Annotated in this window: 55 protein-coding genes and 1 pseudogene (1 of these 56 only partly in view); 18 read left to right on the top strand and 38 right to left on the bottom strand. The window is 59.2% G+C overall.

The features are described from left to right. Positions 1–293: the final stretch of a UbiX family flavin prenyltransferase gene (locus ACLD9W_RS04090; protein ID WP_410840816.1), read on the top strand. 295 nt of this gene lie to the left of the window's left edge; 293 of the gene's 588 nt are visible here — the last part of the coding sequence; its start codon lies off the left edge, out of view; it ends in the stop codon at positions 291–293. Positions 294–399: 106 nt separating this feature from the next. Next, on the top strand, positions 400–963 hold the full coding sequence (locus ACLD9W_RS04085) for an L-threonylcarbamoyladenylate synthase (RefSeq protein ID WP_410840815.1): 564 nt from the start codon (positions 400–402) through the stop codon (positions 961–963). A gap of 72 nt (positions 964–1035) precedes the next feature. Here ACLD9W_RS04085 and mscL read toward each other — a convergent pair whose 3' ends face one another. The 3 genes from mscL to ACLD9W_RS04070 form a co-directional block, all read right to left on the bottom strand. Beyond that, positions 1036–1476: a large conductance mechanosensitive channel protein MscL gene (gene mscL / locus ACLD9W_RS04080; RefSeq protein WP_009425129.1), complete on the bottom strand. Its 441-nt coding sequence runs from the start codon at positions 1474–1476 to the stop codon at positions 1036–1038. Positions 1477–1616: 140 nt separating this feature from the next. Beyond that, positions 1617–2219, bottom strand: a complete 603-nt coding sequence (locus ACLD9W_RS04075; RefSeq protein WP_410840814.1) for a vancomycin high temperature exclusion protein — start codon at positions 2217–2219, stop codon at positions 1617–1619. Between the two features lie 17 nt (positions 2220–2236). Then, positions 2237–2455 carry a hypothetical protein gene (locus ACLD9W_RS04070; RefSeq protein WP_410840813.1) on the bottom strand — a complete coding sequence of 73 codons (219 nt, stop codon included), beginning with the start codon at positions 2453–2455 and terminating at the stop codon, positions 2237–2239. 67 nt (positions 2456–2522) lie between these two features. Between ACLD9W_RS04070 and ACLD9W_RS04065 the strand changes: the two genes are divergently transcribed. From ACLD9W_RS04065 to ACLD9W_RS04045, 5 genes are all read left to right on the top strand, one after another. Beyond that, a complete protein-coding gene (locus ACLD9W_RS04065) occupies positions 2523–3098 on the top strand; it encodes a TMEM165/GDT1 family protein (protein WP_410840812.1) in 576 nt (191 codons plus the stop codon). A gap of 180 nt (positions 3099–3278) precedes the next feature. Then, the gene (locus tag ACLD9W_RS04060) at positions 3279–3839 is read left to right on the top strand and encodes a hypothetical protein (RefSeq protein WP_410840811.1); all 561 of its coding nucleotides are present in this window, start codon (positions 3279–3281) and stop codon (positions 3837–3839) included. A 264-nt stretch (positions 3840–4103) separates the two neighbouring features. After that, complete coding sequence (gene gyrB, locus ACLD9W_RS04055) at positions 4104–6494, top strand: DNA topoisomerase (ATP-hydrolyzing) subunit B (RefSeq protein ID WP_410840810.1); 2391 nt, start codon at positions 4104–4106, stop codon at positions 6492–6494. 17 nt (positions 6495–6511) lie between these two features. Next, a complete protein-coding gene (locus tag ACLD9W_RS04050; protein ID WP_410840809.1) occupies positions 6512–6925 on the top strand; it encodes a DUF2750 domain-containing protein in 414 nt (137 codons plus the stop codon). A gap of 73 nt (positions 6926–6998) precedes the next feature. Then, a complete protein-coding gene (locus tag ACLD9W_RS04045) occupies positions 6999–7487 on the top strand; it encodes a hypothetical protein (RefSeq protein WP_410840808.1) in 489 nt (162 codons plus the stop codon). A gap of 369 nt (positions 7488–7856) precedes the next feature. On the opposite strand, the gene ACLD9W_RS04040 is transcribed toward ACLD9W_RS04045, so the two are convergent. From ACLD9W_RS04040 to tsaB, 4 genes are read right to left on the bottom strand one after another with little or no spacing between them, the layout of a single operon-like run. Further along, positions 7857–8075: a hypothetical protein gene (locus ACLD9W_RS04040; RefSeq protein WP_410840807.1), complete on the bottom strand. Its 219-nt coding sequence runs from the start codon at positions 8073–8075 to the stop codon at positions 7857–7859. A gap of 57 nt (positions 8076–8132) precedes the next feature. Further along, positions 8133–8975, bottom strand: a complete 843-nt coding sequence (locus ACLD9W_RS04035) for a uracil-DNA glycosylase family protein (RefSeq protein ID WP_410840806.1) — start codon at positions 8973–8975, stop codon at positions 8133–8135. Beyond that, positions 8969–9412 (bottom strand): ribosomal protein S18-alanine N-acetyltransferase, encoded by a 444-nt coding sequence (gene rimI / locus ACLD9W_RS04030; protein ID WP_410840805.1) that lies wholly within the window; start codon positions 9410–9412, stop codon positions 8969–8971. Before rimI ends, ACLD9W_RS04035 begins: the two co-directional genes overlap by 7 nt. Beyond that, on the bottom strand, positions 9409–10089 hold the full coding sequence (gene tsaB, locus ACLD9W_RS04025; protein WP_410840834.1) for a tRNA (adenosine(37)-N6)-threonylcarbamoyltransferase complex dimerization subunit type 1 TsaB: 681 nt from the start codon (positions 10087–10089) through the stop codon (positions 9409–9411). The genes rimI and tsaB overlap by 4 nt, the downstream gene beginning before the upstream one ends. 301 nt (positions 10090–10390) lie before the next feature. On the opposite strand from tsaB, the gene rpiA reads away from it, so the two are divergent. The 4 genes from rpiA to ACLD9W_RS04005 all read left to right on the top strand — a co-directional run bounded on the left by rpiA (position 10391) and on the right by ACLD9W_RS04005 (position 14076). After that, complete coding sequence (rpiA, locus tag ACLD9W_RS04020) at positions 10391–11059, top strand: ribose-5-phosphate isomerase RpiA (RefSeq protein WP_410840804.1); 669 nt, start codon at positions 10391–10393, stop codon at positions 11057–11059. Positions 11060–11142: 83 nt separating this feature from the next. Then, positions 11143–12273 carry a bifunctional diaminohydroxyphosphoribosylaminopyrimidine deaminase/5-amino-6-(5-phosphoribosylamino)uracil reductase RibD gene (ribD, locus tag ACLD9W_RS04015; RefSeq protein ID WP_410840803.1) on the top strand — a complete coding sequence of 377 codons (1131 nt, stop codon included), beginning with the start codon at positions 11143–11145 and terminating at the stop codon, positions 12271–12273. Positions 12274–12324: 51 nt separating this feature from the next. Then, entirely contained in the window at positions 12325–12555 is a 231-nt protein-coding gene (locus ACLD9W_RS04010; RefSeq protein WP_410840802.1) for a hypothetical protein, read from the top strand. 342 nt (positions 12556–12897) lie between these two features. Beyond that, the gene (locus tag ACLD9W_RS04005) at positions 12898–14076 is read left to right on the top strand and encodes a phosphoglycerate kinase (protein WP_410840801.1); all 1179 of its coding nucleotides are present in this window, start codon (positions 12898–12900) and stop codon (positions 14074–14076) included. Between the two features lie 207 nt (positions 14077–14283). On the opposite strand, the gene ACLD9W_RS04000 is transcribed toward ACLD9W_RS04005, so the two are convergent. Then, positions 14284–14904, bottom strand: coding sequence for a Maf family protein (locus ACLD9W_RS04000; protein ID WP_410840800.1), 621 nt, complete (start codon positions 14902–14904; stop codon positions 14284–14286). A gap of 165 nt (positions 14905–15069) precedes the next feature. Here ACLD9W_RS04000 and ACLD9W_RS03995 point away from each other — a divergent pair, with 165 nt between their 5' ends. Both ACLD9W_RS03995 and ACLD9W_RS03990 read left to right on the top strand, forming a co-directional pair. Continuing rightward, complete coding sequence (locus tag ACLD9W_RS03995; protein WP_410840799.1) at positions 15070–17010, top strand: autotransporter assembly complex protein TamA; 1941 nt, start codon at positions 15070–15072, stop codon at positions 17008–17010. After that, a complete protein-coding gene (locus ACLD9W_RS03990) occupies positions 17011–20943 on the top strand; it encodes a translocation/assembly module TamB domain-containing protein (RefSeq protein ID WP_410840798.1) in 3933 nt (1310 codons plus the stop codon). It abuts the gene before it with no gap. 228 nt (positions 20944–21171) lie between these two features. Here ACLD9W_RS03990 and ACLD9W_RS03985 read toward each other — a convergent pair whose 3' ends face one another. The 8 genes from ACLD9W_RS03985 to ACLD9W_RS03950 all read right to left on the bottom strand — a co-directional run bounded on the left by ACLD9W_RS03985 (position 21172) and on the right by ACLD9W_RS03950 (position 28536). Next, positions 21172–22176 carry a quinone-dependent dihydroorotate dehydrogenase gene (locus tag ACLD9W_RS03985; protein WP_410840797.1) on the bottom strand — a complete coding sequence of 335 codons (1005 nt, stop codon included), beginning with the start codon at positions 22174–22176 and terminating at the stop codon, positions 21172–21174. A gap of 78 nt (positions 22177–22254) precedes the next feature. Next, positions 22255–22797 (bottom strand): DUF924 family protein, encoded by a 543-nt coding sequence (locus ACLD9W_RS03980; protein WP_009427581.1) that lies wholly within the window; start codon positions 22795–22797, stop codon positions 22255–22257. A 54-nt stretch (positions 22798–22851) separates the two neighbouring features. After that, complete coding sequence (locus ACLD9W_RS03975; RefSeq protein ID WP_410840796.1) at positions 22852–23175, bottom strand: FKBP-type peptidyl-prolyl cis-trans isomerase; 324 nt, start codon at positions 23173–23175, stop codon at positions 22852–22854. Positions 23176–23337: 162 nt separating this feature from the next. Continuing rightward, positions 23338–25533, bottom strand: coding sequence for a UvrD-helicase domain-containing protein (locus ACLD9W_RS03970; RefSeq protein ID WP_410840795.1), 2196 nt, complete (start codon positions 25531–25533; stop codon positions 23338–23340). A 42-nt stretch (positions 25534–25575) separates the two neighbouring features. Next, positions 25576–25734, bottom strand: coding sequence for a hypothetical protein (locus tag ACLD9W_RS03965; protein WP_410840794.1), 159 nt, complete (start codon positions 25732–25734; stop codon positions 25576–25578). Beyond that, the gene (gene aroG, locus ACLD9W_RS03960; RefSeq protein ID WP_410840793.1) at positions 25731–26774 is read right to left on the bottom strand and encodes a 3-deoxy-7-phosphoheptulonate synthase AroG; all 1044 of its coding nucleotides are present in this window, start codon (positions 26772–26774) and stop codon (positions 25731–25733) included. The genes ACLD9W_RS03965 and aroG overlap by 4 nt, the downstream gene beginning before the upstream one ends. A 223-nt stretch (positions 26775–26997) precedes the next feature. Beyond that, positions 26998–27876 carry a DegV family protein gene (locus ACLD9W_RS03955; RefSeq protein WP_410840792.1) on the bottom strand — a complete coding sequence of 293 codons (879 nt, stop codon included), beginning with the start codon at positions 27874–27876 and terminating at the stop codon, positions 26998–27000. A gap of 183 nt (positions 27877–28059) precedes the next feature. Further along, positions 28060–28536, bottom strand: a complete 477-nt coding sequence (locus tag ACLD9W_RS03950; protein ID WP_410840791.1) for a CinA family protein — start codon at positions 28534–28536, stop codon at positions 28060–28062. Positions 28537–28730: 194 nt separating this feature from the next. Here ACLD9W_RS03950 and efeB point away from each other — a divergent pair, with 194 nt between their 5' ends. After that, on the top strand, positions 28731–30017 hold the full coding sequence (gene efeB / locus ACLD9W_RS03945) for an iron uptake transporter deferrochelatase/peroxidase subunit (protein WP_410840790.1): 1287 nt from the start codon (positions 28731–28733) through the stop codon (positions 30015–30017). 49 nt (positions 30018–30066) lie between these two features. Here efeB and ACLD9W_RS03940 read toward each other — a convergent pair whose 3' ends face one another. The 7 genes from ACLD9W_RS03940 to ACLD9W_RS03910 form a co-directional block, all read right to left on the bottom strand. Next, positions 30067–30618: a DNA-3-methyladenine glycosylase I gene (locus tag ACLD9W_RS03940; protein ID WP_410840789.1), complete on the bottom strand. Its 552-nt coding sequence runs from the start codon at positions 30616–30618 to the stop codon at positions 30067–30069. A gap of 76 nt (positions 30619–30694) precedes the next feature. After that, positions 30695–31369, bottom strand: coding sequence for a dethiobiotin synthase (gene bioD / locus ACLD9W_RS03935; RefSeq protein ID WP_410840788.1), 675 nt, complete (start codon positions 31367–31369; stop codon positions 30695–30697). Then, positions 31359–32648 carry an adenosylmethionine--8-amino-7-oxononanoate transaminase gene (gene bioA / locus ACLD9W_RS03930; RefSeq protein WP_410840833.1) on the bottom strand — a complete coding sequence of 430 codons (1290 nt, stop codon included), beginning with the start codon at positions 32646–32648 and terminating at the stop codon, positions 31359–31361. Before bioA ends, bioD begins: the two co-directional genes overlap by 11 nt. A 350-nt stretch (positions 32649–32998) precedes the next feature. After that, positions 32999–33445, bottom strand: a complete 447-nt coding sequence (locus ACLD9W_RS03925) for a hypothetical protein (protein WP_410840787.1) — start codon at positions 33443–33445, stop codon at positions 32999–33001. Positions 33446–33639: 194 nt separating this feature from the next. Then, positions 33640–34152 carry a pantetheine-phosphate adenylyltransferase gene (gene coaD / locus ACLD9W_RS03920; protein WP_410840786.1) on the bottom strand — a complete coding sequence of 171 codons (513 nt, stop codon included), beginning with the start codon at positions 34150–34152 and terminating at the stop codon, positions 33640–33642. Positions 34153–34272: 120 nt separating this feature from the next. Beyond that, complete coding sequence (locus ACLD9W_RS03915; RefSeq protein WP_410840785.1) at positions 34273–34962, bottom strand: Bax inhibitor-1 family protein; 690 nt, start codon at positions 34960–34962, stop codon at positions 34273–34275. Between the two features lie 160 nt (positions 34963–35122). Beyond that, positions 35123–35872 (bottom strand): hypothetical protein, encoded by a 750-nt coding sequence (locus ACLD9W_RS03910; RefSeq protein ID WP_410840784.1) that lies wholly within the window; start codon positions 35870–35872, stop codon positions 35123–35125. Positions 35873–36004: 132 nt separating this feature from the next. On the opposite strand from ACLD9W_RS03910, the gene ACLD9W_RS03905 reads away from it, so the two are divergent. From ACLD9W_RS03905 to nfsA, 3 genes are all read left to right on the top strand, one after another. Further along, positions 36005–36511, top strand: a complete 507-nt coding sequence (locus ACLD9W_RS03905; protein WP_410840832.1) for a C40 family peptidase — start codon at positions 36005–36007, stop codon at positions 36509–36511. Between the two features lie 17 nt (positions 36512–36528). Next, on the top strand, positions 36529–36747 hold the full coding sequence (locus tag ACLD9W_RS03900; RefSeq protein ID WP_410840783.1) for a hypothetical protein: 219 nt from the start codon (positions 36529–36531) through the stop codon (positions 36745–36747). Positions 36748–36960: 213 nt separating this feature from the next. Continuing rightward, positions 36961–37704 carry an oxygen-insensitive NADPH nitroreductase gene (gene nfsA / locus ACLD9W_RS03895; RefSeq protein WP_410840782.1) on the top strand — a complete coding sequence of 248 codons (744 nt, stop codon included), beginning with the start codon at positions 36961–36963 and terminating at the stop codon, positions 37702–37704. 279 nt (positions 37705–37983) lie between these two features. Here nfsA and efeO read toward each other — a convergent pair whose 3' ends face one another. The 3 genes from efeO to ACLD9W_RS03880 form a co-directional block, all read right to left on the bottom strand. After that, entirely contained in the window at positions 37984–39168 is a 1185-nt protein-coding gene (gene efeO, locus ACLD9W_RS03890; protein ID WP_410840781.1) for an iron uptake system protein EfeO, read from the bottom strand. Between the two features lie 10 nt (positions 39169–39178). Continuing rightward, complete coding sequence (gene efeU / locus ACLD9W_RS03885) at positions 39179–39997, bottom strand: iron uptake transporter permease EfeU (protein WP_410840831.1); 819 nt, start codon at positions 39995–39997, stop codon at positions 39179–39181. A gap of 288 nt (positions 39998–40285) precedes the next feature. Further along, a complete protein-coding gene (locus tag ACLD9W_RS03880; protein ID WP_410840780.1) occupies positions 40286–40591 on the bottom strand; it encodes an MGMT family protein in 306 nt (101 codons plus the stop codon). A gap of 91 nt (positions 40592–40682) precedes the next feature. Here ACLD9W_RS03880 and ACLD9W_RS03875 point away from each other — a divergent pair. Next, positions 40683–41334 (top strand): annotated as a pseudogene (locus ACLD9W_RS03875) (IS1595 family transposase). A 2-nt stretch (positions 41335–41336) separates the two neighbouring features. Here the strand turns inward: ACLD9W_RS03875 and ACLD9W_RS03870 are convergent. From ACLD9W_RS03870 to hrpA, 12 genes are all read right to left on the bottom strand, one after another. Then, positions 41337–41729 carry an SWIM zinc finger domain-containing protein gene (locus ACLD9W_RS03870; protein WP_410840779.1) on the bottom strand — a complete coding sequence of 131 codons (393 nt, stop codon included), beginning with the start codon at positions 41727–41729 and terminating at the stop codon, positions 41337–41339. A gap of 151 nt (positions 41730–41880) precedes the next feature. Then, on the bottom strand, positions 41881–42900 hold the full coding sequence (locus tag ACLD9W_RS03865; RefSeq protein WP_081253371.1) for an HNH endonuclease: 1020 nt from the start codon (positions 42898–42900) through the stop codon (positions 41881–41883). Positions 42901–42918: 18 nt separating this feature from the next. Continuing rightward, a complete protein-coding gene (locus tag ACLD9W_RS03860; RefSeq protein ID WP_081253372.1) occupies positions 42919–43920 on the bottom strand; it encodes a DNA-methyltransferase in 1002 nt (333 codons plus the stop codon). A gap of 81 nt (positions 43921–44001) precedes the next feature. Further along, positions 44002–47274, bottom strand: coding sequence for a GNAT family N-acetyltransferase (locus ACLD9W_RS03855; protein ID WP_410840830.1), 3273 nt, complete (start codon positions 47272–47274; stop codon positions 44002–44004). A gap of 393 nt (positions 47275–47667) precedes the next feature. After that, positions 47668–48288, bottom strand: coding sequence for an alpha-ketoglutarate-dependent dioxygenase AlkB family protein (locus tag ACLD9W_RS03850; RefSeq protein ID WP_410840778.1), 621 nt, complete (start codon positions 48286–48288; stop codon positions 47668–47670). Between the two features lie 5 nt (positions 48289–48293). Next, a complete protein-coding gene (locus ACLD9W_RS03845) occupies positions 48294–48554 on the bottom strand; it encodes a hypothetical protein (protein WP_009427616.1) in 261 nt (86 codons plus the stop codon). Positions 48555–48627: 73 nt separating this feature from the next. Beyond that, positions 48628–49455, bottom strand: coding sequence for a bifunctional transcriptional activator/DNA repair enzyme AdaA (locus ACLD9W_RS03840; RefSeq protein WP_410840777.1), 828 nt, complete (start codon positions 49453–49455; stop codon positions 48628–48630). 285 nt (positions 49456–49740) lie between these two features. Next, a complete protein-coding gene (locus ACLD9W_RS03835) occupies positions 49741–50127 on the bottom strand; it encodes a nuclear transport factor 2 family protein (protein ID WP_410840776.1) in 387 nt (128 codons plus the stop codon). Between the two features lie 107 nt (positions 50128–50234). Beyond that, the gene (locus ACLD9W_RS03830; protein WP_049256566.1) at positions 50235–50891 is read right to left on the bottom strand and encodes a class I SAM-dependent methyltransferase; all 657 of its coding nucleotides are present in this window, start codon (positions 50889–50891) and stop codon (positions 50235–50237) included. A gap of 354 nt (positions 50892–51245) precedes the next feature. Next, positions 51246–52007 carry an SDR family oxidoreductase gene (locus tag ACLD9W_RS03825; RefSeq protein WP_410840775.1) on the bottom strand — a complete coding sequence of 254 codons (762 nt, stop codon included), beginning with the start codon at positions 52005–52007 and terminating at the stop codon, positions 51246–51248. Positions 52008–52341: 334 nt separating this feature from the next. Beyond that, a complete protein-coding gene (locus ACLD9W_RS03820) occupies positions 52342–53169 on the bottom strand; it encodes a CPBP family intramembrane glutamic endopeptidase (protein ID WP_410840829.1) in 828 nt (275 codons plus the stop codon). A 144-nt stretch (positions 53170–53313) separates the two neighbouring features. Then, on the bottom strand, positions 53314–54711 hold the full coding sequence (gene hrpA / locus ACLD9W_RS03815) for an ATP-dependent RNA helicase HrpA (RefSeq protein WP_410840774.1): 1398 nt from the start codon (positions 54709–54711) through the stop codon (positions 53314–53316). Positions 54712–55023 lie beyond the last annotated feature (312 nt).

The raw sequence follows: 55023 nt of genomic DNA, 5'->3' as shown, positions 1-55023 counted from the left end.
ACGGTTTTGCCGACAACCTGCTCACCCGTGCCGCCGATGTCACCCTCAAAGAGCGCCGCCGCCTCGTGCTGATGGTGCGCGAAACCCCGCTCAACCTCGCCCACCTCGACAACATGCGCCGTGTCACCGAAATGGGCGGCATCGTCTTCCCGCCCGTGCCCGCCCTCTACCACCGCCCGCAAACCGCCGCAGAAATCGTCGCCCACAGCACCGCCCGCGCCCTCGGCCTGCTCGGCCTCGACATTCCCAACAGCCCGCAATGGACGGGCGGCGCGGCGGATAAGGCCGTCTGAAACCCGCTTTCAGAAACGTCATTCCCGCGCGGGCGGGAACGGCCTCCCAGCCCTCAAACCCCATACAAAACATACAAACGCCCCTTCCCTCCGACAAAGCCCAACCATGAAACGCACCCTCTCCGCCGCCGAAAAAGGCCGTCTGAAAAACCATTTGCGGCGTGGCGGCCTCATCGCCTATCCCACCGAATCCTGCTACGGCCTCGGCTGCCTGCCGCGTCATGCCAAAGCACTCAGAACGCTCGTCCGCCTCAAACGCCGCCCGCAGCACAAAGGCATGATTGTTATCGGCGACAGCCTTGCCCGCCTGCGCCCGCTGCTGCGTCCGCTGCCCGAGTCCGACGCGGCCGCGCTGCACGACATCTGGCCGGCGCGCGAAACCTTTCTGCTGCCCGCCGCCCCCGACCTGCCGCCGCTGCTGCGCGGCAAAGGACGCGGCAAACTCGCCGTGCGCGTGCCCGCTCACGCCGCCGCCCGCGACCTGTGCCGCCTGCTCGGCACGCCGCTGGTGTCCACTTCGTGCAACCGTGCGGGCAAGCGCCCCTGCCGCAGCGAGCGCGAAACCCGCCGCCAATTCGGCCGCAGCGCACGCATCGTCGGCGGCTGCTGTGGCCAAAGCAAAACGCCCAGCCGCATCACCGACTGGGCGACGGGAAAACGCTTGCGCTAAACCTTGAATCCCACGCAAAAAGGCCGTCTGAAAACCGTAAAACAGGTTTTCAGACGGCCTTTTGTCTACCGCTTATTTTTTCAGCGAATCACGGATTTCGCGCAGCAGCAGCACTTCTTCGCTCGGCTCGGCGGGGGCGGCGTCGGCAGGGGCTTCCACTTTGTTTTTCAGAGTGTTGAGGGCTTTCACCACCATAAAGATGGCGGAGGCGATGATGAGGAAGCTGATGATGCTGTTGATAAACAGGCCGAGGTTGAGTGTGACCGCGCCGGCGGCTTTGGCAGCGGCCAGCGAGGCGTAGCCGCTTTCGGGGGCGGGCACGCCGTCTTTGAGGGTGATGAAGAGGTTGGAGAAATCCACGCCGCCGATCAAAAGGCCGATAGGGGGCATGATAACGTCGTCCACCAGCGATTTGACGATGCCGGAGAAGGCGGTGCCCACCACCATACCGACGGCCAGATCCACCACGTTGCCGCGCATGATAAAGTCTTTAAATTCTTGTTTAATCGACATTTGTCTTTCCTTTTTTGTATGTTTGCGAAACGAAAGGCGGCAGTTTAAAGAAATCGCGCCGCCCGTGCGGCGGCGGCGCGATTTTCGGTTGGTTTTCGGCAATGTGCGGCGGACGGGCGCGGCGGCGGTGCAAACGGTTTTCAGCGGTGCAGGGCGGCGGTTTTGACCCATGCCAGAAGTTCGCGCGTGCGTTTGCGCAGGCGGTTGGGGGCGGAGTCGCCGCAGTCGGGGGCGGCGTAAAGCTGCGCTTTTTTGCCTGGCCAGTGGCGGCGTGCCAGCCATTGAGCGCGCGGCAGGTGGAAATCGTCGCTGACGATGGCAATGTGTTTTTCCGTTCCCAAGAGTACGCGGCTGAACGCGATGTTTTCGTAGGTGCTTTCCGAGCGGTTTTCAACGGCGATGTCGCGGCGCGGCACGCCTGCGGCTGCTGCCATGTCGCGCATGGCTTCGGCTTCGTTGCTGCCGTCGCCGTCGGTGCCGCCCGACATGATGAGCCGCCGCGCTTTGCCCGCATGATAAAGCGCCACGCCCGCTTCGACGCGGCTGCGCAGACAGGGATTGGGGCGGCCGTGACGGTTGACGGCGTTGCCGAGCACCACTGCCGTGCCCGCCGTCGGAGCGCCGTGTACGGGCTGCGCCGCCCGTTGTGCCAGCGCATCGAGCGCCAATATGCCCGCCGCCCACAAAAGCAGGCCGCAGCCCGCCGCCACGCAAACCGCGCGCCGCATTCTGCGTTTCGCCATGTCCGTGTCCTTTATCTTTATTGTCTGCAAAATGCCGACGATAACACGCTTGAGGCCGTCTGAAACACGGCGGCGCTTTCTTTCAGACGGCCTGTACCGCTATAATCGCGCCCGCTCTCGAGGGAGTAGCCGTCCGTGCGCTGTTTCAGGCAGCGCGCGGAGCCTGCGTCAACACAATTGCCGGTCGGCATGGTGCAGGTATCTTCCCGCCGGAAGACTGGCAAGACTTGGGGCATACCGACGCATTCCGTGCGGGGCGTTTGGTGTGTCTTTTGTCTGCCCGCACGGTTTTTGGGATATCGAATGGAAGCCTTCCTCTCCTCCACGCTGGCCGTGCTGATTGCCGAAATCGGCGACAAAACCCAGCTGCTCACCCTGTTTCTCGCCGCCCGCTTTGCCGACAAAAAGGCTGTTGTCGCGGGCATTTTCGCCGCCACTCTGCTCAACCATCTCGCCTCCGCCCTGTTCGGCGCGTGGCTGTTTGCCCGTGTGCCGCCCGAAACGGCCAAATGGGCGGTCGGACTGAGCTTTGTCGCCGTGGCGCTGTGGCTGCTCGTGCCCGACAAAGACGATGAAGGCGACAACGGCCGCTGGCTGAAATACGGCGCGTTCGCCGCCACGGCGGTGCTGTTTTTCCTGGCGGAAATCGGCGACAAAACGCAGATTGCCACCGTACTGCTGGCCGCGCGCTACCACGATCTGACGGCCGTGGTGGCGGGCAGCGTTATCGGGCTGATGGCGGCCAACGTGCCCGCCGCCTATCTCGGCGAAAAAATCACTACCGCCGTTCCCGCCCGCACCGTGCGCTTTGCCGCCTGCGCCCTGTTCGCCGCGATGGGCGTGCTGACGCTGTGCGGCGGCGGCATCGCCTTGGGCTGAACGCGGCAGGCAAAAGGCTGCCCCGCCTGCGCGGCAATGGCGTTTCTAAAAAGGCGGTTTCGACTTGCTTGCAGCCGTGTTTTCAGACGGCCTGATGCCGACAAGCGTTTAAACACTCCAAACCCAAATTTACGCTTGCGCCGCTATAATCCGAGCCTTCGTTCCACCAAGCCAACCGCTATGAAACTGTTTTACCTGCCTCTTTTTCTCGCTGCCCTCGGCGCAGCCCCGCTCTCGCACGGCGCAACCTATGTCTGCGGCAGCGGCACGTCCGTCACTTATTCCAGCGAAAAAACTGACGCCTCCTGTCGCGAATCGCAGCCGCGCGACTCTGCAGCGGAACAAGCGCCGGCCGACAAAACCGACGTTTGGGGCGACGCGTCTGCCGGCGACATTTTCGTGATGCCGCCCTCGGCGCAGCAGCTGGCCGACAATACGCCGCCGCCGAAAATGACGGTGAAGCTGCGCAACCGCCCGCAAACCGCCGCCGTGAAAACCGCCGCGCCCGCCAAAGCCCCCGTCCGCGCCGCCGCGCCGATCTACGCCGCCGTGAAACCCAAGCTCAGCCGCGACCAAATCCTGCAACGCGAAATCAGCAGCGAACGCGCCGCCCTCGTCCGCACCAAAGTCCGCCTCGAACAGGAAATGAAAAAAGGCGGCAACACCGCCACGCTGCAACGCGCCGTTGCCGACCGCGAAGCCAATATCCGCGCCATCGAACGCGAGTTGAAAAAGTTCTGAGTCCGCGCGACGCCAACCCAAAAGGCCGTCTGAAACCCGTTTTTCAGACGGCCTTAGCCCATCCGCGCTGCACAAAGGCGGCGTTTGCCCGAACAGGCCGCCGCCCCGTCCCGCAAGGCTTTTCAGGTGGCCTCCCTGTGACTGCCGCCGCTGAATAATCCAGCAAAATCAGGTATAATCCGCCCCTTTCGCGCCGTCTGCGCCAGCCGTTTCCCACGCGGTTTTTCAGACGGCCTCTTGACAGTGAGAACAACGGTAAAAACTATGGCAGAGCAAAAACACGAAGAATACGGCGCCGACAGCATCCAGGTGCTCGAAGGCTTGGAAGCGGTACGCAAACGCCCCGGTATGTATATCGGCGACACACAAGACGGCAGCGGCCTGCACCACATGGTGTTCGAAGTATTGGACAACGCCATCGACGAAGCACTGGCGGGACATTGCGACAAAATCACCGTAACCATCCATGCCGACAATTCCGTCAGCGTGGCAGACAACGGGCGCGGTATGCCCACCGGCATCCACCCGAAAGAAGGACGCTCCGCCGCCGAAGTCATCATGACCGTATTGCACGCGGGCGGCAAGTTCGACAACAACAGCTATAAAATTTCCGGCGGCCTGCACGGCGTGGGCGTGTCCGTCGTCAACGCGCTGTCCGACTGGGTAACGCTGACCATCTACCGCGACGGCAAAGAACACTTCGTCCGCTTCGTACGCGGCGAAACCGAAGAGCCGTTGAAAGTTGTCGGCGACTCTGACAAAAAAGGCACGACCGTGCGTTTCCTCGCCAGCGCGGAAACCTTCGGCAATGTCGAATACAGCTTCGACATCCTTGCCAAACGCATCCGCGAACTTTCCTTCCTGAACAACGGCGTGGACATCGAATTAACCGACGAACGCGATGGCAAACATGAAAGCTTCGCCCTTTCCGGCGGCGTGGCAGGGTTCGTGCAATACATGAACCGCAAAAAAACGCCGTTACACGAAAAAATCTTCTACGCATTCGGCGAAAAAGACGGCATGAGCGTCGAATGCGCCATGCAGTGGAACGACAGCTACCAGGAAAACGTGCAGTGTTTCACCAACAACATTCCGCAACGCGACGGCGGTACGCACCTGACCGCATTGCGCCAAGTGATGACGCGCACCATCAACAGCTACATCGAAGCCAACGAAGTCGCCAAAAAAGCCAAAGTTGAAACCGCAGGCGACGATATGCGCGAAGGTTTGACCTGCGTGTTGTCCGTCAAACTGCCCGACCCCAAATTCTCGTCGCAAACCAAAGACAAACTGGTTTCCAGCGAAATCGGTCCCGTCGTCAACGAAGTCATCAACCAAGCACTAACCGACTTCCTCGAAGAAAATCCGAACGAAGCCAAAATCATCACCAGCAAAATCGTCGATGCCGCGCGCGCGCGCGAAGCCGCCCGCAAAGCCCGCGAAATCACCCGCCGCAAAGGCGTGATGGACGGCTTGGGGCTGCCCGGCAAACTTGCCGACTGCCAAGAAAAAGACCCTGCCTTGTCAGAGCTTTATCTGGTCGAGGGCGATTCCGCAGGCGGCTCAGCCAAACAAGGCCGCGACCGTAAATTCCAAGCCATTTTGCCGCTCAAAGGCAAAATCTTGAATGTCGAAAAAGCCCGTTTTGAAAAAATGCTTGCCAGCCAAGAGGTCGCCACCCTGATTACCGCGCTGGGCGCAGGCATCGGCAAAGAAGAGTTCAACCCCGAAAAACTGCGTTACCACCGCATCATCATCATGACCGATGCCGACGTGGACGGCGCGCACATCCGCACCCTGCTCCTGACCTTCTTCTACCGCCAAATGCCCGAACTGGTCGAACGCGGCTACATCTACATCGCCCAGCCGCCGCTCTACAAAGCCAAATACGGCAAGCAGGAGCGTTACCTCAAAGACGAGCTGGAAAAAGACCAATGGCTGCTCGGCCTCGCTTTGGAAAAAGCCAAAATCGTTTCAGACGGCCGCACCATCGAAGGCGCAGAACTTGCCGATACCGCCAAACAATTCCTGTTGGCGAAAACTGTCATCGAACAGGAAAGCCGCTTCGTGGACGAACTCGTCCTGCGCGCCATGCTGCACGCGTCGCCCGTCGATTTGACGTCGTCTGAAAACGCCGATAAAGCCGTTGCCGAACTTTCCGGTTTGCTCGACGAAAAAGAAGTCGCCCTCGAACGCATCGAAGGACACGAAGGCAACCGCTTCATCAAAATCACCCGCAAGCTGCACGGCAACGTCATGGTCAGCTACATCGAACCCAAGTTCCTCAACAGCAAAGCCTACCAAACCCTCACCCAAACCGCCGCCGCGCTCAAAGGCTTGGTTGGCGAGGGCGCCAAGCTCTACAAAGGCGAGAGCGAGTACGACGTGGACAGCTTTGAAACCGCGCTGAACATCCTGCTCCAAAACGCGCAAAAAGGCATGTCCATCCAGCGATACAAAGGTTTGGGCGAGATGAACCCCGAGCAGCTTTGGGAAACCACGATGGATCCCGCCGTTCGCCGTCTGTTGAAAGTGCGCATCGAAGACGCCATCGCCGCCGACGAAGTATTCGTCACCCTCATGGGCGACGAAGTCGAACCGCGCCGCGCCTTCATCGAAAACAACGCCCTGATTGCGCAAAACATCGACGCATAAAACGTTTAAGGAAAACCATGGGCTACCCGCAACAAGCCATAGACAACATCCTCAAGCTGTCGGCCGACAAACGCTGCCTGCACGCACTGAAAAACATCGCCGAGGCGGAAACGCTGTATGTGTTGGCCGACGACGAAGGCGAATGCCGTTTCTGGGCGGACGAGGGCGGGGCAACTTTTCTGCCCGTGTGGCCGGAGCAGGAATTTGCCGAAATGATGAAATCCGAAGGCGAATCGGTGTGGGAATTCGAACTGGAAGAATTTTTGCAGGACAGCGTTCCGTGGCTGGCCGAAGAGGGATACGGCATCAGCGTTTTCCCCGTGGCCGCCCGTCCTGACAGCGTCGTGATGCCCGCCGTCGAATTTGCCGCCCGCATCAACACCATTCTGGCCGAAAGCTACGGCGAAGCGTTTGATTTGCCGTATCTGTAAGGCAAACGGCAAAAGGCCGTCTGAAAACCATATCCCAAGGTTTTCAGACGGCTTCAAACAGCAGAGACAGCCCGTGAACAAACGCAAAACGAAAAACCGCCAAGTCCACACTGCGCGGCCTGCCGTGTCGGCGCGGCGGGCGAAGCCTTTGGAGAAACTGTCGGAAAAACTCTTTGCAATCGGCATGGTCACGGCGTTTGCCGCGCTGGTGCCACTGTTTTCCCTGATAGCGGAAATTGTGCGCGCCGTCATGGAAAACGGCTTTTCAGACGGCCTCTCCGCCACGCTGTTTGCCGCCGCGACATGGCGCTTTTTCTTTGCGCAAATGGCGGCTTTGGCGACGCTGTTCGTCCTTTATTTTATCGAAGAAGACGCCGAAGACGCAGGCAGCGAACCGCTCTTTGGCTCCAGCGGGCGGCTGCTCGGCATGGCGGGCGGCGGTGCATTGGCGGGTCTGGCAGCGGCGGACGTGCGCGGCGCGGCTTGCGGCGCGGCGGCGGGGCTGGTGGCGGCGCTGCTGATGCCGTGGCTAAAATACCTGCTGCGCCATGCTTCGTTTTAACGGAAAAAGCGAAAAGGCCGTCCCTGCCCGAACAGGCAGGGACGGCCTTTTTCATGACAAAACGCAGAGCCCGCGGGCGTGTCACGCTTTCGGACGGCCTTTTTCAGACGGCCTTTATGTTCCGCTCCGCCGCCGCACAGAGAAAATCGGCGAACTTGGCGCACAGGCCGCTGTCGATGTCGTGCATTTCCTGCAACAGCAGCATCAGGTCTTCGCCGATGTCGCCCGGCAGGCGGACAGGTTCGCTTGTCGTATCGGGGCTCAGGAAAAAACGGCTGATGCGCCGTATGCTGTGTTCGCGCCCCTCGCCGCCGCTCTCGCTGCCGCGCCATGAGATATTGGAGCGAACGCGCAGCCGGTGCGAGGTAATCAGGCCGTCTGAAAAGGCGGCGGGCAGGCCAAGTCTTCCGCCGCGCCGTCCGATTCGGCCAGCGGCAGGATTTCGGCGGCGACAAAATCACGCCACAGCCGCATCAGCTCGCAGTTGGGCACGGTGTTGACGATGTCCGAATCCCAAACGGCATCAAACGCCCGCCTGATTTCGTTGGCGGCGGTTTTTTTCTCGCGGCGGCGGTTGTTTTTGTTCATTGTGTTCTCCAAACGGAAGCGGCAAAACGCCGTTCTCTGCACGGGTTGGAAAACAGCCTACGCGGCGCCATGCAAAAACTGCCGCAGGCGTTTGAGCTCCTGCCAGGCGGCGGCTTTCAGTTCGGGCTGGCGCAGCAGGCGGGCGGGGTGGGGGACGGAGAACACGGGTATGCCCGCGAACACCTGCGGCAGGGCGGCGGCGTGGGCGGGGTGGTCGAAGCGGCCTAGCAGCAGCACGGCGGATGCGCCGCACAACTCGCGTTCGGCCTGCACGCGGGTGGCGGCGGCTTCGATTTGCGCGGCGCTGGGGGAAAATTCGCTGTTTTGCAGCCAGCTGGTGCGGCGCACGTCGGCGTCGGCCAGGCCGATGGCGGCGAACATATTGCCCAGCAGCACGCCTGCCGCGCCGCCGAGCAGACGTCCGGCGGCGATGTCTTCCGGCGCGGGGCAGACGGACACGGCCATCACGCGGGCGGGGGCGATGCTGTCTGCGAGGGCGGCTTTGTGTTCGGCCACGCTGCGGAAGACGGGCGCGGCGGCTTCGGCGGCGCGGCGTTCGGGCGGCGCGGCCAGTTGCGCGGCGCGCTCCTGCGATTTGTAGTAGCCGCCTATGCTGCTGCCGACGGCAGCCATGGCGGCAGCGCGGGCGTTTTCAGACGGCCTTTGTGTTGCGGCCGTCCGAACGGCGGCGTTGCGGGTTGGGTCGGGCGCGGCAACGGGCGCGGCTGACGTCGGCGCGGGCGGCGCGGTGTTTTCAGACGGCCTGTGCGTTGCGGCCGTCTGAACGTCGGTTTGCCGTTCGTTTTCCGCGTCGGCGGCCACGAGTTTCGCGCCCCGTTTCAGCCACATCGGGCCCAGATCGAGCGCTTCGTGCAGGTGGAGGTAGCGGCTGCTTAACATATTTTCTCCATAATCAGCGCGTCTTCGCGCGTGCCGTCGGGCAGGGAATAATAGCCGCGCCGCCGCGCCGCGTCGGAAAAGCCGTGTTTGCGGTAGAGCGACTGTGCGGCAGCGTTCGATTCGCGCACTTCCAGCAGCAGGCGGCTCACGCCGTTGGCGGCGCAGTCGGCCGACCAGCGGCGCAGCAGCGCGTCGGCATAACCTTGGCGGCGGGCGGCGGGCACGGTGGCAATCAGGTGCAGCTCCGATTCGCCTGCCACGGTCTGCCAGACGATAAAGGCGGCGGGCGCGCCGTCGGCTTCCGCAAGCAGCACGGTGTCGCAGGCTTGGTTTAAGGCCGTCTGAAACTGGCTTTCCGACCACGGCGACGGATTGCAGGCGCGGTCGACGGCGGCCAGCGCGGCGCAGTCGGAGGGCAGGGCGGCACGGATATTCATGCGCCGCCCGCCGCTTTGCGTGCCGCCTGTTCGGCGGCGGTGAGGGCGATTTTGTCGCGCACATAGAGCAGCGAGGCGTCGGCGGCGTCGGTTGCCGCGTAAGCCCCCGTCTGCGCCAGACGCAGATAGTCCGCCGCCATCGGCATGGCGGGCGACCCGGCAAAAGGCGGCGGATCGGCCAGCGCGAAGGCGTTGCCGATGCCGTGCGTGAACGATACGCCCTCGGGCGGCACGATGTCGGCCGCGCGTCCGACCTGATAGGGGCTGAGGCGGCGGCGGTTTTCCGTGTCAAACCACGCGTAAAACACTTCGCCCATCCGTGCGTCCGCCGCCGCCAGCACGCCGCGCCCGCGCACCAGACAAGCCGCCGCGTCCAAACACGGCACGCCCACCAGCGGCAGGCCGAAGGGCGCGGCCAAGCCCTGCGCCACGCCCAGGCCGATACGCAGGCCAGTAAACGCCCCCGGTCCCTGTGCGTAGACAATACACGACAAATCGGCGGCGGTTACGCCCGCTTCGCCAAACAGCCGCCCGATCTGCGGCAGAACCAGCGCCGACTGGCGGCTGCCCGCTTCTTCGTGGCAGGCAAACAGGCGGCCGTGCGCGAAGAGGGCGAGGGAGAGGACGGAAGTGGAGGTGTCGATGGCGAGGACGGGGCGGGAAAAATCGGGCTGCATGGCGGCGGGGCGGGGTTGGAAAAGGGGTGGATTATAGCAGGAGAGGCCGTCTGAAATGCCCGGTGGGGCGCGCGGTTTGGGGTTGGACGGAAAACCATGCGGACAAGCAAAGGCCGTCTGAAAGCAAAGCCGCAACGAAGCCAAAAGCCGGTTCGGGGTTTTCAGACGGCCTTTTGTCCCTTTGCGATGGGTCAAACAGCCGCCGTTTTCCCGCCGCCGCGGCCGCCCCGCGCTTCCGCCGCCCCCTGCCTTTCGGTATCATGCCGCCCGACAAACCAACCACGACAAAAAGGAGCAGAACATGGCAGCACAAGACGATCTGAAACGCATGGCGGGCGAAAAAGCCGTCGGCTTCGTGCCCGAAAACGAATACATCGGCATCGGCACGGGTTCTACCGTCAACCACTTCATCAAAGCCTTGGCCGAAAGCGGCAAGGCCGTCAAAGGCGCGGTCAGCAGCTCCAAAGCCACTTCCGATCTGCTGGCGCAGTATGAAATTCCCGAAGTGACTTTAAGCGACGTGGTGCGGCTGGCCGTTTACATCGACGGCGCCGACGAAGTGAACCACAGCCTGCAAATGATCAAAGGCGGCGGCGGCGCGCTCTTGCGCGAGAAAATCGTCGCCAGCGCCTCGGAGCGCTTTGTCTGCATCGCCGACGAAAGCAAATACGTCGCTCGCCTCGGCCGCTTCCCGTTGCCCGTCGAAGTGATTCCCTCCGCCCGCTCGCTGGTGGCACGCAAGCTGCTTGCGCTGGGCGGCGAACCCGAATTGCGCGTCGGCTTCATCACCGACAGCGGCAACGAAATCCTCGATGTCTCCGGCCTCGATTTGTCGCGCCCGCTGACGATGGAAGAAGAAATCAACAAAATCACCGGCGTGGTGGAAAACGGCCTCTTCGCCCGAGACACCGCCGACGTGCTGCTGCTGGCGCGCGCAGGCGGCGTGGAAACCATCACCATCGGCGGCTGAGTCGGCGCGCGCCGCATCAAGGCCGTCTGAAACCCTGCTTTCAGACGGCCTCAACCGTTTTCCGTTCCGAAAGGCCGTCTGAAATGCCCTCCTCCCCAGAACCAATCTTCTCCGACACCGACCGCCGCCATATGCAGGCCGCCCTCACCCTTGCCCGCGAAGGCCGTTTTTCCACCAGCCCCAACCCCCGCGTCGGCTGCGTTGTCGCACGCGGCGGACAAGTCGTCGGACAAGGCTTCCACATTCGCGCGGGCGAGGCGCACGCCGAAGTGCACGCCCTGCGCCAGGCGGGGGAACTCGCACGCGGCGCAACGGCCTACGTTACCCTTGAACCGTGCAGCCACCACGGCCGCACCCCGCCCTGCGCCGAAGCCCTCGTTGCGGCGGGCGTGTCGCGCGTCGTCGCCGCCATGTCCGACCCCAACCCGCATGTGGCCGGGCGCGGCCTTGCCCTCTTGGCGGCGGCGGGCATCCGCACCGAATGCGGCCTGCTGGAAGCCGAAGCCCGCGAGCTCAACCGCGGCTTTCTCTCGCGCATCGAACGCGGCCGCCCCTTCGTCCGCCTCAAATGCGCCGCCTCGCTCGACGGCAAAACCGCCCTTTCAGACGGCCGCAGCCAGTGGATCACCAACGCCGCCGCCCGCGCCGACGTGCAGATACTGCGCGCCGAAAGCTGCGCCGTGCTCACCGGCATCGGCACGGTGCTTGCTGACGACCCGCTGCTCACCGTCCGCGCCTTTCCCGCCGTACGCCCGCCCGAGCGCGTCGTCCTCGACAGCCGCCTGCGTCTGCCGCAGACCGCCAAACTGCTCGCCGACGCCTCCGCGCCCGTCCTTATCCTGACCGGTGAAACCGACCCCGCCAAACACGCCACCTTCGCCCGTTTCCCACACGTTTCCCTCCGCGCCATACCGCTGCTTTCAGACGGCCTCCTCGACCTGAACGCCGCCCTCTCCGCGCTGGCGGAACAGGGCATAGGCGAAGTGTTGGCCGAAGCGGGCGCAACGCTGGCGGGCGCACTGCTGCGGGCGGATTTGGTGGACGAAATCGTGCTCTACCAAGCGCCGAAAATCCTCGGTACGGCGGCGCGCGGCCTGTTTGAGCTGCCCGAAAACCCCGCCGCCCTCGCCGCCCAAGCACATTGGCAGACCGTGTCTGCCGACATTCTCGACGGCGATGTGAAATGGGTGCTGCGGCGGACAGAGGCCGTCTGAACGCACTTTCAGACGGCCTGATGGAAAACATAACGTGAAGCGGAAAGAAAAATGGATTTTTGGCACGGCTTTTGGCTGATTACGGGCATACATCTTCTGGCGGCCGTGTCGCCCGGCCCGGATTTCGTGCTGGTGTCGCAGCAGACGCTGGCACACGGGCGCGGCACGGGGCTGCTGTCCGTGCCGCGCGTCAACAGCGGTTTCCGCAGGGCGGGGCATTGGATAGACCGCGTTCTCGGCACGGCGATGGCGGTGCTCGGCGTGAAAGTGATGACGGGCTGAGGCCGTCTGAAATGTGCGGGGAACATTTCAACGGATAAGCCTGCCGTGCGGCAGAATGTCCAAAGGCCGTCTGAAAAACCATATTCCAAGGTTTTCAGACGGCCTCAATCAGCGGAGACAGCCTGTGAACAAACGCAAAACGGAAAAACGCCAAGCCCGCGCCGCGCGGCGGCGCTGCTGCTGATGCCGTGGCTGAAATGCCTGCTGCGCCATGCTTCGTTTTGAACGGCGAAAATAAAAAGGCCGTCTGAAACCCGTTCAGACAGCCTTTTCTTTACCGAACCTTTACATTGTCGGATAATGCGCATTTTGCTCCATCCGACTACACACAAGGAATCCCTCATGGCATTTTTGAAACTCACCGACCAAAACGTCTCCGGCAAAACCGTACTCATCCGCGCCGACATGAACGTACCGTTTAAAGACGGCAAAATCAGCGACGACACGCGCATCCGCGCCTCGCTCGCGTCCATCCGATACTGCCTCGACAACGGCGCGGCGGTTATCGTGATGACCCACCTCGGCCGCCCCACCGAAGGCGAGTTCCACCCCGAAGACGACGTCGCCCCCGTGGCCGCGCACTTGGGCGCGCTGTTGGGCAAAGAAATCAAAGTGTTCAACGACTGGCGCGAAAACAAACCCGTTTTACAGGCGGGCGAAGTGGCGATGCTGCAAAACGTGCGCGTCAACAAAGGCGAAAAGAAAAACGATGCCGAACTCGGCCAAGCCTACGCCGCCTTGTGCGACGTGTTTGTCAACGACGCATTCGGCACGGCACACCGCGCCCAAGCCTCCACCGAAGCCGTCGCCGCCGCCGCGCCGCTCGCCTGCGCGGGCGTGCTGATGGCGGGCGAACTCGACGCGCTGGGCAAAGCGCTGAAAAACCCCGCCCGCCCGATGGCCGCCGTGGTTGCCGGCAGCAAAGTGTCCACTAAGCTCACCATCCTCGAATCGCTGGCCGACAAGGTGGATCTGCTGATTGTCGGCGGCGGCATCGCCAACACCTTCCTGCTCGCCTCGGGCAAACCCATCGGCAAATCGCTGGCCGAACACGATTTGGTGGAAGAATCGAAAAAAATCATGGCCAAAATGGTGGCCAAAGGCGGCAGCGTGCCCCTGCCGGTTGACGTGGTAGTCGCCAAAGAATTTGCCGCCGACGCCGAAGCGACCGTCAAAAATATCGACGATGTGGCGGCCGAGGACATGATTCTCGACATCGGCCCCCAATCCGCCGCCGCGCTCGCCGCGCAGCTCAAACAGGCGGGCACCATCGTGTGGAACGGCCCGGTAGGCGTGTTTGAATTCGACCAGTTTGCAGGCGGCACCAAAGCGCTGGCCGATGCCGTTGCCCAAAGCAGCGGCTTCTCCATCGCAGGCGGCGGCGACACCCTCGCGGCCGTGGCCAAATTCGGCGTAACCGAGCAAATCGGCTACATTTCCACCGGCGGCGGCGCGTTTCTCGAATTTTTGGAAGGCAAAGAGCTGCCCGCCGTGGCCGCGCTGGGAAAACGCGGCGCGTAAGGCCTGCAACGTTTTCAGACGGCCTTTGCACAAACAGGCCGTCTGAAAACGGGAGAAACGCCGTTTTGCCGTTGGCGCGGCAGACATGAAAAGGCCGTCTGAAAATCCGATTTCGGGTTTTCAGACGGCCTTTTTTTGACACGGAGGCGCAGGAGCGGGACGGGCGGCAGCCTGCACGGCATCAGACGTCGGCGTCCGAACCGTGTTTCAGACGGCCTCTGTCCGCGCAAACGGCGGCACGGGGCAGCCGACCTGGCGCAGCAGGGCGCAGGTTTCGTAAACGGGCAGACCCATCACGCCGCTGTGGCTGCCGTTGAGGCTGCGCACGAAAACGCCGCCTATGCCCTGTATGCCGTAAGCACCCGCTTTGTCGAGCGGCTCGCCGCTTGCGACATAGGCGTCGATTTGCGCGTCGTCGAGTTCGGCGAAGACAACGGTGCTGGTGTGGAGGATGCTGCGGCTGAGGCCGTCTGAAAACAGGCAGACGGCGGTGAGGACTTGGTGTTCGTTGCCGGAGAGGGCGGCGAGCATGGTGCGGGCGTGGTCGGGCGATTCGGGTTTGCCGAGGATTTCGCCATTGAGGACGACGGCGGTGTCGGCGCTGAGCACGGGGGCGGCGGGCGGTGTCTTGCCCGCGTTTTGCCGTGCGGCAAGGGCGGCGGCGTTTTTTTCGCAGGCCATGCGGACGACGTAGGCGGCGGGGTCTTCGTGCGGACGGGGCGTTTCGTCGATGGCGGCGGCAATGCATTCGACGCGAAAGCCGAGGTTTTCGAGAATCTCGCGGCGGCGCGGGCTGCCGGAGGCGAGATAAATGAGGGGTGCGGTCATGTCGGGTTTTTCCTGTTTGCGCGGGGAAGGGCGGCATTATATCGGCAGAGGCCGTCTGAAAGCGCCGCGCCCTGTTCAAATGCTCTCGGAACGGTGTTTCAGACGGCCTCTGCGCCGTTGCGGCGGCACGCTCTTCCGCCCGTCGGCGGCCGCGTGTCTGGCAAAATGAAACGGTGTTACAATCCGCGCTCTTTTGCCAACCCGTACCGTCTGCCGTTTCCCGCCATGAACCGCCCATCCGCCGCCTTTGTTTTTTTGTTCGCGCTCGGCCTGCCCGCCGCCGCGTTTTCAGACGGCCTCTCCGATGCCGCAAAGCAGGAGAGGCCGTCTGAAAACGCAGCGGAGCAGAAGCCTTCGTTTGCCCAACGGATGAAAAACCGCCTCGGCCTGAACAAGAAAACGGAAGACGGGGCGGCGGCGCTGACGCCGAAGTTTCCCGTGACGGTGGAGGCCGCGCCCGCCGATGTGAAGGAAATGATTGAAACGCACCTGCCGCTGATTACGCAGCAGCAGGAAGAAGTGCTCGACGAAGAGCAGATGGAGTTTCTCGCCGAGGAAGCGCCCGAGCAGGTGCTGACGATGCTGAAAACCAAGGGTTATTTCAACGCGCGGGTGACGGTGTCGCGGCAGGGCGCGGGCTATCTGGTGAAGGTGGAGAGCGGGGCGCAGACGACGACGGGCAATGTCAGCGTTGCCATTCTCGGCGATGTGCTGCAAGACGAAAACCTCGGCGCATATTACCGTTCGGCTTTGGAAAACTGGGCGCTGCCGGTGGGCAGCGTCTTCAACCAAGACGATTGGAGCAGCAGCAAAACCTCGGTGTTATCGGCCGTGCGGCGCAAGAAATACCCGCTGGCGGAATTTTCCTCCACCCGCGCCTTGGTCGACCCGGTTAAGCGCAGCGCCGATTTGTCGGTGGCGGTGGAAAGCGGCAAACCGGTTTACTTCGGCGAATTGGAAATCAGCGGCACCAAGCGCTATCCCGAAAGCGTGGTGCGCGGGCTGGCGCAGTTTGCCCCCGGTTCGCCCTATGATTTGGACAAGCTGCTCGACTACCAGCAGGCTTTGGAGCAGGACAGCCACTATTCGGGCGCGTCGGTGCAGGCCGACTTCGCCAATCTGGCGGCCGACCGCGTGCCGGTGAAAGTGACCGTGTCGGAAATGAAGCGGCAGAAGCTGGAACTGGGCGTGCGTTTCGATTCGGAATACGGCTTGGGCGGCTCGTTCGGCTACGACCACTACAACCTCTTCGGCCGCGGCTACACCGGCTCGGCGGTGGTCAACGCCGACCGCTACGAGCAAACCGTCGCCGCCGGTATCAGCCAGCCGCGCAACAGCCGGGGACGCTACTGGACCAGCTCCGTGTCCTACAACCGCAAAACCACGCAGAAACTCGAAACCGAAACCATCACCGCCGGCCTGTGGCGCGTGCGCGACCGCAACGGCATCGAATCGCGGCTGGGCATCGAATATGTCGAAGACAAATCGAAAATTCCCGACGCTAAAATCAACCTCGGCCGCTCCTTCGCCACCATGCTCACCGCCTCGTGGAAAAAACAGAGCATCGAAACCCAGCTGCGCCCCGAAAACGGCTACTACCTCGACATCAAAGGCGGCACCACCCTCGGCAGCCTGATGTCTTCCTCGTCCATGCAGCGCATCGCCGGCGGCGCGGGCTACTACTTCACCCCCGAGAACAAAAAAATCGGCACCTTCGTCGCCCGCGGCCAAATCGGCTTCGTCAACGCCAGCGACAGCAGCGATACCCCCGCCGTACTGCGTTTCCGCACCGGCGGCGCCACCTCCGTGCGCGGTTACGAACTTGACAGCATCGGCCTGGCCGGCCCCTCCGGCTCTGTCCTGCCCGTCCGCGCCCTCGCCGTTGCCAGCGCCGAATACCAATACCCCATCAACAAAAGCTTCGCCGCCGCCCTGTTTCACGACATGGGCGACGCGGCACACAGCTTCCAAGACATGAAACTCAAACACGGCACGGGCATCGGCGTGCGCTGGTTCAGCCCCGTCGCCCCCTTCTCCTTCGACATCGCCTACGGCCACCAGGACAAAAAAATCCGCTGGCACATCAGCTTGGGAACCCGTTTCTAAATGACCGCGACACACGACAAGGCCGCCGAAAGGCCGTCTGAAAATGAAAACCCCACCCCCGTGCCGTTTGAAAACGAAGGCGGCGGCGCCAACGGCGAAAGGCCGTCTGAAAACCCGAAAAAGCCGAAAAAAAGCCTGCCGCGCCGCCTTATCAAAGCCCTGCTGTGGCTCCTCCTCATCCTCATTCTGACGCTGGCGGGTGCGCTCTACTGGCTCGCCGCCACTGAATCCGGCCTGCGCGCCGCCCTCTACCGCCTGCCCGAACTGGGCGGCGTGCATATCGGCAGCAAAACCCTCAAAGGCACGCTGTGGCACGGCTTCGAAGGCGACGGCTGGACAGTGCGGACACCCTCCGCCGACATCGAAATCAGCCGCCTCGCCTTCCGATGGCAACCCGAACAAATCTTTTCAGACGGCCTTTTGCACATCAAAGAAATAGACGCGGGCGACATCCATATCCAAAGCAAACCCACGCCGCCCAAAGACAGCCCGCCCGCCAAACTGCCCGACAGCATAGACCTGCCGCTGGCCGTACAGATCGACAAACTCTCCGTCGGCAAAATCAGCAGCGGCAAAGCCCGCACTGTCTTCGTCACCCGCATCGACGTCGCTTACGCCTACAACCGCCGCAGCCACAAACTCACCGTCTCCCGCCTCGTCACCCCGTGGAGCGGCAACGACGGCACGCTGGAAATTCAGACGGCCTCCCCCTTCGCCCTCAAAGGCAGCTTTGGCGGCATAGCCGTGCTCGACGACATCGTCAGCGAAACACAGCTCAAACTGGCGGGCGACCTCAAACAAACCGCCCTCACCGCCCGCCTCGCCAGCGGCGACGTCAAACTGAACGCCGACGCCCTCGTCAGCCTGTTTGAAAACCGCCTCGACAAACAAATCGACCACGTCCTGATTAAAGGCAGCGGCATCGACCCCGCCGTCTTCGCCGAAGGCGCGCCCGAAGCCGACTTCGACTTCGACGCCACCATTGTCCCCTCCGCACAGCGCGGACTGGCGCTCGAAGGCTCGATCGACCTCGCCAACCGCGTCGCCGCCCCCGCCGAAAACAACGCCCTGCCGGTACGCACCGTCTTCGGCGACTTCACCGTCGGCAAAGACGGCGTTTTGTCCGTGCACGACGTCGAAGTCGGCCTGCTGGGCAAAGGCCGCGTCCTGATCGGCGGCCAAACCGACACCGACAAGGACACCTTCGGCATGAAGGCCGTCTTAAAAGACGTCGCCACCGCCGACCTCTCCGCCGCCGCCTACCGCGACACCCTCAACGGCACGCTCTCCCTTAACGGTAGCTACCGCGAACCCGAAGCGGCCTGGGACATCCGCACCGAACGCGCCCGAAGCGAAGGCCGTCTGAAAATCGCCGCCGACACCCAACTCGGCCAGCGCACCCTCGAAATCGCCGCCGCCTCCGTGAAGCCCGACGACGGCGGCTCGCTCGACGCACACGGCAGGCTCGAACTTTTCAACCGCCGCCTGCTGTCTGTCGAAATTGCCGCCGACCGCTTCAACCCCGCCAAACTCCATCCCGACCTGCCCGCAGGCAGCGTCAACGGCCGCGCCGTCCTCAACGGCGAATTGGCCGACCTTGTCCTGAACGGCAAACTGACGCTCGGCAACAGCACCCTCTCCGGCGCCGTCCTCTCCGGCAGCGCCGACGTACAGTATGAAAAACAGCACCTCAGCCGCGCCAAAGCCGACATCGTCCTCGGCCGCAACCGCCTCAAAGCCGACGGCAGCTTCGGCAAAGCGGGCGACCGTCTCAACCTCGACCTTGCCGCGCCCGAACTCGACAAATTCGGCTTCGGCCTCGGCGGCGCGCTCAACGCCAAAGGCTACATCGCGGGCGACCCGAAAAAACTGTCTGCTGACCTCACGGGCAGCGTGCGCGGCCTGCGCGTGCAAAACGCCGTGTCCGTGCGCGAACTCGACTTCAAAGCCGCCGCCTCGCCCGATTACAGCCTGCCGCTCAACCTGCAAGTGCGCGGCCGCGACATCGTGGCGGGCGGCAAAGACGGCACGCGCATCGACACCGTCAACGCCGCCGTCACCGGCACCGGCCTGCGCCACAACGTGCGCGCCGACGGCAGCATGGCGATGGGCGGCAAACACTACAAACTCGACCTCGAAGCCGACGGCGGCCTGAACAAAGACAATGTTTGGAAAGGCACGCTGGGCAGGCTCGATCTGTCGGGCGGCTTCAACCTCAAACTGCAAAACCGCCTCGCTCTCGAAGCGGGCGCGCAGCGCGTGGTGCTGGGCGCGGCGCAGTGGGCGGCGATGGGCGGCCGTCTGAACATGGAGCGCTTCGTTTGGGACAAACAAAACGGCCTCACCAGCAAAGGCAGCGCCGCCAACCTCAACGTCGCCGAGCTGCACAGCTTCTTCAAGCCGCCCGTCGAACACAACCTTGTTCTCGCCGCCGACTGGGATCTGGCTTACAGCCGCGACGCGCGCGGCTTCCTCAACGTGCGCCAGCAGTCGGGCGACATCGTCATCCCCTACCGCAAACAGGCGCTCGGCCTGACCGGCCTCGTTTTGCAAACCCGCCTGCAAAACGGCCGCATCGACAACCAAATCTCCGGCAAAACCCGCTACGGCGAACTCTCCGGCAGCGTCGGCATCAGCCAGCAGTTCGGCAGCTCCATCCTGCTCGCGCCCGTGTCCGGCAGCGTCAAACTCGACATCCCCGACCTGGCCGCGCTGAAAAACCTGATGCCCGTCGGCCAAAGCGTGAAAGGCAGACTGGCGGCCGCGGCCACCGTCGGCGGCCGCGTCGGCGAGCCGCAGCTGGGCGGCACGCTCGAGGGCAGCGGCCTTTACTACATCAACCGCGATCTGGGCGTCATTCTCGACAACGGCAGCCTGCGTTCGCGCTTCGTCGGCCGCGAATGGCAGATACAGGCGCTCAAATTCCAACGCGGCAGCGGCAGCGTCGCCCTTGCGGGCAGCGTCGGCTGGGGCGGCGGCATTCCCGTCGTCGATGCCTCGGCCGTGTTCGACAAATATGAAATCCTCGACAAACCGCGCCGCCGCCTCGCCGTCAGCGGCGACACCCGGCTGCGCTACACCGAGAAAAACGGCATCACCCTTACAGGCCGTCTGAAAGTGGACGAAGGCCGCTTCGGCATGCAGAAATCGGGCATGCCGACGCTGGACGACGACGTGGAAGTGATCGGCGAAGCGAAAAAAGAACCCTCCGCCGCCGTGCCCATCAGCATGGACATTGCCCTTGATCTCAACGACAAAGTCTATTTCAAAGGCGAAGGCGTCGACGTCACCCTCGGCGGCCAACTCAAACTCACCGCCAAGCCCAAGCAGGACGTGCAGGGTGTCGGCACGATTAAAGTCGTCAAAGGCAAATACAAAGCCTACGGCCAGGATTTGAACATCACCAAAGGCACGGTGTCCTTCGTCGGCCCCTTGTCCGACCCCAACCTCAACATCCGCGCCGTACGCAACCTCTCGCCCGTCGACGCGGGTGTGGAAGTGGTCGGCAGCCTGAGCAGCCCGCGCGTCACCCTCGTTGCCAACGAGCCGATGAGCGAAAAAGACAAGCTCTCCTGGCTCATCCTCAACCGCGCCAGCAGCGGCAGCGACGGCGACAACGCCGCCCTCTCCACCGCCGCCAGCGCCTTCCTTGCGGGCAAGCTCAACGACAAAATCGGCCTGGTCGACGATTTCGGCATGACCAGCCGCCGCAGCCGCAACGCGCAGACAGGCGAACTCAACCCCGCCGAGCAGGTGATCACCGTCGGCAAGCAGCTGACAAGCGAGCTGTATCTGGGCTACGAGTTCGGCCTCAACAGCGCCAGCCAGACGGTCAAACTCGTCTACCAGCTCACGCGCAGCATCCAGGCCATCGCCCGCGTCGGCTCGCAGTCCTCCGGCGGCGAAATCAAATACGTCGTCCGCTTCGACTGACGAAAGGCCGTCTGCAACATACAAGGCCGTCTGAAAGCCCGTAGCGCTTTCAGACGGCCTTGGTGTTTTCTGCGTTTGCACCTGCCGCCTACCGCCGTTGCAAGCGGCGAAAAGGCCGTCTGAAAAACCGACGGCGGATTTCAGACGGCCTCAAAAAACGCGCCACCGTTGCAAACCGCAAAAAGGCCGTCTGAAAAGGTTTCAGACGGCCTCTGCGTTTTCTTCCGCTCAGCGGCAGGCTTCGATGCACTCGCGCACCAGCTCCGTGCCCCGGTAGACCATGCCGCTGTACAGCTGCACCGCCGTGGCGCCGAGGCGGAGTTTTTCAGCGGCGTCGGCTCCGCTCATGATGCCGCCCACGCCGATGACGGGGAGTTTGCCGTCGATATGCTGCGCCAGAAGCTGCAAGACGCGGTTGCTTTTTTCGCGCACGGGTTCGCCCGAGAGGCCGCCTGCTTCGGCGGCAAGCGGGTGGCTGCCGAGGGCGGTTTTGTCGATGGTGGTGTTGGTGGCGATGATACCGTCCATTTCCACTGCTTTGACGACGCGGGCGATGTCGGCAATTTGCGTTTCGTCCAAATCGGGCGCGATTTTGACGGCGAGGGGGACGTATTTTCCGTGCGCGGCAGAGAGGTGTGCCTGTTTGTCTTTCAGGGCGGCGAGCAGGGCGGTGAGTTCGTCTCCGCCTTGCAGCTCGCGCAGGTTTTTGGTGTTGGGCGAGGAGATATTGACGGTGATGTAGTCGGCGTGGGCGTAGGCTTTTTCGAGGCAGATCAAATAGTCGTCGGCCGCGTTTTCCATCGGTGTGACGGCGTTTTTGCCGATGTTGATGCCGAGGATGCCGCGGCGGCGGCTTTTTTCCAGGTGGCGTATCATCGCGTCGATGCCTTCGTTGTTGAAGCCCATGCGGTTGACGATGGCGCGCTGTTCGGGCACGCGGAACAGGCGCGGCTGCGGGTTGCCGCGCTGGGGTAGGGGGGTGACGGTGCCGACTTCGACGAAGCCGAAGCCCAGCGCGAAAAGGGCGTCGGTGTAGGCGCCGTTTTTGTCGAGGCCGGCGGCGAGGCCGACGGGGTTGGGCAGGGTCATGCCCATCAGCGGCGTCGGGCGCGTGTCGCGCTCCACGGCGGGCAGCAGGCCGCAGCAGGCGGCGGTTTTCAGGGCGTTGAGGGCGAGGTGGTGGGCTTTTTCGGGATCGAGGGCGAACACGAGGGGGCGGAGCAGGGAATACATGGTTGGAGGCCGTCTGAAAAGAAAAAAACGGGCGGATTCTACCCGAATCCGTCCGTTTTATCAGTTGTGCCGCCGTGTTTAAAAGCCGCGTCGGCCTTCGAGAAAGGCGATTTCGTCGGGCGTGCTTTCGCGTCCCAGCACGGCGTTGCGGTGCGGATAGCGGCCGAAGCGGCTGATGACGAGCTGGTGTTTGAGTTCGAAATCCAGCGGGTTGCCGGGGGCGTATTGTTTGAAGACGCCGACGGCATGGGCGTGCACTTCGGGGCTTTCGCTGTGCATGAAGGGCATGATGACAAACTGGCGCTCGTCGGGCGTCATCGAGGCGAAGCCGGGGCGGGTGATGGCTTCCTGCGCCAGGCACAGCGCGGCCAAGTCCTGCGCGAAAGCCTGCGGGCTGTTGCGGAAGAGGTTGCGCGAAAACTGGTCGAGAATGATGATTTCGGCCAGCCTGCCCTGCATGGTTTTGCGCCAGCCCGAAAGTTCGCCCGCCGCCGCCTGCCGCCACAGGGGGAAGAAGAGGAGGCGGATTTTTTCGTCGAATTCTTTGCTTTCGGCAAACCAGTAGGGGCGGCTTTCTTCGGAAAACCAGAAATCCAATACGGCTTGTGTGTCGATGGTCATTGTGTCGTTCCTTTTTCTGTTCGGAAAATGCGGCTGCCGCCTGTTCGGACGGCTTCAGTGTACTTTCAACAGCTCTACTTCAAACACCAGCGTGGCGTTCGGCGGAATCACGCCACCCGCGCCGCGAGCGCCGTAGCCCATTTCGGGCGGGATGGTGAGCTTGCGTTTTCCGCCTTCCTTCATGCCGGCGAAGCCTTCATCCCAGCCGCGGATAACCTGACCTGCGCCGAGTTTGAACTCGAAGGGCTGGCCGCGGTCGAGGCTGGAATCGAATTTGCTGCCGTCGGCGAGGCGGCCGGTGTAGTGGACGCTGATGCGGCGGCCTTTTTCGGCTTCGGCGCCGCTGCCGGTTTCGATGTCTTCGATGATGAGGCTCATGATGTGCTCCTTTGTGTCGGTTGGGAAACGGGAGGCCGTCTGAAAGGCGTGTGCTTGTTGCAGACGGCATATGCGGGCGCATTGTAGCAGGGTTTGGCGCGAGGCCGTCTGAAACGGCTTTCAGACGGCCTTTTTTGTTTTCACTACCTTGAAGCCCCGCTTTCAGACGGCCTCAAGTTTGGCGAACGCGGTATCCAGCTCTTTCACGCCTTGTTTGCCGAAATTGATGGTCAGGCGGGCGGAGTTGCCCTTGTCGGCGGCGTCGATGATTACGCCCGTGCCGAATTTGGCGTGGCGCACGTTTTGGCCGATGCGGAAGCCCGCGTAGCTTTGCGCGGGTTGGTAGTTTTCGGCGGGGCTGCTGCGGCGCAGCGGGGGAGCGTCGGCAAAGGCGGCAGATTTTTTCGGCGAGAGAAAGTGCAGCACTTGGGGCGGGATTTCTTCGACAAAGCGCGACACTACGCCGAATTGGGTTTGGCCGTGCAGCATCCGCTGTTGCGCCATGCTGATATACAGCCGTTTGCGCGCGCGCGTGATGGCAACGTACATCAAACGGCGTTCTTCTTCGAGGCCGCCGCGCTCGGCCAGCGAAAGCTCGCTGGGGAAGCGGCCTTCTTCCATGCCGGTGAGGAACACGGTGTCAAATTCCAAGCCTTTGGCGGCATGCACGGTCATGAGCTGTACCGCGTCTTCGCCTTCGCCCGCCTGGTTTTCGCCCGATTCGAGCGCGGCGTTGCTTAAAAAGGCGAGCACGGGAAAGGCGGGGTCGGCGGCGGCGTTGTCGGGCAGGATTTCAAAATTGCTTTCTTCGGGCTTGAACGCGATGGCGGCGTTGACGAGTTCGTCGAGGTTGTCGAGGCGGTCTTGGTGGTCGCCTTTTTGCGTTTGGTAATACTCAACCAAGCCGCTGTCGCGCACGATGCCGGACATGATTTCGGCCAGCGGCATCTGGCCGATTTGCGTACGCAGGTTTTCAATCAGGCGTACGAAGGCGGCGACTTTGGCGGCTTTCGCACCGGCGGCGCAGGCGGCCTGCCAGAGGGATATGCCCATTTCGGACGAGGCCGTCTGAATGTTTTCAATCGTGCGCACGCCGATGCCGCGCGGCGGCACGTTAATCACGCGCAATAGGGCGTTGTCGTCGTCGGGGTTGACGGCGAGGCGCAGGTAGGCGAGCGCGTGTTTGATTTCTTGGCGTTCGTAAAAGCGCAAGCCGCCGTAGATTTTGTAGGGCAGGCCGCTGCGGAACAGGGCTTGTTCGATCACGCGCGATTGGGCGTTGCTGCGGTAGAGCACGGCGGTTTCGCGCAACAGCTTGCCTTCGCGGTGCAGGGCTTTGGTTTCTTCAACGACAAACTGCGCTTCGTCAGAATCGGAGGGCGCGGAGAAAAAGCGGATTTTGTCGCCCGCTTCGGCATCGGTACGCAGGTTTTTGCCCAAACGATCGCCGTTGTTTTCAATCACGGCGTTGGCGGCGGCAAGGATGTTGCCCACCGAGCGGTAGTTTTGTTCGAGTTTTACCGGCGCGTCGATGTGAAATTCCTGCATCAGTGCTGTCATGTTGCCGACGTGCGCGCCGCGAAAGCGGTAGATGCTCTGGTCGTCGTCGCCCACGGCAAACACGGCGGCGTGTTCGCCCGCCATCAGCTTGAGCCATTTGTATTGCAGCTTGTTGGTGTCTTGGAATTCGTCAACCAGAATATGGTTGAAACGGTTTTGGTAGTGCGTACGCAGGATTTCGTTGCGCGCCAGCATTTCGTAGCTGCGCAGCATCAGCTCGGCAAAATCGACCACGCCTTCACGTTGGCAGATTTTGTCGTATTCGGCGTAGCACTCAATCATGCGGCGCGTGTGCGGGTCGGGTGCTTCGAGCGCGTCGGCACGCAGGCCGCTTTCTTTTTGCGCGTTGATAAAGCCCTGCAATGAGCGCGGCGCGATGATTTCTTCGGCGATGTTGAGGCTTTTGAGCAGGCGTTTGATGAGGGAAAGCTGGTCGCCGCTGTCGAGGATTTGAAAGGAAGACGGCAGGCCGGCATCGCGGTAGTGCAGGCGCAAAAAGCGGTGGCACAGGCCGTGGAACGTGCCCAGCCACATGGCGCGCACGTTCACGGGAATCATCGCGCCCAGCCGCGTCTGCATTTCTTTGGCGGCCTTGTTGGTAAACGTTACCGCCATGATGCTGTGCACGCTGGCCTGGTTGGTTTGCAACAGCCAGGCGATGCGCGTGGTGAGCACCCGCGTTTTGCCGCTGCCTGCACCGGCCAAAACGAGCGCGGAGTGCGGCGGCCAGGTGACGGCGGCGAGCTGTTCGGGATTGAGGTTTTGCAGCAGGGCGGAGGGGGATTCGTTGGGAAACATGAGAGGCCGTCTGAAAAATCGGAAAGGGCGTATTTTAGCGGATTAGGCCGTCTGAAAATGCGTTTGCGGGTTTTCAGACGGCCTCTGCGGATGGGGCGCGGACGGCGGACGATACGCCCTGCCCGAATGTCGGAGGCCGTCTGAAATTCCGTAGAAACGGTTTTCAGACGGCCTTTTTATGTTTTGCTCTGCGCCGTTCAAACGCGGCTGCGGTTGGCGTCGGCCAACAGGGCGAGCAGCTCTTCGGTGGTGTCCCAGCCGATGCAGGCGTCGGTGATGCTTTGGCCGTAGGTTTCGGGTTTGTCCTGACGGCCTTCGACGAGGTGGCTTTCGACCATCACGCCCATGATGTCGTTTTCGCCGTTTTTGAGCTGCTGCGCCACGTCGCGGGCGACTTCCATCTGGCGGGTGTAGTCTTTGCGGCTGTTGGCGTGGCTGCAGTCGATCATCAGCTTGGGGGTGACGTCCGCTTTGGTCAGTTGCTCAGATGCTTCGCGCACGAAGCGGCTTTCGTAGTTCGGCTCTTTGCCGCCGCGCAGGATAACGTGGCAGTCGGGGTTGCCTGCGGTGTGGACGATGGCGGAATGCCCCGCTTTGGTGACGGACAAAAAGTGGTGCGGATGACTGGCGGCACCGATGGCGTCGATGGCGATTTTGAGGTTGCCGTCGGTGCCGTTTTTGAAGCCGACGGGGCAGGAGAGGCCGCTGGCAAGCTCGCGGTGCACCTGGCTTTCGGTGGTGCGCGCGCCGATGGCGCCCCAGGAAATCAGGTCGGCGTAATACTGCGGCGTAATCATGTCGAGAAATTCGGTGGAGGCGGGCATGCCGAGATTGTTGAGATCGAGCAGCAGGCGGCGCGCCTGGCGCAGGCCGTAGTTGATGTCGAAAGTGCCGTCCAGATGGGGGTCGTTGATGAGGCCTTTCCAGCCGACGGTGGTGCGCGGTTTTTCAAAGTAAACGCGCATGACGATGAGCAGCTCCTGTTCGTATTGTTTTTTTAAGGGCAGCAGCTTTTGCGCGTATTCGAGGGCGGCGGCGGGGTCGTGGATGGAGCAGGGGCCGATGATGGCGAGCAGGCGTTTGTCGCGGCCGTGGACGATGTCGGCGATTTGGCGGCGGGTGCCGGCGACGAGTTCCTGCGCGGCGTCGCCTGCGGGCAGCTCGTAAAGGTGGGCGATGGGGGGGAGGAGTTCGGCGATGCCGCTGATGCGGATGTCGTCGGTGCGGTTTTTTTTGGTCATGGCGCGGCCTGTTGTTTTTATGATGAAAGGAGGCGAAGGATAGCGGCGGCGGCGGGGAATGGCAAGCCGCACGGTGCTTCTTCGGCAATAAAATTGCTTTGTTCTGCTTTTTTTATCCATTTTGTTATTTTTCAGGCTGTTTTTTCTTTTGTTTTGGCATTTTGTTGCGCATCAAGCCGTCTGAAAGGTTTCAGACGGCCTGATGCGGAAAGTGGTGCGGGATTCAGAGCGGCTTGTCGATGCGGGCGATGCCGACGGCGTCGGGGCCGATGTGGGCGCCGATAACGGGGGAAATGGGGAAGGCTTTGGGCATGATGCCGGTTTTGCGGTGCAGCCTCTCGGCGAGGTTTTCGTAGAGGGCGCGGTTGCCGCCGTAGAGGCCGTAGAGGCGGACGGGTTTCTGCCGCAGGGCAGCGGCGGCGCTTTCCACCAGCGCGTCGAGGGTGTTTTCCGTTTTGCGGCCGATGTCCACGCGCGAGAATTGTCCGTCGTAAAAGCGCAGCACGGGTTTGAGGTCGAGCAGGCCGGCGACGAATTTTTCCGTGGTGTTGAGGTGCGGCAGTCGGCGCAGATGGGCGCGGCTGTGGACGCTGAACACGATTTCGGCGCCGGGTTTGAGGCGTTCGAGGTGTTCGACCACGTCGGCGGCGGCAAAGCCCTGGCGCAGCAGCTTCACCGCTTCGAGGGCGAAGTGGCCTTCGGCGATGCAGGCGGTGCCGGTGTCGACGATGTAGGTTTGGATGTCGCGCGCCGTTTCCGCCGCGACTTTGCGCACGGTGTTAACGGTGTCGCTGATGCGGCCGCTGAGGGTGGTGACGATGATTTCGCGGTAGCCCGCGTTGCGTATCTGGCGGAACAGGCTGCGGACGGCAGCTTCGGAGGGCGGCGAGGTGCGGGTTTCGCCTTCAGGGTGTTCCGTTTGGCTTTGGTAGAAGGCTTCGGGGTGCAGGTCGAGGCCGTCGGCGTAGACGAGGCCGTTCATGTGGATGTTGAGGCGCAGGATGTAGAGCAGGTCGTCGAGGTCGGAGAGCTCGTCGAGCGAGCCGGTGGAGGTGGCGACGACGGCGCAGCGTATGGGCGGTTCGGTAAGCGGGGCGGACATGGCGGGACGGCGGAGAAAACGGATGAAAAACGAGCGCGGATACTAAGCGTTTGCGCGGCAGCTGTCTAGTGTAGAAAACGGTTTAATGCAATGAAATTTATCCGAAAAATGCGGATGATAGTTTTTTGTGCGGCTAAACGGGGCGGGTGGCGGAAACCGTGTTTTCAGACGGCCTTTTCCGTCTCAGCCGCGCGCTGCCAGAGCCTGCGCCAGCCAGTCGAGCGCGAAGGACACGGCCTCCCGCCGTATTTCGTCGCGGCTGCCGTGAAAATGCGCGGTGCGGGCGGTTGCGCCTGCGGCCGATGCCAAACCGAAGCACACCGTGCCCACCGGTTTTTCCGCGCTGCCGCCGCCCGGGCCGGCGATGCCTGTCACGGAAAGGGCGAAGTCGGCTTGCGCCGCTTTGAGCGCGCCCGCGGCCATTTCGCGCGCCACCGTTTCGCTGACCGCGCCTTCGCGCCGCAGGCTGTCGGGCGAGACGCCGAGCAGCTTTTGTTTCGCTTCGTTGCTGTATGTGACAAAGCCCGTTTCAAACCAGGCCGAGCTGCCGGGCAGATGGGTGAGCTGTGCCGAGAGCAGCCCGCCCGTGCACGATTCGGCGCAGGTGGCTTTCAGACGACCTGATGCCAGGGCGGCGGTGAGTGCGGCGAGTGTGTCCATAAAGAATGTTCCGTAGTTGCGTCGGCCGATTGTATGGCAAGTCTGCGGCGAACGCACGGGCGGCATGGCATCGGGCGCGTGCGTTCGGGTATAATTCTTATTTGTAAGAATCTGCACTGAGGCCGTCTGAAAACGAAGTCAAACAGCGCTTTCAGACGGCCTCGAATCAAAAACAACGGACACAAGGAGCTAACATGAAACACCCCGAAAACCCGAGCCGCCGCCGTCTGCTGCAAAACGCCGCCGCCCTCTCCGCCGCCGCCGCGCTTGCCGCCTGCGGCAAAAACGGCGATACCGCCGAAGGCGCGAAGGAGAGGCCGTCTGAAAGCCAAGGCGAAGGCGGGCAGTTTGCCAGCCACAGCCAAACCGCCTACGACTGCTACGGCACGCACCAGGCAGGCATCACCACGCCGCACCAGCCCTTCGGCATCCTCTGTGCCTTCGACATCACCGCCGCCGACCGCGCCCGCCTGATCGACTTTTTCCGCACCCTTACCGCCCGCATCGAATTTCTCACCAAAGGCGGCGAACTTATCGACGGCGACGACAAACTCCCGCCCGCAGGCAGCGGCCTGTTGGGCAAAGTGCTGCCGCCCGACGGCCTCACCGTCACCGTATCCGTCGGCCACAGCCTGTTCGACGGCCGCTTCGGCCTCGCGGGCAAAAAGCCCAAGCATTTGCAGGAAATGAAAGACTTCCCCAACGACGAACTGCGCAAAGAATGGTGCGACGGCGACATCGGCATCCAAATCTGCGCCTTCTCGCCCGAAACCTGCCAAAACGCCCTGCGCGACATCATCAAAAACACCGCCAAATACGCCGTTATCCGCTGGACGGTGGACGGCTGGCTGCCCAAACCCGAGCCCGGCGCCATCGCCGCCCGCAACCTGTTGGGCTTTCGCGACGGCACGGGCAACCCCGACGTGTCCGACCCCAAAATCGCCGACCAGGTTCTGTGGACGGGCGTGGCGGCCAACAGTCTCGACGAGCCCGCGTGGACGAAAAACGGCAGCTATCAGGCCGTGCGCCTCATCCGCCACTTCGTCGAATTTTGGGACAGAACGCCACTGCAAGAGCAAAACGCCATCTTCGGCCGCGAAAAATACAGCGGCGCGCCCTTGGGGCAGAAACACGAGAGCGATATTCCCGACTACGGCAAAGACCCCGAAGGCAAAGTCATCCCCAAAGACAGCCACATCCGCCTGGGCGACCCGCGCGATCCCGAGTTTATGAAAAAACACCTGCTCTTCCGCCGCCCGTTCAACTACTCGCTCGGCCTCGCCAAAAACGGCCAGCTCGACGTCGGCCTCATCCTCGTCATGTATCAGGCCAACCTCGACGACGGCTTTATCTTCGTGCAAAACCGCCTCAACCTCGAACCCTTGGAAGAGTATGTCAAACCCTTCGGCGGCGGCTATTTCTTCACCCTGCCGGGCGTGGAAAAAGGCGGCTTCCTCGCACAGGGGCTGCTGCTCGATTAAAACGCCCCGCCTGCGACGCATGAGGCCGTCTGAAAGCCCGAAAAGGCTTTCAGACGGCCTCTGTCCATTTGGGTTTCTGCCGCAATGCCCGCGCGTACACGGGGCAGCTTTCGTCGTGCGCGCCTTTGAGATAGCCCGTGCTCATTAAAAATTCGCCGACGATTTCGCCGCCGACAAATTTGAAATGCCGTCTGAACAATTTGACCCATTCGTTTAAGCTGCGCGGATGGTGCGCGTCGAGCCAGTTTTCAAACGAGCCGTATTCGCGCTGCAAAGCCAGAATTTGATTGGCGTTGAAAATGGCGGCATTGATTTTCAAACGGTTGCGCACGATGCCCGCGTCGGAGAGCAGGCGCGCGCGGTCGGCTTCGTCAAAGGCGGCCACGGCGGCGATGTCGAAGCCGCAGTAGGCCGCATCAAAAGCGGCGCGTTTGTTTAAAATCAGCGTCCAATTCAAACCGGCCTGATTGATTTCCAGCACCAGCCGTCTGAATAATTCTTTGTCGCTATGGATTGGAAAACCGTATTCGCAGTCGTGGTAATGCTGGTTGGGGTCGCCGCTGCCTTCGGGCAGGGCGTTGGCAAAATCGCAATAGCTCATGTGTGTTTCTTTGTTTGAAAGTTTTAAAAGGCCGTCTGAAAACCTGTTGGGACTTTTCAGACGGCCTTTCGGTTGGTTAGCCCAACGGGATTTCGCCCATTTCTTCAAACACCGCTTGCGGAAAATCCTGCCGCAGGCGCTGTTGCAGATAGGCGGCGGTGTCGGCTTCGATAAGGGGGTCGCTTGCGGGGAAGCGGTTGTAGATCAGCATGGCCACGGGAATGTTGCGCGTTTGGCAGGCTTCAAGCGAGAGCAGGGTGTGGTTGATGCTGCCCAGCCGCCCGGATGTCAACAATACCAGCGGCCAGCCTTCGCGTTCGAGCAAATCCAGCGTGGTGTCTTGCCCGTTAAGCGGTACGGCCAGGCCGCCTGCGCCTTCGACGAGGACGAGATCGTAACGTGCAGCCAAGGCTTCGGCGTGGCGGGCAATGAGGCCGCTGTCGATGTGCTCTCCCGCTATGCGGGCGGCCAGATGGGGCGAGCAGGGATAGGGGAAAAGGTAGGGGCAGGTTTCGCCTGCGAGGTCTTCGGGCAGCGGCGCGATGCCTTGGATACGGCGGTGCAGCGCGAGGTCGTCTGAAAAGCCGTTGCAGCCGGTTTGCACGGGTTTGAAGGTAATCACGCGCAAGCCCTGCTGCATCAGGCGTGCAGCCAGATGGCCGGTGGCGTAGCTTTTGCCGATGCCGGTGTCGATGCCGCCGACAAAAACAATCTTGCCTTTGAGGCCGCTTGAAAACAGTTTAACGTTCATATTCTTCCCTTAATGCGCCGATGAGGCCGTCTGAAACCTGCGCCAGCTCGTCGGGGGAAATGATGTAGGGCGGCATGGTGTAAACGAGTCTGCCAAACGGGCGCAGCCAGATGCCGCGCTCGACGAATTTGGGCTGCAAACGGCGCAGGTTCACAGGTTCGTGCATTTCCACCACGCCGATGGCGCCGAGTACGCGCACGTCTTTTACCGCCGCGATTTCACGCGCGGGGGCGAGGCCGTCTGAAAGCTGCCGTTCAATCCGCGCGACATTGCTCTGCCAGCCGTCTTCCAGCAGCAGCTTCACCGATTCGGCAGCCACGGCGCAGGCGAGCGGGTTGGCCATAAAGGTGGGGCCGTGCATAAAGCAGCCCGCCGCGCCGCCGCTGACGGTGTCGGCGATGTGTTTGTGCGTTACCGCCGCCGAGAGCGTGAGATAGCCGCCGGTTAAGGCTTTGCCGAGACACATGATGTCGGGCACAACACCGGCGTGTTCGCAGGCAAACAGTTTGCCGGTGCGGCCGAAGCCGGTGGCGATTTCGTCGAAAACCAGCAATACGCCGTGCCGGTCGCACAGTTCGCGGGCAGTTTTCAGGTATTCGGGCGAATAAAAATACATGCCGCCCGCGCCCTGTACGACGGGTTCTAAAATCAGTGCGGCGATTTCGTGCGCGTGTTTTTCCAAGAGATCGGCCAGCGGCGCGGCGGCCTCTTCGCGCCACGCTTCGCCGAATTTCACGCTCGGCTGCGGCAGGAAAAACTGCACGGGCAGGCTGCCGGAAAACAGGCCGTGCATACCGGTAACGGGATCGCACACCGACATGGCGTGCCAAGTGTCGCCGTGATAACCGGCGCGGATGGCGGCGAATTTGTGTCGCCCTTTTCGATTGAGCGCGTGCTGGTACTGCACCGCCATTTTCATCGCCACTTCCACCGCCACCGAGCCGCTGTCGGCGTAAAACACGGTGTCCAAACCCTCGGGCAGAATGCCCAGCAGCAACTCGGTGAGTTCGCCCGCCGCGTCGTGGGTGAAGCCGCCGAACATCACATGGCTCATCTTTTCAAGCTGGCGCGCGGCGGCGGCATTCAGGCGCGGATGGTTGTAGCCGTGCACCGCCGCCCACCACGACGACATGCCGTCGATGAGCGTTTGCCCCGTTTTCAAATGAATGCGCACGCCCTCGGCGCGTTCGACGGGATAAACGGGCGCGGGGTCGGCGGTGGAGGAATAGGGATGCCAGATGTGGGCTCGGTCGAGGGTGAGGAGGGTGTCGGTGTTCATGGTTTGGGGGGATTGATGGTGGAACAACACAAGCGGGTATTTTGCCAAATAACGCAAATGCGGTTTGTGAGGCAGGGTGGGCGGCGGGGACGGCCTCAGCAGTCTTTTATTCAGACCATGCCGAACCTAAGGTAGGGTGTGTCGCCCCAAGTCGACGCACGCGGTCTGTGTACCGCACAACCAATCCGAGAGTTCGCCTGCGAATCCCAAACCGCGTGTGTGGCTGCGCCACCCCCTACCTTGGCGACAGAGGCCGTCTCCGCCTGCACGGGGATGACGTTTCTGAAAAGTGTTTTTGGTTGCGCCGAAACTGCGTTTTAACTTCGTTGAAGCTACGCTTTCAGACGGCCTCAACAGTCTTTGCCGGTGATGCGGAAGGGGGCGGCGACGGGACGGCCGTCGGCGGCGAGGACATGGAATTCGAGGGCGTAGCGGCCTTGGGTGAGGATGTCTCGTTCGGCGCGGCGGCGGCAGCTTTCGCGCACCATGCCGCGCTTCATTTCGGCCTGGGCGCGGCGGCGGGCGGCGGGGGTGATGCCGTGTGTGTTTTTCAGGCGTTTGAGGACGACGGTGTAGACGAAGGTGTCGTCGGCTGCGCGGTAGCGGATGTCGCGCACGGCCACGTCGGGGTCGTCGTCGCGGTTGGCGCGGCGCAGCATTTGCGCGGCTTTGCGTCCTTCGGCGTCGCGCTGCGCGCTGCTGAGGCCGGCAAGCTGGCGGCCGAGCGGCGGTTCGTCCGACTGGCGGGCGCAGGCGGCGAGGAGGAGGGCGGCCAGAATCAGGGCGGTTTTGTTCACGGGAGCTCCTTTGTGCGGGGAAACGGTTGGTTTTGCACCGCTGCGTGTCGCGTGTTCGGAAACGTCATCCCCGCACAGGCGGGGACGGCCTGAATCCGTTGTGGCGCGGTGCGGCTTGGTTGCGCTTTGCAATACGCGTTATGCAGCCTTCGGCGGCGGGTGTTTCCTGTTTCGAGGCCGTCTGAAAAACGGGTTCAGCCGCTGCTTTGGTGGTCGCGCAGGATTTTTTCGTACACAGCTTCGGGCAGGTAGCGGCGGACGGTGTCGCGCCAGCCGACGGGGCCGACCATGCCTTTGACGAGGGTGGACGACACTTCGGCGTATTCGCGCGGCGGAATCAGCAGCACGGTGGCGATTTCGGGTTGGAGGTCGGAATTGATGTGGCGGATGGTGCGTTCGTATTCGTAGTCCGAAGCGCTGCGGATGCCGCGCACGATGTAGCCCGCGCTGACGCTGTGGGCATAGTTGACGAGGAATTGGTTTTCGTAGGAATCGATGCGCACGTTGGCAAAGGGCGCGGTGATGTCTTCGAGCATTTTGCGGCGCTCGGCGACGGTGTAGGTGGATTTTTTGTCGGGATTGACGCCGATGGCGACGATGAGTTCGTCGAAGAGCGCCTGCGCTTCGCGTATCATCCACAGGTGGCCGTTGGTAGGCGGGTCGAAGCTGCCGGCATACACGGCGCGGCGCAGGGCTTTGGTTTGCATATTGTTTTTGGTGCTTTGGTGCAGCTGGTGGGAGGGCGGGCAGGATAGCGGGATTGTGAAGAAATGTCAAAAGGCCGTCTGAAACCGTAAGGGCTTTCAGACGGCCTTTTGCCGGAGCGCTTAGTCGTCGCTGCCGGCGAGGGACAGAAGGATGTGCAGCAGGCTGCTGAAGAGGTTATAGAGGGAGATGAAGATGGACAGCGCGGCGCTGATGTGGCTGTCTTCGCCGCCTTCGATCACTGTGCGGGTCTGCCACATGATCATGATGGAGCTGAAAACGACGAAACCGCCTGCAATGGCCAGGCCGAGGGCGGGAATGCCCAGTGCGAAGTTGGCGATAACGGCTATCATCAGGACGATGGCGCCGATGGTGAGGAAGCGGCCGAGCGCGTTGGTGTTGATGTTGGCTTTCTGCGCCATTACCGACATGACGCCGAAGATGGCGGCGGTCATCAGGGCGGCGGTGCCGACCAGTCCCGCACCGCCGGGGATGCCGAGGCTGTATTGCAGCAGCGGCGAGATCAGGGCGCCCATGCCGAAGGTGAAGACCATCAGTAGGCCGGCACCGACGTTGCTGTAACGGTTTTTCTCAATCAGGAAAATCATGCCGTAGAAGAAGGCGAGAACGGCGATGAAACCCGCCCAACGGTTGCCGGTGAGGGCGTAAACGTTGAATCTGGTGGCGGCTGCCGCAAATGCGCCCAGCGCACAGGGGATAAAGGACAGCGCCAGGAGGCCGTAGGTTTTGCGCAGAACGGTGCTGCGCTGTACGCCGGCGGGGTTGGTGTAGTCGTAAACATCATTTTGCATGGTGTCGTTCCTATGTGTGGGTTGGTAAAAAACGCGCGATTGTAACAGCAAGCGGCTGTTTGTTGGGGAAATTGTGCGTCAGTTGAAACGAAGATATGGCGCGTTTTTGCGGAATTTAAAGTGTGTTGTCGTGTTTTTGTCCGCGCAACGGGGAACAGGCTCAGAGGCCGTCTGAAAACCACAGTGGGCGCGGGCGGACAAATCGCACACGGCGGGCAAAATTGGTATCATCGCGGCTGTTATAGGGTAGCCAGGTGCCCTGCGGCTTTTGCCGCCGCACCCCATTTTTTTCAGACGGCACGCAGAGGCCGTCTGAAAACGTGTTATCCGGCCTTGCCGGTAAAATCGGAAGAGAAACAACAGCATGACTTATCTGAAAAAGCTTTTCGCCCCAGCCTTCGCCGCGCTCGCCCTGTTGTGCGCCGCGCTGCCGGTTCAGGCCGCCAACAAAAAAGCCGAGCCGAAAACCGCCGCCAAAAAGGAAGCAACCAAGGGCAAAAAAGACAGTGCCGACAGCAAAAAACAGCCCGCCGCGAAAAAAGAAAACCCAGCCAAAGAGCCGACGAAAGGTAAAAAAGAAGCGGTAAAAGGTAAAAAAGACGCGGGGCAGGAGAACAAAAAAAACGCCAAAAAAGAAGCGCCCGCCAAAGAGGACAAGGCCAAAGGCGGTAAAAAAGACAGCGCCAAAGACAAAAAAGAAACGACCAAAGACAAAGGCCGCAATGCCAAAGACAGCAAACAGAAAACACCGGCAGGCAAAGCGGACGAGGCAAAGAAGAAGGGCAAGGCCGATACGGCAAAGAAGGACGAGGCCGGTAAAGCCGCACAGAAAAAAGAACCGGCGAAAAAAGATGCGGCCAAAAAAGAGCCTGTAACAAAAGAGCCGGCCAAAAAGGACGCGGCCAAACACGAGGGCGCGCCGGAACCGCAAAAGCCCGAAACCCCGCCCGTGCGCGATTTTATCCGCCGCCCCGAAATGCCGTTTCCGCCCGACGCGCAGACGGCAGCGCCGAAAACCAAACCCGGTTACGACGAATCGGCGATGCAGGCTTTGGTCAGACAGCAGGCCGAAAAGGAAAAGCAGAAGGAAAGGCAGGCGGCCAAAACCGCAGAAGCGGCCATGCCTTCGGGTTCGCCCGTTTCCCGCCGCGAGGCCGACGAGCTGATCGGCAGCGCGATGGGGCTGCTCGGCGTCAGCTACCGTTTCGGCGGCACATCGGTCAGCAGCGGCTTCGATTGCAGCGGCTTTATGCAGCACATTTTCCGCAAAACCATGCAGGTCAACCTGCCGCGCACGTCGGCCGAACAGGCGCGGATGGGCGTGGGCGTGTCGCGCAGCGAATTGCAGCCGGGTGACATGGTGTTTTTCCGCACCTCACGCGGCCGCATTTCGCACGTCGGCCTCTATATCGGCAACAACCGTTTCATCCACGCGCCGCGCACGGGCAAGAGCATCGAAATCACCAGCCTGTCCAACAAATACTGGAACAGCCGCTATGCCCTGGCGCGCCGTGTCAAACGTTTCGACTCCGGCCGCTTCGCCAACTGACCGAAAGAACTTCCGCCATGCCCATGCCCGAAATGCCCAAATGGTACGGCGACGACGGCAGCGTCGTTTCCTGCACCGAGAAAATTAAAGTGATGAACGAAAATATGAACGAGCTCTTCCAACTCGCGCAGGACGCTTTCGAGGACGCGCTGCTGATGGGCTGCGGCGAAAAGCAGTTGCGCGAATACTTGGCCGCACTGGTGGCGGGCGTGGAAAACCCTTACCGTTCGGAGTAGTAGGCCGTCTGAAAGCCGAAATGCGGTGTTTTGTGAAACGGTAAGGGAATAGGGAGGCCGTCTGAATATTCAGACGGCCTTTTTCCGTGCCTGCTGCCCGTGCAGCAGGCAAGTTTGGGGATGTTTCAGGCCGTCTGAAAAGCGGCAGTCGGACGTTTCAGACGGCCTCTTCTGCTATAATCGCCGTCCCGACAAACTGCAAAGGAAAACCGCATGACCCTCAACAGCCTTCCCGCGCTGGACACCGCGCTGGCGCACCGTTCCATCCGCCGCTTCACCGAACAGCCCGTTCCCGCCGACATGCTCGCCGCCGTGCTCGAAGCCGGCCGCGCCGCTTCTACATCGAGCTATCAGCAGAACAACAGCGTCATCCGCGTCAGCGACCGCGAAATCCGCAAAGAGTTGCGCGAAATCTGCGCCTCCGAAGGCGGCATGGGGCATGCCTATGTCGAGCATTGCGCCGAGTTTCTCGTGTTCTGCATCGATGCCGCCCTCCATCACACGGTGGACGCCCAAGTGCAGACCGACTGGACGGAAGTGCTGCTTACCGGCGCGATTGACGCGGGCATTATGGCGCAAAACGTCGTGCTGGCCGCCGAATCGCTCGGCCTCGGCGCGGTGTATATAGGCAGCATCCGCAACGATATTGCCCGCGTCGGCGAACTGCTCGGCCTGCCCGAACACACCGTGCCGCTGTTCGGCCTCTGCCTCGGCTACCCCGACCAGCAGCCGCTGCAACGCCCGCGCCTGCCGCTGGACACGCTGGTGTCGGAAAACCGCTACCGTCCCGCCTCCGCCGAAGTGCTCGCGGCCTACAACGAAGAGGTGAAAACCTATTACCGCGAACGCAGCGGGCGGGATTTGGACTGGGCGGGGCAAATCGCCAACACCCTCGCCCGCCCCGTGCGCCCGTTTATGCTCGGTTATCTGCAAGGGCAGGGTTTCGCCAAACGCTGAACCGGTTGGCAGAGGCCGTCTGAAAAGGTGGCCGGCCGCATCGGTAGAAGAGGCCGTCTGAAAGATTCGTTTTCAGACGGCCTTTTGGTGTTTTGTCTGCCTGTGTCGGCGCGGAATGCTTGACACCTGTGCCGCTGTCGGGCTTGGTTTGAAACCGTTATTGCAGACGTTTGAGGTTTAAAAAAGGCCGTCTGAAACCGTATTTCGGGTTTTCAGACGGCCTTTTAACGCCTCATCCGCCCGCTGCGGGATGCGGCGGAAACTGCGTTTTCAGGCGGCTTAGTTCAGACCGAGTACGCCGCGCAGTTTGCCCAGTTCTTCGGCCAGAGTGTTGATCGGGGCTTTGAGCTGGGTACGGTCGGCTTCCGACAGTTTGTCGTAGGTTTCGAAGCCGTCGCCTTTTTTGTATTTCGCCAGGATGTCGTTGATCTGTTTGAAGTTGGCATCGACGGTATCCAGGAGGGCTTTGTCTTTTTCGGCAATCATCGGACGGAAGAGTTCGACGATTTTCTGCGAGCCGTCGATGTTGGCCTGGAAGTCGGAGAGGTCGGTGTGGCTGTAACGGTCTTCCTCGCCGGTGATTTTGGTGCCGGCCACTTCTTCGATCAGCGCCGCCGCGCCGCCCACCACTTTGCTCGGCGGGAAGCTCAATACGTCGATTTCGGCTTTCAGCGCTTTCACGTCTTTATCCAGCTTGTCGGCGGTTTCTTTCACTTTGTCGTCAATTTTGTTGTCCACCCACAGCGCGTGTTCGATGCGGTGGAAACCGGTGAAGGCGTCGTCTTTGGCTTTTTCTTTGTAGTCGTCTTCGCGCGAGTCGATGGCGGGATCAAGCTCGTTGAACAGCTCGGCAATCGGCTCGATGCGTTCGTAGTGGACGCGGGTGTCGGCAAACAGGGCTTTGGCTTCGTCAACTTTGCCCGCTTTCACGGCGGCGGCGAATTTCTCGGTTTTTTCAGCCAAGAGCTTGGCCTCACCTTGAACATAGACTTTGTAGTCGGCCAAAGGCTGCGCCAGTTTGGCCATGTCGGCCTGCGCGGGATCGGCTTTGAAGCCGCTGTCGGTGACGACCAGTTTGCCGCGCGGGTTGGTCAGCAGGCCGCAGGTCATTTCGTAAGTGCCGGGCATCAGGGTAACGGTCATTTTGTCGGACAGGCCGGGGGCGATGTTTTCGCGCTCGTCCACCACCATCACGCCTTCGAGAATCTCCCATTCCAGCTTGCGGCCGCTGTTGTTCTTGATGTTGAACACGGTTTTGCCGCTGGGCACGGTGAGTTCCATCGGATCGCAGGCGGTGTCGGTAACGGCGATGTTGATGCTGCCGTCGGCATTCGGCGCGGCGGCCGCACCGGATGCGGCTGCTTCGCCTGATGCGGGCGCGGCGGGTTTGTCGGCCTCGGGCGGCTGGCAGGCTGCCAGTCCCATAGCCAGTAAAACGGATAAGGTGATGCGTGTCATATTCATAAAAAACTCCTTAACGGGAAGATGAAGCGGCTTGGCTACCGCGTAAGAACCAAAACAAAACGGGAACTAAATAAACTACATACCACAGAACATCGCTGACGGTCGGATGGTCGGTATAACCGAAAAAACCGCCCATCAGCACGCCCAAAGGGCTGTCTTCATGCAGGAATCCGGAAAAATCGGCAATCACCTGCTGGCCGACATTCCACACGCCCGCCTCATGCAGTGCGCGGAACGAACCCGACAACAGCCCGGCGGCGACGAAAATCAGAAACACACCCGTCCAACGGAAAAATTTCCCCAAATTCAGACGAATGCCACCCTGATACAGCAAAACCCCGACTGCAGCGGAAGCCAAAAGCCCGGCCGCCGAGCCCAGCGGCATACGGCTGTCGGGACTTTGCGTGAACACCGCAATCAGGAAAAACACACTCTCCAAGCCCTCGCGCATCACGGCCAAAAAAGCCATCAGTACCAAAGCCCAGCCCGAACCGCCCTTGTTGAGCGCAGCCTGAATCGAGTCCTGCAACTGCTGCTTCATCGACCGCGCGGCCTTCTGCATCCACAGCAGCATATAGGTCAGCATGCCCACAGCCAGCAAACCGATCATGCCGACAACAAATTCTTGCTGCTTCTGCGGAATCTCGCCCGTGATACGGTGGATGGCAAAACCCAGCCCGAAGCAAATCAGCACAGCCGCCGCCACTCCCAGCCACACCTTCGGCATCAAATCATGATGGCCGGACTGTTTCAAAAATCCGGCCACAATACCGACAATCAGCGCCGCTTCGATACCCTCGCGCAGCATAATCAGAAAAGCAATCAACATAAAAATTCGTTCTGACGCATGGTTAAAATACGCAAATATTATCGCCGCTTCACGGAGCGAATGCAAACGGTTTTCAAGATATTTGATGCCGAAAGGGTTTTCGACCGTGCAAACCGTCGGCACAAAAACAGAGAGGCCGTCTGAAAACAACCGCCGCACATTTGGGCAGAAGCTTTCAGACGGCCTCTCGGTTCTGTGAAAACCATAACCGTAATTTTCGTCACGGATTGGCGCGCAGAATTTGCTGTCTTTAAGAGAAGGCCGTAACAAGGATGCCGGTTTGCAGACCTAACAATCCCACTGATACGTTTTCAAACAAACATGGCTTTCGTCTTTCAATTCCACCCCTTCATCGCGCAGCAAATCTGCCTGCGCCGCCCAACCCGGCACCAGCCGCCCTGCGGCATTGACCACGCGGTGACAAGGATAATCGCCGTAATCCGCCGCATGGCGCAGCACGCAGCCGACCAGGCGGGCGTTTTTGTCCCTGCCGATCAGGCGGGCGATTTGGCCGTAGGTGGCGACTTTGCCAAAGGGGATTTCGGAGACGGCGGAAAGGATTTCGTAGGCTAGGTGGTGGTTTTTGAGGTGCATAGATAAAGTTGGAACACAAGCTATGAACTTGCATTATTTGTTAAATTTTATAAGGGCTGTACCAGATAAGCAGTCATGTTAGACTGCAAAAATGAAGATAACCCGTTGTAAACTAAAAAGAGTATTCAAAAGAAAATGCTTCAATTTTTTGTACTCGAAGTTACCGCCCGTTCAGCTGCCGATATTTTGGGTATTCAGCCCAACTCCGCCATTCTGTTCTACCGCAAAATTCGTATGGTTATCAGCCATTATCTGGCCTTGGTTGCCGATGAGGTTTTTGAGGGCCCTGTCGAGTTGGACAAAAGTTATTTCGGCGGACGGCGTAAAGGCAGACGCGGTCGCGGTGCAGCAGGAAAAGTGGCTGTCTTCGGCATTCTGAAACGCAACGGACGGGTCTATACCGTGTCGTAGATAATGCCAAGTCCGATACTTTGATGCCTGTTATCAAACAGAAAATCATGCCGGACAGCATTGTTTACACGGATAGCCTGAGCAGCTATGACAAGCTGGACGTAAGCGGTTTTATCCATTACCGTATCAACCATTCCAAGGAATTTGCAGACCGCCAGAACCACATCAACGGCATTGAGAATTTTTGGAATCAGGCAAAGCGCGTCTTGCGCAAACACAACGGAATCGATCGCAAATCTTTCCCGTTGTTCTTGAAAGAATGCGAATTTCGATTTAACTTCGGCACACCGTCCCGGCAGCTAAAAATCTTGCGGGAGTGGTGTGGAATTTAGGGCTAATCTACGTCAGCCCCTAAGAGAAAGGCTACCTGAAAAATGGTTTTCAGGTAGCCTTTGGTGTTAGAGCACGATACAAAGAGAATGATTTCAGGCTGCTGCGCGTCAGATTCTGCCGACTGGTTATCCTGAGTTTGCTCGCGCACCGCATACCACAACGCCGCCATATGCTTGCACGCCCAGCCATAAGGACAATCGCAGCCCCCGTCCTTAATGTACAAATCACTATCCAGCTTCAGCCATACCGAATAGTTTTCCGAACCGCACACCTCCGCCCGATAACGCCCGGCGGAAGTTTTTTGGACATCGCGAACCTTACCCTGCTGAAAATACAGCAGTCCGCGTTCGGCGATGTGGGGCGGAAATAGGCGGGGTAGGTAGATACCGGACATGGTTTGCTTCCAAGAAGTTGTTGAAACATGGGAAGTTTACTGGTTTAGACGACGTTTGGGGAGAGGGTAGAGGGAAGATTTGTTTTGTAAGGAGGCAAAAGGTCGTCTGAAAATGGGTTTCAGACGACCTTTTGGGGTGGTTGAATACAGGTTAAGGCTTACGTTTAGGAATATTTCTATAATGATTTGCTTGAATTATATTTTCAATATTAGGTCGTTGGTTTCTATCTTGTGGTAAATAAATAGTTCTATTAGCAAATTGTTCCAAGTAATCTATTCCATCTAATTGATTAATATCATGTAACTCTTTTCTTTTATTAGGATTTATCTGCATTTTAAAATCTTCATCTATATAGATTAGTGAATTATCATAGGCTCTATGTAAAGTTGGATTTAAGGCCAAGCCATTTGTAACATGGTCTGTACTAATATTGCTAGCAACTGGAAGTATGTGTGCTGCATCGAGTAACTTTAATTGCATACGAGAAATTGCGCATCTATAATCGTAAGCAGCGAGTACAATTTTTCTAAATTTAGATTCTCGAGATAATTTTTGCATTTTCTGCACAATTAATTTTCTTTCTAAAGGTAATGTTTCAATATCTCGTTCTATTTCATTTATAATTTTTTCATTTGTATTATTTTCAATAGAGCTAGTTAATAAAGGAACAATCTCTACATTGCCTGTTTCATGTAGTTCTTTAGCATTTAAACAATATTGAATAAATAAATCTGGACGAACACCAATTGCAATCTCACTGTTATCTTTGGTATAAAATCCAAATCCATCTTGTAAACCTGTATCAAGAGCATTCAAATTAATTTGAATGGATGGGGAGCCAACCGAAAATGTTTTATGTTTTTCAAGACTAAATCCTGCAAATACATTTTGTGTGGGAGAGTAACCCATTAAAACAGTATATCCATTTGGATTTATTGCAAGAGGAGAATTAACAGAAGTCATTTGAATTCTAAATTCTCTAGATGAACGTTGTCCTCCACCATGAGTAACTGTCCAGATATAAACCCATAATTCAAAACGGTTATCTTGGAATTGAACAATAAATTTATAAGGTTTATTGTTCCCTCCTAGAAATATTGCACTACCACCTGATGCTTGAATAGCATCGAGTAGAATCTCTATCATTTGACGTTGACGTATTGCAGCCATAATAATTTCCTAAAATTTTTATTTAGTTATTGGGCGTCTTGTTTTCCCGCCATCTGCTGGTAATTGTTCTTCATTAGAAAGAATATCCAACTCACTGCCCCATAATGAGGCTGGATGTGAGATAGTATAGTTATTTGTTTTTTTAACTATATGTTGAACTGGAAAACGTAGTTTCGCTCCTTCTATATAATCTTCTTCTAATTCGACACAAGCCCATTTACGATTAAGTCGCTCTGCTGCTTCTCCTGTAACACATGAACCACCAAAAGGATCAAGCACCATATCTCCTTCATCAGTCAGCATTCGGATAAACATTTCAGGCAAATCTATTGGAAATCTTGCAGGATGTGGTTTGATACCTTTTTCTTTGCATTTTTTTAAATAGGGAGAATTACTTTCAGTATTAGCAATAGCAATTAAATTTGGAGGAATTGCTGCACCATTGTTAGAAGAGAACTTATCACTAATATCATGACCACTTGGGCGTAATTTAGCATCATAACCATTTTTTAACAGCCCTTTCATCGCATCGCTGTATGGGATCAATACCCTACGATTGCTTGCTTTGGGCCAAGGTGTTTTTGATAGCCACCAAACGCAATTAATTGCATCCTTTACACGAATCCTTCTGATATTAACCCATTCTGCTGGAGTGGGCAGTTTTGCAGGATTCCACCAAAAAAAATCTTGTGCTAAATGGAAACCAAATTCCTTACATAGCATTATTAATAATTCGTAGTGATACAGTGAACGTGTAGGTTGTCCTGCTAACCATGCACCACCAATATCAATAACCAGTGAGCCGTTGGAGGCTAGAATTCGATGGAACTGTTCTGCAAATGGCTTGAACCAATCTAAGTATTCATGTGCATCAACATTGCCATAATCTTTTTTTCTTACTAAACCAAATGGTGGAGAAGTCATAATAAGATTAACTGTTTCATTGGGTAGATATTGCATATAATCTAATGAATTTGCATGGTAAATATTACCTAATTTGGTTTGGAGAGATGCTTTCATTTAGTTGTGACTCTGTTTAAATTAACGAATATTGTACTCAATTTTAATGTCCATTTGTTATCTACTTAAAAATTAGATATTTTATAATCCTTTCAACCCCTCCCACTCCTTCATCAACCTCTTCACCGACACCGGATACGGCGTCTTCAATTCCTGCGCAAACAGTGACACCCTCAATTCTTCAATCATCCATCTAAACGCAGTGAGGTCGTCTGAAACGGGCAATCCTTGTTTCACCAAGCCGTCGGTTTTTTCCTGCCACATTTGTTCCAGTTCTTGAATATCGGCTTCGCGGGCTGCGTCGCGGGCGGGGTTGCCGCTGTATTTTTCGAGGCGCAGGGTCATGGCTTTGAGGTAGATGGGGAGGCGCGGCCATTGTGCCCACGGGGTGCGGGTGGCGAAGCCGGCGGCGAGCAGGGTTTGCAGGCGTTGGCGCATGAGGTGGGTGAGCGGGTGTTTGCCGAGTTTGCCGTTCAGTTCGGCGTAGGCAGCGGCGGTTTCCTGCAAGTAGCGGCTGAGGGCTTCTTTGACGGCGGGCAGGCGGCTGCGAGCGCGTTTGATTTGTTCTTTGAAGGCTTTTTCGTTGCGCGGCAGCTCGTCTTCGCCGATAAAGGCGCGGTCGCAGACGGCTTGGGTGAGGTCGTCGCGCAGGGTGTCGGCGTTGATGTGTTTGAGCAGCATGGCGGCTTGGGTGAAGCCTTGGATGCCTTTGTTCAGGTCTTTAACTTGTTCTTTTAGTTGTAGTTTCATGAGTTCGATCACGCCTAATCTGTGGGCTTGTTCGGCGGCGGCAGACGTGTCGAACAGGCGCAGGGCGATGCGGCCGTCTTTTTCTTTTTGCAGGCCGAGGTAGCCGGTGAGCTGCTGTTTGCCGCGTGCGAATTTGATGGATTCGGGCAGGGTGCCGATGTCCCACATGGTAACGTTGTCGCGCTCGAATTCTTGGGTGTTGTCGCGGAAGGTGGTGGCGGCGGCTTTGCCAAGTTGTTGTTGGATTTGGATTAAATCGCGCCCCATGGCTAATTCTTGCCCGCCGTCGTCGATGATGCGGAGGTTGAAATAGCAGTGTTCGGGCAGCCTGAACGCGGCCCATTCGTCTTGGTTGATTTGCTCGAGTATGCGGATGTCGCCTGCGGTTTTGGCGATGGCTTGGGCGAGTTGGGGTAGGATGGGGGCGTTGTGGTCGGGGTTTTGGCTTAAAAATTGGGTGATGAATTCGGGTACGGGCACGCAGATGCGGCGGATTTGTTTGGGCAGTGCTTTGATTTGCAACTGTATTTTCTCGCGTATCATGCCGGGCACGAGCCATTCGAGGGCGGCGGGGCTGATGCGGTTGAGCACGGTGAGCGGCAGTGTGAGGGTAACGCCGTCGAGCGGGTGGTGCGGCTCGAAGCGGTAGCTGAGTTTGAATTTGCCGTCTGCGGTTTGCCAGTGTTTGGGGAATTGTTCTTCGGTGATGTGCGCGGCGGCGTGCTGCATGAGGTCGTCGCGGGTGAGAAAGAGCAGGCGGGGGTTGTCGCGCTCGGCGGTTTTGAGCCAGGCGGCGAAGGTGCGGATGTCGGCGAGGGGTTTTTCAGACGGCGTTTGGGGTTTCAGGCTGCCTTTGGGGTCGTCTGAACGGTTTTCAGGCTGCCTTTGGGCTTTCAGGCTGCCTGCCTGACGAACCATGCGGTAATTGGTCAAAACCAAGCCGTTGCGCGGGATTTGGTTTTCGTGTTGCCGCACAAAGCCTTGTTTTTGGAAAAATGCCAATGCGGCTTTGGATGCGTCTACCGTTATGGTTTTGCCGCTGTCTGCCGATGGCAAAACGGCATTCAGCAGCGCGGTAGCGATGCCCTGCCGCTGGTGGTGCGGGTCGGTATAAAGGCAGTTTAGGTAGCTTTGTTCGGGCTGGTATTCAATGAAACCGAGCACGCGCCCGTTGTGCGTGGCGACGCGGACATTGCCGCCGTCGATGTGTTTTTGCCAGAAATCGGCATCGTCTGCGCCTTGCAGCCACGCGCTTTTTTCCTGTTCGCTGTAATGGCGGTTTGAAATGTGCTGCACGGCGCGGCGGAATAATTCGGCAACGGCAGCGGCATCGCTAGTTGTGGCGGGGCGGATATTTGGTTTCAGGCAGCCTGAAAGGCCGTCTGAACGGTTTTCAGGCTGCTTTTGTACATTTTGTTGGGTCGCGACCCAGCCTGCCTTATTTTCAGACGGCAAAACCGCATTTTCAGGCTGCCCGACTATCTCGCCGCCGCTTTTAAACACAGTTTTGGGCAAGCGCGCATCGTAAAACTCAAACAAAATCTCATCGTCCACCAACACATCTTGGCGGCGCGATTTGTGTTCCAGCTCGGCGACTTCGCGGATCAGTTTTTGGTTGTGCACGAAAAACGGCGCGGTGAAACTGCCCATTTCTTGGGCGACCAATGCGCTGCGGATAAAGATTTCACGGGCTTCTGCGGGGGCGACTCTGCCGTAGGCGACGGGGCGGCGCGGCAGCACGGTCAGGCCATAAAGCGTAACGCGTTCGCTGGCGACGACTTCGCCGCGCTTTTGCTCCCAATGCGGCTCAAAATAATGATATTTCACCAAATGCGGCGCTTCCTGCTCAATCCATTCGGGCTGAATCGCCGCCACATCGCGCGCGTAAAGGCGCGTGGTTTCGGTGAGCTCCGCCGCCATCACCCATTTGGGCTTGCTTTTGAACAGCGCGGACGCGGGGAACAGATGAAAACGGCTGCCGCGCGCGCCGGTGTAGTCGTTGCCGTCGGGCGATTTCATGCCGACGTTGGCAATCAAGCCCGTGAGCAGGGCGCGGTGGATTTGTTCGTAACACGCTTCCTTGGCGGCGCGGCGCTCGGCGCGGGCGTGTTTTTTGTCCAACTCTTTTTGTTTCAGACGGGCGGCAAGGTCGGCGGACTGCTTTTCAGACGGCGTTTGCGTTTTCAGGCTGCCTGAAACCTGCGGTGCGGCGGCTTCGGGTTTGCGAAACGCGCTTTCCTTATCGGTCAAACCCATTTCAATGGCAATCTGCGCCAGTTGCGCGTGCAGCTCACGCCATTCGCGCATCCGCAGGTGCGACAGAAAATACTGATGACACCACGCCACCATCTGGCGGTTCGACAAACCTTTGTCACGCTCGCGTTGGAAGCTGTCCCAAATATTCAGGTAGGCAAGAAAATCCGACTGCTTGTCGGCAAACCGCTCATGCGCCTTAGCGGCGGCTTCGCGCGCTTCCAGCGGCCGCTCGCGCGGGTCTTGAATGGAAAGCGCGGACACAATCACCAGGATTTCCGCCATACAGTCGTGCTTTTGCGCCGCCAGCAGAATGCGGGCGACTTTCGGATCGATGGGCAGGCGTGCCATTTGCTCGCCGATTTTGGTCAGGCGGTAGCGGGGTTTCAGGCTGCCTGAATGGTGTTCAGACGGCGTGTTGGGGGTTTTGGTCGGGTGGGTTTGTATGGCTTGCATAGTGGGTTTGGAATGGGGAAATCGGTTTCAGGCTGCCTTTGCGGCGCACATTGTTTTCAGACGGCATAGCTTATGCCGCACTCCCGCGCAGGCGGGAATCTTAGTGGATATTCGGCAATTTTTTAAAAACAATTCGTTGCTCAAATTCTACCAAGATTCCCGCCTGCGCTGGAATGACGGCGGCGGGTTTCAGGCTGCCTGAGTGTTGCTTGCGCAGGGCGTGCGCTGTTTTCAGACGGTATCGGTATTTTTCAGGCTGCCTGAAAAGGCCGTCTGAAAACCAAAAACCTACCCCCGCGGCAGCATGGTGCGGAAGGTCAGGTTGATGCGCGGGGTGTGGATTTTGCTGCTTTTCATAATGGCGTGCCGCCAATGGCTTTGCGTGCTGCCGCGCATCACGATAAGCTGCCCGTGTTGCAGCATAAGCTCGCGTTTTTCCTGCGTTTGTTTGTGTTTGAAGGCGAATTTCCGCGTCGCGCCGAAGCTGACGGATGCGATAACGGTGTCTTTGCCCAGGCAGGCTTCGTCGTCGCTGTGCCACGCCATGCCCTGGCTGCCGTCGGCGTAGCGGTTGAGCAGGCAGGAGTTGAAGCGGACGGGGCTAACGGCGGCAATCTGTTGTTCTACCTGCTGTTTGATGTCGGATAGCACGCTGTCCCACGGCAGGGCGGTGCGGGTGGTGCCGGAATAGGTGTAGGCAAAATTTTGCGCGCCGTACCATGCGACTTGGCGGGCGGTAATGATGTGTTTGCCGTAGATAACGGCTTCATCGTGCCGCCATGCGATGTTGTGCTCCAAATAGGCAAGGTAATCATCAGCTTGCTGCGGGGTGAAAATGACGCCGTAGTCGTTGACGATGCCGTCGTAGGGCAGCAGGTTGTCGTCGGGGTGGGGACTGAACAGGTTCATGCTATTCAACTTGTTTCAGATTCGTAATAAGGTTTCTCAAATAAATCCCCTTCCCAAATACTCTCTCCTGTTACGCCACGCGACTCCATAAAAGGAACGTAGGAGTAAAAATCTTTGTCATATTCTCCATAAAATATCTTCATTCCTTTTAACCATACTGCATCACATTCGTCACAGAGAATGATTTCTTCTGGAATGTATTTGGGTTTGGCATGATAGAGATAGCCTTGATTACATGCAGGACATATTTTAATTTGTTTATTCATATGTAATTTATTTTTGAGGGTAAGCAGTAGCAATTTTATTACTACTTGCCGGTGGGGCGGGGGCTGAATAGGTTCATGTTGATTCCAATTCTTTTCCCAGCAGGGCGATTTTCCGCCCGCGATGCCAGCGGTAGCCGCCCAGCATGCCGGTTTGGCGGATAACGCGGTGGCAGGGTATCAGCACGGCGACGGGGTTGCTGCCAACCGCAGTGCCGACGGCGCGGCAGGCGTTGGGGTGTCCGATACGGCGGGCGAGTGTGCCGTAGTCGGCAAGCTGCCCACACGAGATGTTGAGCAAGGCCTGCCAGACTTTGAGTTGGAACGGCGTGCCTTTGATGTGCAAGGCGATCGGCTGCTGCGGCGGCTGTTGCAGGGCGTGCAGGGCTTGTGCGTGCATCGGGGTGGCGGCATTGCGCAATTCGGCGTTGGGGAACAGGGCGCGCAGGCGTGCGCTTTCGGCGGCGGGGTCGTCTGCAAAACTCAAAAAACAGATGCCTTTGCCGGTGTTGGCGACCAACACGCTGCCGTAGGGGCTGGCGGCGAGCTGCCAGTCTATTTGCAAGCCGGCGCCGCCGTTTTTGTATTCGCCGGGGGTCATGCCTTCGATGGTGGTAAAGAGGTCGTGCAGCCGCCCGGTGCCGCTTAGGCCGCTTGCCAGCGCGGCATCCTGCACGCTGCCTTGGGCGTGCAAGATGCGCTTGGCGTTTTCGATGCTGATGTGTTGCAGCATTTTTTTCGGACTGATGCCCGCCCACTGCTGAAACTGCCGCTGCAAGTGCTGGGGGCTGATGTGGACGTGCGCGGCAACGGCGGCAAGGTCGGGCTGCTCGCGGTGGTGGTCGTAGAGAAACTCTATCGCGGCGGCGATGCGGGCGAACTGGATTTGGTCGGCGGTGGTCATGGGGTGGCTCTCAACTCGGTGTAGGGTGGGTCTTGACCCGCCGTTTACAGGTTTCTCTTTAAATACAGTCGCAAAGGTCGTCTGAAAAAGTGGGTCAAGACCCACCCTACGCAATCCGCTGCAAGTAGGTCGGGCATTTATGCCCGACATTTTGTGTTGCCGGTGTTTGTCGGGCATAAATGCCCGACCTACGCCACTGTTGCTTTGAGTGGGAAACACAAAGGTCGTCTGAAAGGTGGTTTTCAGACGACCTTTTGCGTTTGGCAGGTGGTTTAATCTGATGGCTTACACAGCATCGCCGACCACAACGGCGTGTTCGCGGAAAATCTGCCATTGTCCGTTTTCGGCGGGGCGCAGCATCAGCGTAAACACGATTTTCTTTTCGCCTGCGCCCAAATCCATCCGGCGGGTGGCGGTAACATAGCCGATACCGTTGTGTTCCGCTGCGTAGTTGAACTGCACGGCGGTATTGAGCGGCGGGGCGTTGTTGTCGCGCAGTTGGCAGAAAAACGCCATATTCTGCTGGTAGTCAAACGTAGCGGCTTCGCCGTTTTCCTGCACAATCACAATCTGCAAATCGGGGGCGTACAGCTTTTCCAATGCTTCCAAACGGTAATGGCAGCCTGAATCGATCAGACGGCGCACGGTATCGGTTAAGTGATTGTTAATCATCGAATATTCCTTTGTGTGTGTTGGGAAAGCGGCATTTTACAGGATTCAGGTTGTTTGTCGGGCATCAATGTCCGGCCTGCGCCGCTGCGGTTTTCAGGCTGCCCGAGCTACGCCGCTGCTTTTTCAAACACCAAATCGACAAACCCGCGCCGTACCAGTTTGCCCGATTTGCTCACTGCCCAATCTTGGCTGCGCACTTCCCGCACACAGCACAGCGGCAGGGTTTCGGCGAGACGGCGGATGTCGGCGGCATCGTAGAGCGTGAAGCCGTATCCGGTAAAGGGCAGACTCTGCATAAAGGCGCGTTCGCAGAAGTTGAGGCACAGCCGCCCGCCGGGGCGCAGCACACGGCTTAATTCGGCAAGCACAGCCTGCGGGGCCTGCCAGAAATAGACAGTGTTGACCGATACGGCGGCATGGAAAGACGCGTCGGCAAAGGGCAGGCTGCCGCCGTCGTACAGGCGGTAGTCCGCCATGCCCGCTTCGATAAACGGGGCGTTGAATGAGCAGGCTTCCCGATGCATCAGTTCGGAAATCTCCAAACCCGTATAGTGCAGGTTATCGGCTTGCGACAGTATCCAGCCGAGCAGTCCGCCGTTGCCGCAGCCGATTTCCAAAATGCGTGCGCCCGCTTGGATTGGCGCGGCGGAAAATGCGCTGAGGATTTGGGTGAGGTTGCGCAGGTTCATGGCGTGTCCGAGCTCTGCGCCTGCTTCGCCGTGCGGGCAGCGCAGTTGGGCGGCAGTTTCTTGCGGGGTGGGCATCGGGATGTCTCCTTTTGTGGTTTGGGGAGTGGGTTTTCAGACGGCATCATCAGACCGTCTGAAAAATGAGGAACGTGGTTTCAGGCTGCCTTCGGGGTCGTCTGAAAGGCAGTTTGCAGGTCGGACATTTATGCCCGACGCTTTTTATTTTATTTGTGCTTTTATCGGGTATCAATGCCTGACCTATGCCGCTTGTTCCACCATTTCAGACGACCTTTACGGCTGTATTTTAAGGAAAAACGGTAAACGGTGGGGCAAGCCCCACCCTACGCAATTTGTATGTTTTCAATGGATATGCTTCGCCCGATGGCGTTGCAGGCAGCCTGAAAACCCGTCGGGCAAAACGAAAAACCGCTACTTCACCGACGAATTGCCGCCGTCCGCAAACAGCGATGCGCCGGTAACAAAACCCGCCGCCGGGCTGGCAAGAAAGGCGATAACCGAGGCGATTTCTTCAGGCTGCGCGATGCGTTTGACCGCGTGCAAGCCCGCCGCCCACGCCTTTTGTTCCGCGTTGCCCGCCATATCCGTGTCCGCGCCGCCCGAAAGCACCGCATTGGCACGGATGCCCTGCGCCGCATAATCGGCGGTAATGCCCTTTGCCAACGCGCACAACGCCGCCTTTGCCGTGCCGTACGCCGACAGGTTCGGCAGGGCGACGCTGCTGCCGACAAAGCTGGACGTAAACACCAGCGCACCGCCGCCGCGCCGCAGCATGGCGGGAATCTGGCTGCGTGCGCCCAAAAACGCCGTGGTCAGATTGCTATCCAGCGTGTCGCGCCATTCATCGGGCGACAGCTCGGCAAGCGGCTTGTACGCACCCAGTGCGCCGACATTGTTGACCGCAATATCCAGCCCGCCGAAAGCCTGTTCCGCCGTGCGCACCACCGCCGCATGGGTTTCAGGCTGCCGCGCGTCACCTGCCACCGTTTCCGCCCTGCCGCCCGCTTCGCGTATCAACGCCGCCGTCTGCGCCAATTCGTCCGCCCGCCGCGCACGCAACACCACCGCCGCGCCCTGTTTTGCCAACAGCAAGGCCGTTGCCCTGCCAATGCCCGACGATGCGCCGATAACGGCGGCAACTTTGCCGTTCAGGTTCAAAAAATCGTTTTGCATGGTTTTTCCTTTTCTGTCAGTTGCTTAATAACAGAGCCGATTTTAAGGAAAAGACGCGATGCAAACGACCCGATTCTTGCGGAGTTTTCAGGCTGCCTTTGGGGTCTTTCAGACGACCTTTGCGGCAGCCTGAAAATTTTTGAACCATACCCCCGCCAACGTCGTTCCCGCGCAGGCGGGAATCTTGGTGGATTTAACCAATAATTTGTTTTTTCAAAAATTTCCGAGCATCAAACAAGATTCCCGCCTGCGCGGGAATGACGATAGCCAGGCGGGTTTGCGCCTGATAAAAGTTTCAGGCTGCCTTTGGGTTTTCAGACGGCGTATCGGTTATCTACTTGCTGTATTTAGCAAAAAACAACTCACGGTCTTTAACCATCAGCACAACCACAAACAACAGGAAAATCAAGGTTTGTATGATTTTGGTGTCGGGGTGCGTGTCAAAAATTTCGTTGGCCGTGTTGGCAGCCAAATGAAACAGCACGCTTATCCAAATATTGCGTCCGAATTTGCAGTACAGCCAGTTCATAATCAGCACAAACAAAAATGCGCTGGCAGCAAAATTAACCGACGCCAACGCGCCTTCGGCAACCACGTTGCTGTGGTAATAGCCTTTCACAAAAGCCAACGGCAGATGCCATACCACCCAATACACGCCGAAAATCATGGAAGCGGAAAACAGGCTGAATTTTCGCAACAGCGCATCCGTGCCATAGCTGTGCCACGCCAATTCTTCAACCAGCGGGGCAAACGTCAGCACAAACCATGCGGATACAAAGGCAGACTGAAAAGACGGCTGCCCCGAAATATGAAACTGCGCCCAGCTATACCCAAACAATGTAGAAACCGCCTGCGCCGCCATAATCGAGCCGTAAGTCAGCAGCAAAACCAGCCCGACGGCAAGCGGCGAAAAATGCTGGCGCAAGGACAGGCGGCGTTTCAAATCGTTCCACAAATCAGCGTCTTGGCGGAACAAATGCAGCGCAACCAGCATCGGCGACACCAAGCCCGCAATGCCCAAAACAGTCTGCCAGATTTGCGTGGCAGGCGTCTGCTCGGGCAGATGGCTCAAATACGCCATGCCAAACCACAACGCTGCGGGAATCAGCATGGACCAAAAATAGAAGAAAACGGGGCGGTTGTACTTGCTTAGGATGTTCATGGTCTGCCAGTTTTTTATGTGGGTTTTCACAAAACACAACATTTTGCCTTTTCAGGCTGCCTATTTCCTTGTAGGTCGGGCATTCATGCCCGACGGTTTTAAATTTATCGGAAATTGTCGGGCATAAATGCCCGACCTACCCTTTCAAACGGCCTCTTCCACCGCCCCCAATTCCAGCAACACCTGAAACCCGTCGTTGATATACCGCTGCTCGGGTGCTTCGAGGAAGGGGAACGCGGCGACATCGCCCAGTTTCAAAGCAGCCATGCGCAGAATCACGGCGGCGAGGTTGCTCCGGACAATTTCGGGGTCGGTGAACGGGCTGCGCTGGTTGAAATCGTCTTCGGCGTACAGGCGGATGCACACGCCTGCGGACACGCGTCCGCATCGCCCTGCGCGTTGGCGGGCGGCGGCTTGGGAGATTTTTTCCACATGAAGCTGCTCGACTTTGGCGTGGGCGGAGTAGCGTTTGACGCGTGCCAAGCCAGTGTCGATCACATATTTGATGCGCGGCACGGTGAGCGAGGTTTCGGCGACGTTGGTGGCGAGAATGATGCGCCGCCGCGAGCCGCTGGGGTGGAAGATTTTGTGCTGTTCCTGCGCGGAAAGGCGGGCGAACAGCGGCAAAATGTCGTCGTTTTTGCGTAAAGGCGATTTTCGCAGGGCTTCGGCGGCTTCGCGGATTTCGCGCTCGCCGGGCAGGAAAACGAGGATGTCGCCTTCGCCCAAACGCGCCAACTCGTCCGCCGCATCGACAATCGCTTCGGGAATGTCGATTTCCGCTTCGTCTTCGTCGCGCCCGTTAATCGGGCGGTAGCGGATTTCCACGGGATAGGTGCGCCCGCTCACTTCCAGCACGGGGGCGTTGTTGAAATGTCGGGAAAAGCGTTCGGCATCAATGGTGGCGGAGGTGATGATGACTTTTAAATCGGGGCGGCGCGGCAGGAGCTGTTTCAAATAACCCAACAGGAAATCAATATTCAGGCTGCGCTCGTGCGCTTCGTCGATAATCAGCGTGTCGTAGGCGGCGAGGTAGCGGTCGGTTTGAGTTTCGGCGAGCAGGATGCCGTCTGTCATCAGCTTGATGCTGGCGTCGCGCGAGGTGTTGTCGTTAAACCGCACTTTGTAGCCCACCGCCTGCCCAATCGGCTGCCCCAGCTCTTCGGCAATGCGCTCGGCAACGGAACGCGCAGCAAGACGGCGCGGCTGTGTGTGCCCGATCAAACCCGCCGCCCCGCGCCCGAGTTCTAGGCAGATTTTGGGCAACTGGGTGGTTTTGCCCGAACCCGTTTCGCCGCAAATAATCGTTACTTGATTGTTTTGAATCGCGGTTTTTATGTCATTTAAACGCTCGTGCACGGGAAGCGTGTTATCAAACTCGGACTTGGGCAGACTGACGAGACGCTTGGTATAAATATCGTGGGATTTTTGGTATTTGCGCTCCACGCTGGCGATACCGCCAAACTTTTCAGGCTGCCTGAATGCACGTTTGAGAAAGTGGCGGTCTTTGCAAAGGGTTTGGTCTAAATCGGGCTGGGACATGGTTTGCGTGTGAAAATTTGAGTAAAAACAAGGGGTGGAATTATAGCAGAGGCAGCCTGAAAAACGGGTTTCAGGCTGCCTTTGGGGCTTCAAACGGCATTCAAGGCAGCCTGAAAGCAGTTAGAGACCTTTGCAAAATACCTTTCTTCACCTTTCCGCTGACAGCCGGAACCCAAACACAGGTTTTCGGCTGTTTCCGCCCCCAATACCTCCTGATTTTACCCAAATACCCCCTTAATCCTCCCCGGACGCCCCATAATCAGGCATCCGGGCCGCCTTTTAGGCGGCAACAGACACACTTAGCCTGTTGGC

Origin of the sequence: Neisseria sp. WLZKY-1 (assembly GCF_046546535.1) — a bacterium.
Taxonomy (GTDB): domain Bacteria; phylum Pseudomonadota; class Gammaproteobacteria; order Burkholderiales; family Neisseriaceae; genus Neisseria.
The sequence above is the reverse complement of the archived record's forward strand: the minus strand, read 5'-3'. Positions and strand labels throughout refer to the sequence as shown.

What these genes read in the sequence shown, in the direction of transcription:
- ACLD9W_RS04085 (WP_410840815.1), top strand. Translation starts at nt 400, where the DNA reads ATGAAACGCACCCTCTCCGCCGCCGAAAAAGGCCGTCTGAAAAACCAT.
- mscL (WP_009425129.1), bottom strand. Translation starts at nt 1,476, where the DNA reads ATGTCGATTAAACAAGAATTTAAAGACTTTATCATGCGCGGCAACGTG.
- ACLD9W_RS04075 (WP_410840814.1), bottom strand. Translation starts at nt 2,219, where the DNA reads ATGGCGAAACGCAGAATGCGGCGCGCGGTTTGCGTGGCGGCGGGCTGC.
- ACLD9W_RS04070 (WP_410840813.1), bottom strand. Translation starts at nt 2,455, where the DNA reads ATGCCCCAAGTCTTGCCAGTCTTCCGGCGGGAAGATACCTGCACCATG.
- ACLD9W_RS04065 (WP_410840812.1), top strand. Translation starts at nt 2,523, where the DNA reads ATGGAAGCCTTCCTCTCCTCCACGCTGGCCGTGCTGATTGCCGAAATC.
- ACLD9W_RS04060 (WP_410840811.1), top strand. Translation starts at nt 3,279, where the DNA reads ATGAAACTGTTTTACCTGCCTCTTTTTCTCGCTGCCCTCGGCGCAGCC.
- gyrB (WP_410840810.1), top strand. Translation starts at nt 4,104, where the DNA reads ATGGCAGAGCAAAAACACGAAGAATACGGCGCCGACAGCATCCAGGTG.
- ACLD9W_RS04050 (WP_410840809.1), top strand. Translation starts at nt 6,512, where the DNA reads ATGGGCTACCCGCAACAAGCCATAGACAACATCCTCAAGCTGTCGGCC.
- ACLD9W_RS04040 (WP_410840807.1), bottom strand. Translation starts at nt 8,075, where the DNA reads ATGAACAAAAACAACCGCCGCCGCGAGAAAAAAACCGCCGCCAACGAA.
- ACLD9W_RS04035 (WP_410840806.1), bottom strand. Translation starts at nt 8,975, where the DNA reads ATGTTAAGCAGCCGCTACCTCCACCTGCACGAAGCGCTCGATCTGGGC.
- rimI (WP_410840805.1), bottom strand. Translation starts at nt 9,412, where the DNA reads ATGAATATCCGTGCCGCCCTGCCCTCCGACTGCGCCGCGCTGGCCGCC.
- tsaB (WP_410840834.1), bottom strand. Translation starts at nt 10,089, where the DNA reads ATGCAGCCCGATTTTTCCCGCCCCGTCCTCGCCATCGACACCTCCACT.
- rpiA (WP_410840804.1), top strand. Translation starts at nt 10,391, where the DNA reads ATGGCAGCACAAGACGATCTGAAACGCATGGCGGGCGAAAAAGCCGTC.
- ribD (WP_410840803.1), top strand. Translation starts at nt 11,143, where the DNA reads ATGCCCTCCTCCCCAGAACCAATCTTCTCCGACACCGACCGCCGCCAT.
- ACLD9W_RS04010 (WP_410840802.1), top strand. Translation starts at nt 12,325, where the DNA reads ATGGATTTTTGGCACGGCTTTTGGCTGATTACGGGCATACATCTTCTG.
- ACLD9W_RS04005 (WP_410840801.1), top strand. Translation starts at nt 12,898, where the DNA reads ATGGCATTTTTGAAACTCACCGACCAAAACGTCTCCGGCAAAACCGTA.
- ACLD9W_RS04000 (WP_410840800.1), bottom strand. Translation starts at nt 14,904, where the DNA reads ATGACCGCACCCCTCATTTATCTCGCCTCCGGCAGCCCGCGCCGCCGC.
- ACLD9W_RS03995 (WP_410840799.1), top strand. Translation starts at nt 15,070, where the DNA reads ATGAAACGGTGTTACAATCCGCGCTCTTTTGCCAACCCGTACCGTCTG.
- ACLD9W_RS03990 (WP_410840798.1), top strand. Translation starts at nt 17,011, where the DNA reads ATGACCGCGACACACGACAAGGCCGCCGAAAGGCCGTCTGAAAATGAA.
- ACLD9W_RS03985 (WP_410840797.1), bottom strand. Translation starts at nt 22,176, where the DNA reads ATGTATTCCCTGCTCCGCCCCCTCGTGTTCGCCCTCGATCCCGAAAAA.
- ACLD9W_RS03980 (WP_009427581.1), bottom strand. Translation starts at nt 22,797, where the DNA reads ATGACCATCGACACACAAGCCGTATTGGATTTCTGGTTTTCCGAAGAA.
- ACLD9W_RS03975 (WP_410840796.1), bottom strand. Translation starts at nt 23,175, where the DNA reads ATGAGCCTCATCATCGAAGACATCGAAACCGGCAGCGGCGCCGAAGCC.
- ACLD9W_RS03970 (WP_410840795.1), bottom strand. Translation starts at nt 25,533, where the DNA reads ATGTTTCCCAACGAATCCCCCTCCGCCCTGCTGCAAAACCTCAATCCC.
- aroG (WP_410840793.1), bottom strand. Translation starts at nt 26,774, where the DNA reads ATGACCAAAAAAAACCGCACCGACGACATCCGCATCAGCGGCATCGCC.
- ACLD9W_RS03955 (WP_410840792.1), bottom strand. Translation starts at nt 27,876, where the DNA reads ATGTCCGCCCCGCTTACCGAACCGCCCATACGCTGCGCCGTCGTCGCC.
- ACLD9W_RS03950 (WP_410840791.1), bottom strand. Translation starts at nt 28,536, where the DNA reads ATGGACACACTCGCCGCACTCACCGCCGCCCTGGCATCAGGTCGTCTG.
- efeB (WP_410840790.1), top strand. Translation starts at nt 28,731, where the DNA reads ATGAAACACCCCGAAAACCCGAGCCGCCGCCGTCTGCTGCAAAACGCC.
- ACLD9W_RS03940 (WP_410840789.1), bottom strand. Translation starts at nt 30,618, where the DNA reads ATGAGCTATTGCGATTTTGCCAACGCCCTGCCCGAAGGCAGCGGCGAC.
- bioD (WP_410840788.1), bottom strand. Translation starts at nt 31,369, where the DNA reads ATGAACGTTAAACTGTTTTCAAGCGGCCTCAAAGGCAAGATTGTTTTT.
- bioA (WP_410840833.1), bottom strand. Translation starts at nt 32,648, where the DNA reads ATGAACACCGACACCCTCCTCACCCTCGACCGAGCCCACATCTGGCAT.
- coaD (WP_410840786.1), bottom strand. Translation starts at nt 34,152, where the DNA reads ATGCAAACCAAAGCCCTGCGCCGCGCCGTGTATGCCGGCAGCTTCGAC.
- ACLD9W_RS03915 (WP_410840785.1), bottom strand. Translation starts at nt 34,962, where the DNA reads ATGCAAAATGATGTTTACGACTACACCAACCCCGCCGGCGTACAGCGC.
- ACLD9W_RS03905 (WP_410840832.1), top strand. Translation starts at nt 36,005, where the DNA reads ATGCAGGCTTTGGTCAGACAGCAGGCCGAAAAGGAAAAGCAGAAGGAA.
- ACLD9W_RS03900 (WP_410840783.1), top strand. Translation starts at nt 36,529, where the DNA reads ATGCCCATGCCCGAAATGCCCAAATGGTACGGCGACGACGGCAGCGTC.
- nfsA (WP_410840782.1), top strand. Translation starts at nt 36,961, where the DNA reads ATGACCCTCAACAGCCTTCCCGCGCTGGACACCGCGCTGGCGCACCGT.
- efeO (WP_410840781.1), bottom strand. Translation starts at nt 39,168, where the DNA reads ATGAATATGACACGCATCACCTTATCCGTTTTACTGGCTATGGGACTG.
- efeU (WP_410840831.1), bottom strand. Translation starts at nt 39,997, where the DNA reads ATGTTGATTGCTTTTCTGATTATGCTGCGCGAGGGTATCGAAGCGGCG.
- ACLD9W_RS03880 (WP_410840780.1), bottom strand. Translation starts at nt 40,591, where the DNA reads ATGCACCTCAAAAACCACCACCTAGCCTACGAAATCCTTTCCGCCGTC.
- ACLD9W_RS03870 (WP_410840779.1), bottom strand. Translation starts at nt 41,729, where the DNA reads ATGTCCGGTATCTACCTACCCCGCCTATTTCCGCCCCACATCGCCGAA.
- ACLD9W_RS03865 (WP_081253371.1), bottom strand. Translation starts at nt 42,900, where the DNA reads ATGGCTGCAATACGTCAACGTCAAATGATAGAGATTCTACTCGATGCT.
- ACLD9W_RS03860 (WP_081253372.1), bottom strand. Translation starts at nt 43,920, where the DNA reads ATGAAAGCATCTCTCCAAACCAAATTAGGTAATATTTACCATGCAAAT.
- ACLD9W_RS03855 (WP_410840830.1), bottom strand. Translation starts at nt 47,274, where the DNA reads ATGGCACGCCTGCCCATCGATCCGAAAGTCGCCCGCATTCTGCTGGCG.
- ACLD9W_RS03850 (WP_410840778.1), bottom strand. Translation starts at nt 48,288, where the DNA reads ATGAACCTGTTCAGTCCCCACCCCGACGACAACCTGCTGCCCTACGAC.
- ACLD9W_RS03845 (WP_009427616.1), bottom strand. Translation starts at nt 48,554, where the DNA reads ATGAATAAACAAATTAAAATATGTCCTGCATGTAATCAAGGCTATCTC.
- ACLD9W_RS03840 (WP_410840777.1), bottom strand. Translation starts at nt 49,455, where the DNA reads ATGACCACCGCCGACCAAATCCAGTTCGCCCGCATCGCCGCCGCGATA.
- ACLD9W_RS03835 (WP_410840776.1), bottom strand. Translation starts at nt 50,127, where the DNA reads ATGATTAACAATCACTTAACCGATACCGTGCGCCGTCTGATCGATTCA.
- ACLD9W_RS03830 (WP_049256566.1), bottom strand. Translation starts at nt 50,891, where the DNA reads ATGCCCACCCCGCAAGAAACTGCCGCCCAACTGCGCTGCCCGCACGGC.
- ACLD9W_RS03825 (WP_410840775.1), bottom strand. Translation starts at nt 52,007, where the DNA reads ATGCAAAACGATTTTTTGAACCTGAACGGCAAAGTTGCCGCCGTTATC.
- ACLD9W_RS03820 (WP_410840829.1), bottom strand. Translation starts at nt 53,169, where the DNA reads ATGAACATCCTAAGCAAGTACAACCGCCCCGTTTTCTTCTATTTTTGG.
- hrpA (WP_410840774.1), bottom strand. Translation starts at nt 54,711, where the DNA reads ATGTCCCAGCCCGATTTAGACCAAACCCTTTGCAAAGACCGCCACTTT.